The 57671-nt window shown below is 41.6% G+C and carries 52 protein-coding genes and 1 pseudogene; 24 read left to right on the top strand and 29 right to left on the bottom strand.

Features of this window, described 5'->3' with window-relative positions:
• The first annotated feature begins 304 nt into the window (after positions 1-304).
• A complete protein-coding gene (locus EP737_RS13545) occupies positions 305-667 on the top strand; it encodes a YgzB family protein (RefSeq protein WP_129728512.1) in 363 nt (120 codons plus the stop codon).
• A gap of 2 nt (positions 668-669) precedes the next feature.
• Here the strand turns inward: EP737_RS13545 and perR are convergent, their stop codons facing one another.
• The 6 genes from perR to EP737_RS13575 all read right to left on the bottom strand — a co-directional run bounded on the left by perR (position 670) and on the right by EP737_RS13575 (position 5462).
• Positions 670-1107, bottom strand: coding sequence for a peroxide-responsive transcriptional repressor PerR (gene perR, locus EP737_RS13550; protein ID WP_129728513.1), 438 nt, complete (start codon positions 1105-1107; stop codon positions 670-672).
• Positions 1108-1770: 663 nt separating this feature from the next.
• Positions 1771-2232 (bottom strand): thioredoxin-dependent thiol peroxidase, encoded by a 462-nt coding sequence (gene bcp / locus EP737_RS13555; RefSeq protein WP_129728514.1) that lies wholly within the window; start codon positions 2230-2232, stop codon positions 1771-1773.
• 183 nt (positions 2233-2415) lie between these two features.
• Positions 2416-2826 (bottom strand): potassium channel family protein, encoded by a 411-nt coding sequence (locus EP737_RS13560; protein ID WP_129728515.1) that lies wholly within the window; start codon positions 2824-2826, stop codon positions 2416-2418.
• A 45-nt stretch (positions 2827-2871) separates the two neighbouring features.
• Positions 2872-3657, bottom strand: a complete 786-nt coding sequence (locus EP737_RS13565; protein ID WP_129728609.1) for an ABC transporter permease — start codon at positions 3655-3657, stop codon at positions 2872-2874.
• Positions 3658-3661: 4 nt separating this feature from the next.
• Positions 3662-4453: an ABC transporter permease gene (locus EP737_RS13570; protein ID WP_129728516.1), complete on the bottom strand. Its 792-nt coding sequence runs from the start codon at positions 4451-4453 to the stop codon at positions 3662-3664.
• Entirely contained in the window at positions 4446-5462 is a 1017-nt protein-coding gene (locus EP737_RS13575) for an ABC transporter ATP-binding protein (protein WP_129728517.1), read from the bottom strand. The genes EP737_RS13570 and EP737_RS13575 overlap by 8 nt, the downstream gene beginning before the upstream one ends.
• A 183-nt stretch (positions 5463-5645) precedes the next feature.
• Between EP737_RS13575 and EP737_RS13580 the strand changes: the two genes are divergently transcribed.
• From EP737_RS13580 to EP737_RS13605, 6 genes are all read left to right on the top strand, one after another.
• Positions 5646-6953 carry a glutamate-1-semialdehyde 2,1-aminomutase gene (locus EP737_RS13580; RefSeq protein WP_129728518.1) on the top strand — a complete coding sequence of 436 codons (1308 nt, stop codon included), beginning with the start codon at positions 5646-5648 and terminating at the stop codon, positions 6951-6953.
• A gap of 324 nt (positions 6954-7277) precedes the next feature.
• The gene (locus EP737_RS13585) at positions 7278-11738 is read left to right on the top strand and encodes a glutamate synthase-related protein (protein ID WP_425455907.1); all 4461 of its coding nucleotides are present in this window, start codon (positions 7278-7280) and stop codon (positions 11736-11738) included.
• Positions 11739-11960: 222 nt separating this feature from the next.
• A complete protein-coding gene (locus EP737_RS13590; RefSeq protein ID WP_129728520.1) occupies positions 11961-13052 on the top strand; it encodes an aromatic acid exporter family protein in 1092 nt (363 codons plus the stop codon).
• Between the two features lie 301 nt (positions 13053-13353).
• A complete protein-coding gene (locus EP737_RS13595) occupies positions 13354-13914 on the top strand; it encodes an IMEF encapsulin system ferritin-like cargo protein (protein WP_129728521.1) in 561 nt (186 codons plus the stop codon).
• Positions 13915-13942: 28 nt separating this feature from the next.
• Complete coding sequence (locus EP737_RS13600; RefSeq protein ID WP_129728522.1) at positions 13943-14791, top strand: family 1 encapsulin nanocompartment shell protein; 849 nt, start codon at positions 13943-13945, stop codon at positions 14789-14791.
• Positions 14792-14804: 13 nt separating this feature from the next.
• Positions 14805-15176 (top strand): 2Fe-2S iron-sulfur cluster-binding protein, encoded by a 372-nt coding sequence (locus EP737_RS13605; RefSeq protein ID WP_165350792.1) that lies wholly within the window; start codon positions 14805-14807, stop codon positions 15174-15176.
• A gap of 284 nt (positions 15177-15460) precedes the next feature.
• On the opposite strand, the gene EP737_RS13610 is transcribed toward EP737_RS13605, so the two are convergent.
• Both EP737_RS13610 and EP737_RS13615 read right to left on the bottom strand, forming a co-directional pair.
• On the bottom strand, positions 15461-15940 hold the full coding sequence (locus tag EP737_RS13610) for a hypothetical protein (RefSeq protein ID WP_129728524.1): 480 nt from the start codon (positions 15938-15940) through the stop codon (positions 15461-15463).
• Between the two features lie 349 nt (positions 15941-16289).
• Entirely contained in the window at positions 16290-17270 is a 981-nt protein-coding gene (locus EP737_RS13615) for an ABC transporter substrate-binding protein (RefSeq protein WP_246040258.1), read from the bottom strand.
• Between the two features lie 169 nt (positions 17271-17439).
• Here EP737_RS13615 and EP737_RS13620 point away from each other — a divergent pair, with 169 nt between their 5' ends.
• From EP737_RS13620 to EP737_RS13630, 3 genes are read left to right on the top strand one after another with little or no spacing between them, the layout of a single operon-like run.
• Positions 17440-18444: a FecCD family ABC transporter permease gene (locus tag EP737_RS13620; protein ID WP_129728525.1), complete on the top strand. Its 1005-nt coding sequence runs from the start codon at positions 17440-17442 to the stop codon at positions 18442-18444.
• Positions 18441-19496 (top strand): FecCD family ABC transporter permease, encoded by a 1056-nt coding sequence (locus EP737_RS13625; protein WP_129728526.1) that lies wholly within the window; start codon positions 18441-18443, stop codon positions 19494-19496. The genes EP737_RS13620 and EP737_RS13625 overlap by 4 nt, the downstream gene beginning before the upstream one ends.
• An 18-nt stretch (positions 19497-19514) precedes the next feature.
• Entirely contained in the window at positions 19515-20333 is an 819-nt protein-coding gene (locus EP737_RS13630) for an ABC transporter ATP-binding protein (protein WP_129728527.1), read from the top strand.
• Positions 20334-20443: 110 nt separating this feature from the next.
• Here EP737_RS13630 and EP737_RS13635 read toward each other — a convergent pair whose 3' ends face one another.
• From EP737_RS13635 to EP737_RS13650, 4 genes are all read right to left on the bottom strand, one after another.
• Positions 20444-22198, bottom strand: coding sequence for an ABC transporter ATP-binding protein (locus tag EP737_RS13635; RefSeq protein WP_129728528.1), 1755 nt, complete (start codon positions 22196-22198; stop codon positions 20444-20446).
• 331 nt (positions 22199-22529) lie between these two features.
• Positions 22530-23060 (bottom strand): nucleoside tri-diphosphate phosphatase, encoded by a 531-nt coding sequence (ntdP, locus tag EP737_RS13640; RefSeq protein WP_129728529.1) that lies wholly within the window; start codon positions 23058-23060, stop codon positions 22530-22532.
• A gap of 118 nt (positions 23061-23178) precedes the next feature.
• Positions 23179-23430, bottom strand: coding sequence for a YgaB family protein (locus EP737_RS13645; protein WP_129728530.1), 252 nt, complete (start codon positions 23428-23430; stop codon positions 23179-23181).
• 328 nt (positions 23431-23758) lie between these two features.
• The gene (locus tag EP737_RS13650) at positions 23759-23959 is read right to left on the bottom strand and encodes a gamma-type small acid-soluble spore protein (RefSeq protein WP_425455909.1); all 201 of its coding nucleotides are present in this window, start codon (positions 23957-23959) and stop codon (positions 23759-23761) included.
• A 139-nt stretch (positions 23960-24098) separates the two neighbouring features.
• Between EP737_RS13650 and EP737_RS13655 the strand changes: the two genes are divergently transcribed.
• A complete protein-coding gene (locus tag EP737_RS13655) occupies positions 24099-24323 on the top strand; it encodes a hypothetical protein (RefSeq protein WP_129728531.1) in 225 nt (74 codons plus the stop codon).
• Positions 24324-24463: 140 nt separating this feature from the next.
• Here EP737_RS13655 and mutY read toward each other — a convergent pair whose 3' ends face one another.
• Positions 24464-25567 (bottom strand): A/G-specific adenine glycosylase, encoded by a 1104-nt coding sequence (gene mutY, locus EP737_RS13660; RefSeq protein WP_129728532.1) that lies wholly within the window; start codon positions 25565-25567, stop codon positions 24464-24466.
• Positions 25568-26099: 532 nt separating this feature from the next.
• Here mutY and EP737_RS13665 point away from each other — a divergent pair.
• Positions 26100-27083 carry a metal-dependent hydrolase gene (locus EP737_RS13665; protein WP_129728533.1) on the top strand — a complete coding sequence of 328 codons (984 nt, stop codon included), beginning with the start codon at positions 26100-26102 and terminating at the stop codon, positions 27081-27083.
• Between the two features lie 23 nt (positions 27084-27106).
• Here EP737_RS13665 and EP737_RS13670 read toward each other — a convergent pair whose 3' ends face one another.
• The gene (locus EP737_RS13670) at positions 27107-27373 is read right to left on the bottom strand and encodes a YfhJ family protein (RefSeq protein WP_129728534.1); all 267 of its coding nucleotides are present in this window, start codon (positions 27371-27373) and stop codon (positions 27107-27109) included.
• 106 nt (positions 27374-27479) lie between these two features.
• On the opposite strand from EP737_RS13670, the gene sspK reads away from it, so the two are divergent.
• Positions 27480-27635, top strand: coding sequence for a small, acid-soluble spore protein K (gene sspK / locus EP737_RS13675; RefSeq protein ID WP_129728535.1), 156 nt, complete (start codon positions 27480-27482; stop codon positions 27633-27635).
• Between the two features lie 15 nt (positions 27636-27650).
• Entirely contained in the window at positions 27651-27803 is a 153-nt protein-coding gene (locus EP737_RS13680; RefSeq protein ID WP_129728536.1) for a YpzG family protein, read from the top strand.
• A 191-nt stretch (positions 27804-27994) separates the two neighbouring features.
• On the opposite strand, the gene EP737_RS13685 is transcribed toward EP737_RS13680, so the two are convergent.
• Both EP737_RS13685 and recX read right to left on the bottom strand, forming a co-directional pair.
• On the bottom strand, positions 27995-28324 hold the full coding sequence (locus EP737_RS13685; protein ID WP_129728537.1) for a YfhH family protein: 330 nt from the start codon (positions 28322-28324) through the stop codon (positions 27995-27997).
• A gap of 175 nt (positions 28325-28499) precedes the next feature.
• Entirely contained in the window at positions 28500-29318 is an 819-nt protein-coding gene (recX, locus tag EP737_RS13690; RefSeq protein ID WP_129728538.1) for a recombination regulator RecX, read from the bottom strand.
• A 155-nt stretch (positions 29319-29473) separates the two neighbouring features.
• On the opposite strand from recX, the gene EP737_RS13695 reads away from it, so the two are divergent.
• The 4 genes from EP737_RS13695 (at position 29474) to EP737_RS13710 (ending at position 32527) form a co-directional block, all read left to right on the top strand.
• Positions 29474-30373: a TIGR01777 family oxidoreductase gene (locus EP737_RS13695; RefSeq protein WP_129728539.1), complete on the top strand. Its 900-nt coding sequence runs from the start codon at positions 29474-29476 to the stop codon at positions 30371-30373.
• Between the two features lie 10 nt (positions 30374-30383).
• On the top strand, positions 30384-31508 hold the full coding sequence (locus EP737_RS13700; RefSeq protein ID WP_129728540.1) for an amidohydrolase: 1125 nt from the start codon (positions 30384-30386) through the stop codon (positions 31506-31508).
• A gap of 263 nt (positions 31509-31771) precedes the next feature.
• Complete coding sequence (locus EP737_RS13705) at positions 31772-32332, top strand: GNAT family N-acetyltransferase (RefSeq protein ID WP_129728541.1); 561 nt, start codon at positions 31772-31774, stop codon at positions 32330-32332.
• A gap of 66 nt (positions 32333-32398) precedes the next feature.
• The gene (locus EP737_RS13710) at positions 32399-32527 is read left to right on the top strand and encodes a YfhE family protein (protein ID WP_129728542.1); all 129 of its coding nucleotides are present in this window, start codon (positions 32399-32401) and stop codon (positions 32525-32527) included.
• A gap of 485 nt (positions 32528-33012) precedes the next feature.
• Here the strand turns inward: EP737_RS13710 and EP737_RS13715 are convergent, their stop codons facing one another.
• The 5 genes from EP737_RS13715 to EP737_RS13735 form a co-directional block, all read right to left on the bottom strand.
• Positions 33013-34164: a diglucosyl diacylglycerol synthase gene (locus EP737_RS13715; RefSeq protein ID WP_129728543.1), complete on the bottom strand. Its 1152-nt coding sequence runs from the start codon at positions 34162-34164 to the stop codon at positions 33013-33015.
• A gap of 650 nt (positions 34165-34814) precedes the next feature.
• A complete protein-coding gene (pflA, locus tag EP737_RS13720) occupies positions 34815-35543 on the bottom strand; it encodes a pyruvate formate-lyase-activating protein (protein WP_129728544.1) in 729 nt (242 codons plus the stop codon).
• Positions 35544-35617: 74 nt separating this feature from the next.
• The gene (gene pflB, locus EP737_RS13725) at positions 35618-37867 is read right to left on the bottom strand and encodes a formate C-acetyltransferase (RefSeq protein WP_129728545.1); all 2250 of its coding nucleotides are present in this window, start codon (positions 37865-37867) and stop codon (positions 35618-35620) included.
• A gap of 336 nt (positions 37868-38203) precedes the next feature.
• Positions 38204-38407, bottom strand: coding sequence for a hypothetical protein (locus tag EP737_RS13730; protein WP_129728546.1), 204 nt, complete (start codon positions 38405-38407; stop codon positions 38204-38206).
• Between the two features lie 19 nt (positions 38408-38426).
• Positions 38427-38849: a DUF2642 domain-containing protein gene (locus EP737_RS13735; RefSeq protein WP_205650941.1), complete on the bottom strand. Its 423-nt coding sequence runs from the start codon at positions 38847-38849 to the stop codon at positions 38427-38429.
• 478 nt (positions 38850-39327) lie between these two features.
• On the opposite strand from EP737_RS13735, the pseudogene pyk reads away from it, so the two are divergent.
• Positions 39328-40737: pseudogene (pyk, locus tag EP737_RS13740) on the top strand (pyruvate kinase); the annotation flags it as partial.
• A gap of 125 nt (positions 40738-40862) precedes the next feature.
• On the opposite strand, the gene cstA reads toward pyk, so the two are convergent.
• From cstA to EP737_RS13755, 3 genes are all read right to left on the bottom strand, one after another.
• The gene (cstA, locus tag EP737_RS13745) at positions 40863-42665 is read right to left on the bottom strand and encodes a carbon starvation protein CstA (RefSeq protein ID WP_129728549.1); all 1803 of its coding nucleotides are present in this window, start codon (positions 42663-42665) and stop codon (positions 40863-40865) included.
• Positions 42666-42915: 250 nt separating this feature from the next.
• A complete protein-coding gene (locus EP737_RS13750) occupies positions 42916-43668 on the bottom strand; it encodes a LytR/AlgR family response regulator transcription factor (protein WP_129728550.1) in 753 nt (250 codons plus the stop codon).
• Between the two features lie 11 nt (positions 43669-43679).
• Entirely contained in the window at positions 43680-45413 is a 1734-nt protein-coding gene (locus tag EP737_RS13755; protein WP_129728551.1) for a sensor histidine kinase, read from the bottom strand.
• A gap of 290 nt (positions 45414-45703) precedes the next feature.
• Here EP737_RS13755 and EP737_RS13760 point away from each other — a divergent pair, with 290 nt between their 5' ends.
• The 4 genes from EP737_RS13760 (at position 45704) to EP737_RS13775 (ending at position 50616) form a co-directional block, all read left to right on the top strand.
• Positions 45704-46273 (top strand): glycerol-3-phosphate responsive antiterminator, encoded by a 570-nt coding sequence (locus EP737_RS13760; RefSeq protein WP_129728552.1) that lies wholly within the window; start codon positions 45704-45706, stop codon positions 46271-46273.
• Positions 46274-46478: 205 nt separating this feature from the next.
• Positions 46479-47300 carry an MIP/aquaporin family protein gene (locus tag EP737_RS13765; protein WP_129728553.1) on the top strand — a complete coding sequence of 274 codons (822 nt, stop codon included), beginning with the start codon at positions 46479-46481 and terminating at the stop codon, positions 47298-47300.
• Positions 47301-47312: 12 nt separating this feature from the next.
• Complete coding sequence (gene glpK / locus EP737_RS13770) at positions 47313-48803, top strand: glycerol kinase GlpK (RefSeq protein WP_129728554.1); 1491 nt, start codon at positions 47313-47315, stop codon at positions 48801-48803.
• 133 nt (positions 48804-48936) lie between these two features.
• The gene (locus EP737_RS13775) at positions 48937-50616 is read left to right on the top strand and encodes a glycerol-3-phosphate dehydrogenase/oxidase (RefSeq protein WP_129728555.1); all 1680 of its coding nucleotides are present in this window, start codon (positions 48937-48939) and stop codon (positions 50614-50616) included.
• 87 nt (positions 50617-50703) lie between these two features.
• On the opposite strand, the gene EP737_RS13780 is transcribed toward EP737_RS13775, so the two are convergent.
• The 3 genes from EP737_RS13780 to EP737_RS25605 all read right to left on the bottom strand — a co-directional run bounded on the left by EP737_RS13780 (position 50704) and on the right by EP737_RS25605 (position 54614).
• Positions 50704-52590 carry an IucA/IucC family protein gene (locus tag EP737_RS13780; RefSeq protein ID WP_129728556.1) on the bottom strand — a complete coding sequence of 629 codons (1887 nt, stop codon included), beginning with the start codon at positions 52588-52590 and terminating at the stop codon, positions 50704-50706.
• A complete protein-coding gene (locus EP737_RS13785; protein ID WP_129728557.1) occupies positions 52587-54368 on the bottom strand; it encodes an IucA/IucC family protein in 1782 nt (593 codons plus the stop codon). The genes EP737_RS13780 and EP737_RS13785 overlap by 4 nt, the downstream gene beginning before the upstream one ends.
• 87 nt (positions 54369-54455) lie before the next feature.
• Complete coding sequence (locus tag EP737_RS25605) at positions 54456-54614, bottom strand: hypothetical protein (protein WP_165350793.1); 159 nt, start codon at positions 54612-54614, stop codon at positions 54456-54458.
• Positions 54615-54869: 255 nt separating this feature from the next.
• On the opposite strand from EP737_RS25605, the gene EP737_RS13790 reads away from it, so the two are divergent.
• On the top strand, positions 54870-55361 hold the full coding sequence (locus tag EP737_RS13790; protein WP_129728558.1) for a hypothetical protein: 492 nt from the start codon (positions 54870-54872) through the stop codon (positions 55359-55361).
• Between the two features lie 311 nt (positions 55362-55672).
• On the opposite strand, the gene EP737_RS13795 is transcribed toward EP737_RS13790, so the two are convergent.
• Positions 55673-56494, bottom strand: coding sequence for a DUF3974 domain-containing protein (locus tag EP737_RS13795; RefSeq protein ID WP_129728559.1), 822 nt, complete (start codon positions 56492-56494; stop codon positions 55673-55675).
• A gap of 13 nt (positions 56495-56507) precedes the next feature.
• Complete coding sequence (locus EP737_RS13800; protein ID WP_246040261.1) at positions 56508-57560, bottom strand: toxic anion resistance protein; 1053 nt, start codon at positions 57558-57560, stop codon at positions 56508-56510.
• Positions 57561-57671 lie beyond the last annotated feature (111 nt).

Consider the following 57671-nt stretch of genomic DNA (forward strand, 5'->3'; position numbering starts at 1 on the left):
CATTGACGTTTTGTGTTTTGTTCAGTTTTCAAAGAACTATACATCGCTCAAAGCGACTTATTCATACTAACACCTCTTCATCAAGGTGTCAACATTTTTTAATTTATCGCTTTATACTCTTTCGCATCAGCGACGTTTATTAATATAGCACACTGAATTTATAGGGTCAATATCTTTTTTGTAAAAAATCAGTTCTCTATGTTCTCCTCAATTCTCTGCCCACCTCATTCCTCAGATCCATATCATTTTATATGAAAGCCGAAAGATAGTTGTGCTATATTATTTCTTAAGGGGGCATGATGGGATGGGAATCAAGTACTCGAATAAAATTAATAAAATCCGCACGTTTGCTTTAGGTTTAGTATTTGCGGGGTTGTTTATTTCGTATCTGGGTGTATTCTTTAGAGAATCCCCGCTTGTAATGGCTTTGTTTATTCTAATCGGCTTCTTAGCCATCATCCTAAGCACAGTTGTTTACTTCTGGATTGGTATGCTTTCTACTAAAACGGTTCAGGTTGTTTGTCCAACCTGCGGAAAGCCAACAAAAATGCTTGGTCGCGTTGATGCCTGTATGTACTGCAAACAACCGTTAACAATGGATCGCGAACTAGAGGGCAAAGAATTTGATGAGACATATAATCGAAAACAAAAAAGGGCTGACAATTAATGTCAGCCTTCTTTATTGCAATCTGGACAAATACCATAAAGCTCTAAACGGTGATTTTTAATAACAAACCCCGTTTGCTCTGCAGCCTTCCGCTCTACCTCATCCAATCCGGTATAAGGGAAGTCCACGATTTTACTGCAATTTTCACAAATTACATGATAGTGATGATGAGTTACATAATCAAAACGGCTGGAAGCATCTCCGTAGGTGAGTTCTTTTACAAGTCCTACCTCTTTAAACACACGAAGATTATTGTAAACAGTTGCTACACTCATATTTGGAAACTTGCCTTCTAACGCTTTGTATATTTCATCGGCTGTTGGGTGAGCCATCGATTCCACAAGATACTCTAAAACGGCATGACGTTGTGGAGTAATACGCACACCCGTGCCTTTCAACTGCTCTAATGCTTCTTTCAATTCTTCTTTGACCACCGTCATGCACCCCAATTCTATATGAATTATTACTTTATAATATTTATAATCAGTGTACAGCTTTTTTATTCACCCTGTCAATATTTCTCCCATATTCATCTGGCTTTTATCACAAACCAATTTTTGTACAGCACTTTACCTTTAACGAAAACTCGCTGATTGGCGAGCCGTTAGGTGGAGACAGAGGCGTAGGTGCACTTTGTCCCTAAGATTTCCTGCTATGTCGAATTCACTTCTAACTGGAAACTTATGCTTTCCTACAGCCTTAAAGAAAACTCGCCGACTGGCAAGCCCGGCCCTTGGGTGAAGATAGAGGCGTAGGTGCCCTGATACTGTATTCCTAAAAGTTCCGACTACGTCGAATGCCTTTTAGCTAGAAATTTATCCTTTCCTAACAGTGCAAAAAGAAGATTTTCCTTTATTGCTTTTACATTCAGAGAAACAACCGCAAAAAAAATGCGGAAATCGTTTCCGCACTAAAAAGGCTATCATCTGAGGAGGTATGCCCTGCTTTTACAATATGCGCGGCAACAAAAATGGGTATAGACGAATGACCTATATCACCTTAAAAATTTGTGCATTTACTATTACTTTTTACTCAGACTGCCTGCCATTTTCTTTATTAAGGAAAAAACAAACCCACCTCAGCCTGTCAGCCCTCTTTTTGTTCTATATTTCTTTAACAGCTGCAAGTACTTCCTCCATATGTCCCTTGACCTTTACCTTGCGCCATTCCTTAACTACTTCTCCTTCACTATTAACAAGAAATGTGGACCGTTCGATGCCCATGTATTCTTTCCCAAAGTTCTTCTTCAACTTCCATACCCCATACAGCTCCGCAGCTTCATTTTGCTCATCTGCCAACAGCAAAAATGGTAAGCTGTATTTTTCAATAAACTTAAGATGTCTGCTCACTGGATCTGGACTAATTCCAAGAATCATCGTATTTTGCTCATTAAACACTCCGTATGCATCGCGAAAATCACATGCTTCTGTCGTACAACCGGGTGTCATATCCTTCGGGTAGAAATATAACACAACATTTTTACCCCGATAATCCGACAGCTTCACCAGCTCCCCATTGCTTGCCGGGAGAGCAAAATCCGGTGCTGCTTTACCAACTTCTATCATTTCCCACATCTCCTCAATTAAATATTCTTCTCGGTCAATCATCCAGAGAACTCGCTGACTGGCAGGCCCTTCCCTTGGGTGAAGACAGAGGCGTAGCCTTACTTATACTGTATTCCTAAAAGTTCCGACTACGTTGAATTCACTTCTAGCCGGAAATTATCCTTTCTTACAGTGTAACAAAATCTAATCCCGTTTTTCATGCTCCATAAATGTACGTGCTACAAAGGCAGCGGGCATGGTGTAGCCAACAAGAGCTTCTATAATTGCTATCCAGCGGCCGATACCAACCGGTGTAATATCTCCATACCCGACAGATAGCAATGTAATCGCACTAAAATACATACATACCTCCACCATTTGAAACGAATGTACATCTAAAATCTTCCCATCTTCTTCTAAGACAGGAAGTCCCACTTCTTCAAGCACTAAATAACTTATGCCAAACGCAATAAGAACAGTTGTATAGATAAGGGATAATAAAAATAAATTATGGACGGAGAAAAAGTGACGATCTATCCTCATTGCTACCCAAAGCGATCTCATACTGAAAATAATCGCGATCATCGCAACTATTAAAAGCGCAAACCATCCCATGCTCCCACCTCATTTTATTTGTATGAGGCAATGGGACAAATTATATCAATTCCCAGCACCGCGATAACGCTTTACGCCTATGTTCCAAAGCACTAGAGCCATTCCAAAGAACAGCAGCCCCATCACCGGTGTTAAAAAAGCGTAGCTATACCATTCCGTCCGCCTTAAAAAATAGGATGCCGGATATACGCCAACAAAAGCAAAAGGCAGCACCCATGTTAGAATAAAGCGAATCACTTGATTGTAAATATTCACAGGGTAACGTCCATAGTTGCCGATGTTATACATGAGCGGCATAATCGAGCTCCTTGCATCCGACCAAAAACCGATGCTAGCAAGCGAAACGAAAATGCCTCCGTACACAAGAGCTCCCCCTAGTACCATCACAAGAAAAAGGAACAAGTCATACCAATGAAACGATAAGCCTAGTTTTTCTGACGCATATCCCATAATCAGAAGTCCCGTCACACCACCGAGCAACGATTCCAGCTCCATCTTTTCCAGCACTACCTGAAACAAACTGTGAATAGGTCTTGTCAGAATACGATCCATCTCCCCTTTTACAATATACCGATCATTAAAATCCCAAATATTAAAAAATGATGAGAATATTGCAAAAGGAACAAGAAAAAAGCCGTAAATAAAAATAATTTCCTCACGCGTCCATCCCTGCAGCACCTGTGTATGCCCAAACACCACTAGAATAAAAACAAGATTAACCGCTTGAAGAAGCATATCGGATAACAGCCCTACAACAAGATCTCCGCGGTACTGCAGCTTTGTTTTCATATACTGCGCCGCATATTGCAAAAAGAGACGAATATACATGATCATTTCACCCTCCTTGCACTACAAGCCGTTTTTTAGCCATGTTCCACATAATCAAAATCGGGATAAAGAGAACAACTGACCAAACAGCCTGAAATAAAATTGCATTCCAAATTGCTCTCCCCTGCATACCTTCTGTAAAAATCATGCTTGGAATATAGCTGATTGCTTGGAATGGAAAAAACGCCATAATGTGCTGTGCCCAAACTGGATAAAAACTAACTGGCAGCAGTAAGCCGGAGAATAAATCAATAGTCACTCGCTTTGCGTACATGATCCCATCGTTATTAAATAAGAAGAATGTGATCATACCAGTCATTAAATTGATTTGCGTATTAATAATAAAACTGAACAAAAGGGAGATAAAGAAATACAATAGTGTATAAGGATTCAGCTTAATACTAAGAGAAAATAACAGTACCACTAATATCATGCCTGGGATTGAAAAGAAGAACAAACGAAAAATCCCTTCCCCTAATCCTTGCATTACCTTCATTCCTAAATAACTATAAGGACGAATGAGCTCGACGGCTACACGTCCCTCTTTAATCTCCGCTGCAATTTCCCGATCAATGTTATTAAAGTAAAATGCACGCGCCATCCAAGCTACTGCTACATATGTGGTCATCTGGGCTACAGATAGCCCTTGAATACTCTCTTTCCCACCATAAATTGCCGTCCACAAAAAATAATACGCCGCAATGTTAATCGTATAAATAATGATCCCACTATAATAATTAGAACGATAGGCAAGCATCATTAAAAACCGAATCCGAATCATTTCGATATATTTATCCATGCACAACGCCCTCTTCATAGATGTTCCGGATAATTTCCTCTGTTGATACCTCATTTACCTTCATATCTTGAATACGGAATGTCTGCGCAACTTTTGCGATAAGCATGGATAACACAATTTCCTCATTTGGAATACGTGCCACCCAAACATTAGGACCATTTCCTTGTGTCCAGCTTACATCACTATCAGGCATAAGCACCGCAAGCTGCTGATAGGAAATAGGAGAAGAAAACTGGAATTGTATTTCTTTCTCATCCCCCCATTGAGCACGGAGCTTTTCAAGGGAACCATCATAGATAATTTTCCCTTCATCTAGCATTACAACACGTTCGCACAATGCCTCGATATCTGAAATATCATGTGTTGTAAGTAAAATTGTCGTGTTATACTTTGCGTTAATTTCCTTTAAAAAGTCGCGAATTTTTAGCTTCACAAGTACATCAAGACCGATTGTCGGTTCATCCAAAAATAAAAGAGGTGGGTTATGAAGCAATGCAGCTGCTAATTCACAGCGCATTCGTTGTCCAAGAGAAAGCTTACGAACAGGTTTATCAAGAAGGGCGCTAATATCAAGTGTTTCAATAATATGTCCCATATGTGCTTCATACTGTTCATCAGACACTCCATACACCTTTTTTAACAGGCGGAATGATTCTTGAACAGCAATATCCCACCAAAGCTGCGAGCGTTGTCCAAACACAACACCGATAGACCGAACAAACTTTTCTCTTTCCTTATGCGGATTCATTCCATTCACGGTAATCCGCCCGCTCGTCGGCGTTAAGATTCCCGTTAGCATTTTAATCGTCGTTGATTTACCGGCCCCGTTTTCTCCTATATATCCGATCATCTCTCCTTGCTTGACAGTAAAGGAGATATCGTTTACTGCGCGAACAACTTTATAGTTACGATTAAACAAATCCCTAAAAGCGCCCTTTAGCCCAGAGCGGCTTGAATAGGCAACAAATTCTTTTCGTAAGTCTTTTACTTCAATTGCGTTGCTGCTCATGCTGTTCCCCCTTTTTATGCTACCTATAGGCAGACTGGAATACTCACAACGAATAGTTTACCCAAGCTCACCATGCAGCACAAACATTATGCCTTCCTTGCCATAAACCAGAAAAAACATGTTACAATAAGGCTTGCATCATACTCCATATAGAGTAGATCACTTGAAGGGAGAGCAAAAGAAGTGAACTTCACTCAATCAGAACAACTTCATACAGAAGCATTGCAGCATATCGTCGGAGGTGTAAACAGCCCATCCCGTTCCTATAAGGCGGTCGGCGGTGGTGCGCCTGTTGTGATGAAACGTGCTAAAGGAGCATATTTTTGGGATGTGGATAACAACAAATACATTGATTATTTAGCAGCATATGGCCCTATTATTACAGGCCATGCGCATCCTCATATTACAAAAGCGATTCAAGCTGCGGCGGAGAACGGTGTACTATACGGAACGCCGACGGTGCTTGAAATACAATTCGCAAAAATGCTCAAAGAAGCAATTCCTTCTATGGATAAGGTTCGCTTCGTAAACTCTGGAACAGAAGCAGTTATGACAACAATTCGTGTCGCGCGCGCTTATACGGGTCGTACAAAGATTATTAAATTTGCGGGCTGTTATCACGGGCATTCTGATCTTGTTCTCGTTGCAGCAGGCTCTGGTCCATCTACGCTCGGAACCCCTGACTCTGCTGGTGTTCCAACAAGCATTGCCCAGGAGGTTATTACCGTTCCATTTAATGATGTGGAAACCTTTGCGGCTGCTCTAGAGAAATGGGGCCATGAAGTGGCGGCTGTTCTTGTCGAGCCGATTGTAGGAAATTTTGGAATTGTGTCGCCTAAAGAAGGATTTTTGGAGGCTGTTAATGAATTAACTCATAAAGCTGGGGCTCTTGTCATTTATGATGAGGTCATTACAGCGTTTCGCTTTATGTATGGTGGAGCGCAAAATTTACTTGGCGTCACTCCCGATTTAACCGCCCTTGGAAAAATTATTGGCGGTGGTCTTCCTATTGGCGCCTATGGCGGCAAAAAAGAGATTATGGAGCAAGTTGCACCGCTTGGACCTGCATATCAAGCAGGAACAATGGCAGGCAATCCTGCGTCTATGTCTGCTGGAATCGCCTGCTTGGAAGTCCTAAAGCAAGATGGGGTATATGAAAGACTCGACGAACTCGGTGCTCAGCTGGAAAAAGGGATTGCAGAACAAGCAAAGGTACATAACATCCCTATCACCATCAATCGTTTAAAAGGTGCTCTAACAGTGTTTTTCACAACAAAACGAATTGAAAACTATGAGGACGCCCAAAACACTGACAGCGAAATGTTCGGAAGGTTCTTCAAGCTTATGCTGCAGCAAGGAATCAATCTTGCTCCTTCCAAATATGAAGCATGGTTCCTTACAACAGAGCATTCCAAAGAGGATATTGAACATACAGTTGAAGCCGTAGGAAATGCCTTTGAGCAGCTTTCTAAAGAATTTGTGAACACTTAATATTAAAAAGAAAAAACAGGATGAATGTCCCTGTTTTTTCTCTCCTCCTAGTTTAACAAACAAACAATCAGTAGTATAATTATTCCTAGTCACTTCATAAAGAAAACTCGCCGATTGGCGAGCCCGCCCTTGGGCGAAGACAGAGACGCAGCCCTACTTATACTGTATTCCCAGAATTTTCCACTACATCGAATTGGCTTCTAGCTAGAAATTTATACTTTCTTACAGTGTAAAGGGTACCTCATTCTTCTTTGGTGTATATTTGGGCATTATTCGCCTTGAATATTCTAATAATTTAGAAAAGTCTTATTTTCAAAAAAATGTATGGAGGTGAATGGCCTTCCAGTCAAGGCCCTCGCGATGACAAACAAATGGACTCCTGCGCTTTTTCAAGACTTTCACAACTCAGAACATGACGCATGCGGAATTGTTTCCGTTATGGAAAAAAAACGCATCCCCACAAAAGCAAATATTGACTTATGTATACAATCTCTTGTCAAAATGAATCATCGCGCCGGTTTTATTAACGGAGAAGGCGATGGTATCGGGATTCATATCGATCTCCCAAAAGAATTATGGAAAGAAAAATTGCGGACAAATGGGCAAGACCCACAAATTGCAGATCGCTCCGATTTTGTTGTCGGTCACTTTTTTCTTGACCGCAAAGCAGATGTACTCCCGCTGCAAGCTGAAATGAGAAATACTTTTACAAATAATGGTCTGCACATTGTGTTTGAAAGCGAAAAGGTGACACATAAAGAAGCCCTCGGACCGCTTGGCCAAAAAGAAGAGCCTGTCTTTTGGCAAATTGCCCTGCTGCCGCAGCAAGGTATACAGCACGTGGAACGCACGTTATTTGAACTTACCATTTTACTTGAGAAGAATGATAAGGTTCATGTTGCTTCCCTAAGCCCTCATCATGTTGTATACAAAGTAATGGGGGCAGGAGATACACTCATCAACTACTACACTGATTTAACAAACCCGCTTATCGCATCAACGATGACTCTTGGTCATAATCGATACTCTACAAATACTTTATCAAACTTCTTCCGTGTACAGCCGTTCAGTGTGCTTGGACATAACGGTGAAATTAATACGATTGCAAAGCTGCGTGATCAGGCAGAAATGCTGAACGTACCATTAACAAATGGCGGAAGCGACTCACAAGATTTAAACCGCACAATTGACACACTCATTTCCCGTTACGATTACAGCTTGTTCGAAGCAGTTGACCTTTTGTTTCCGCCAATTATAAATGAGATCAAACTCTATCAAGAAAAGCTGCAAGATTTATATACGTATATGCGCGAAGGATGGGGGCATTTTGCTCAAGGACCTGCTGGAATTATTTCCCGTTATAAGGACGAAGCAGTCTTCAGTGTTGATTCCCTAGGATTGCGCCCTTTGTGGAAGGTAGAGACAGAAACAGCTTACATTTTCTCCTCGGAGCCTGGTGTCGTGCCGCCAAACGAATATACAGCTGAGCCAAAGGCACTTGCACCAGGGGAAAAAATTGGTCTCAAGTGGGATGAAGCAGGAGAAATGGTTGTATACGAATATGAACAATTTCAAAAGGAAATATATAAGCGCTTTAGCCAACGTGTGAATTTGACAGACTACCGGGGCCACCTTGAATGTCCAACACCGCAAAAGGCGGAAAAAGTTGCTCCTGACCTAAAAGTAGAGGATCGCCAGTATGCAGCTTTCGGATGGGACCGGGAGAACATTCAATTGCTTGAGCAAATGGCGGAAAAAGGCGCCGAGCCAATTCGTTCTCTCGGACATGATGCACCGCTTGCTGCGCTAGATTCCGGCCGGCGCAATATCGCAGACTTTATAAAAGAAAGTGTTGCCGTTGTAACCAATCCAGCGATTGACCGCGACCGCGAAATTGAACATTTTTCGACGCGTACAGTTATAGGAAAACGACCTTCGCTATTTGAAAAAACAGGGCAAACAACAATTTTAGAGCTTCCTTCCCCTGTATTACTAGAAGGAGAAATCGGACAGCAGGCCGCAGAGCAAGCGGGACAGCTTTCTTATGAACAGCTTGCAGGACTTTTTGCAGCAAAGGATTCTCTTTACAAGCTATCTGCAACCTATAAGGGTTCTGAAACATTAGCAGCCGCATTAGAACGCTTGGCAGAGGAGGCCATTGCCGCTGTAAAAAATGGTGCTTCATTGCTTGTATTAGATGATGGCAACGCTCATCAAAACGGAAACCTCTGGATTGATCCGCACCTCATTACAGCAAAGATGCAGCAAATACTTGTTAAGGCTGGGTTACGCCGTGACTGTTCCATTTTACTCCGCTCTGGTGCGATCCGCTCCTTGCATGATCTTGTGACCGCATACGGATTAGGCGCAGATGTGATTAACCCATATCTTATGTTAGCGACGGTAAGCGACGGAACAGAAAAGCCTTGTCTCAACCTTTATAATGCTTTGAATAAAGGATTAGAAAAGGTTATCTCGACAATCGGTATTCACGAATTGCGTGGATACGGACGCCTCTTCTCCTCAATCGGATTACATGAGGAAGTTGCAAAGGTGTTAAATATCGTCAACTTCTTAGGAGCTGATACTCTTGCATTCAATTTTGAAAGCATGAAGGAGGACGCCGTCCAGCGTGCGGAGGACTATAGCAAAGAAACCGTGAAAATGCGCAAAACATTCCATATCTTCCCTCGTGTATGGAAAGCAATTGGCGATGTAGCAAAAGGAAATGCATATGATGATTACCGTGAAAAGTTGACGGACATTGAAACAAAAACGCCAATTTCCATCCGTCACTTGGCTGATTTTAAAGAATCTGAGACTCCTGTCCCAACAGAAAAGGTAAGTATCAAGGCTGGAGAGCATCATTTACCGTTTATTATCAGCTCCATGTCCTTTGGTTCACAAAACGAAATTGCATTCCGGGCATATGCGGAGGCGGCAGAGCGGTTGAACATGATCAGCTTAAACGGTGAAGGCGGAGAAATTAAGGATATGATCGGCAAATATCCGAAAACGCGTGGACAACAGGTTGCGTCCGGACGCTTCGGAGTCAATGCAGATTTACTGAACTCCTCCAACTTAATCGAAATTAAAATCGGGCAAGGAGCAAAGCCTGGTGAAGGTGGGCATTTGCCTGGCTCAAAGGTAACAGCGAAAATTGCTGAAGCGCGCAATGCCACAATCGGTTCAGATTTAATCTCACCCTCTAATAACCACGACATCTACTCGATTGAGGATTTAGCGCAAATTATCGCTGAAATCAAAACAGGCAATAATAAAGCAAAAGTAGCTGTTAAGGTGCCAGTCGTTCCGAACATTGGAACCATCGCAGTTGGAATTGCCAAGGCAGGTGCTAATTTTATAAATATCAGTGGATTTGATGGTGGTACAGGTGCAGCGAGAATTCATGCACTACAGCACGTTGGATTGCCAGTGGAAATTGGTGTCAAAGCAGCTCATAACGCCCTTATTGAAGCGGGCATGCGCGACAGTGTCGAAATTTGGGCAGATGGTGGTCTGCGCAGTGTAGCTGATGCATTGAAGGTGATGCTACTTGGCGCAAACCGCGTTGGGTTTGGAACACTCTCTATGATTGCAATTGGCTGTACAACTTGCCGCGGCTGTCATCTCGATACATGTCATGTGGGGATTGCAACGCAAATTGAATCCGAAGCACAAGCGAAGGAGCATGGATTACGCCGCTTCGTTCCTCGTGAATTTGACGGTGCCGTGCAAGGACTTATGAACTTATTTACAACATTTGGATTAGAGCTAAAACGCCTTGTCGGTCTGCTAGGTTTTAATAGCCTGCAGGAAGTTGTGGGTCGCTCCGATTTACTTGAACAGACCCGTGGCTTACAGCTTATGGATTTATCCCGCCTCCTTCGCGTCTTGGAGGCAAAACCATTCTTAACAGTTACATTGACAACAGCAGAACAAGAAACTGCCTCTGAATTCTCGGCAGACTCAAAAGAATTGGTTGCTGTCGGCGTTGAACAACGCGCCATGGGGGCGTTAGAGTCTTGTTATCGTACCCGAAGCAAGCTTGCAGGCGAATCGCTCCACCCTATTACGCTTCAATATGCAAATGCAATTCCAGGAAACGGTCTTGGTGCCTTTAATAGCAAGGATATTTTCATCCATGTCAGCGGCGGTGCACAAGACGGTATCGGGAAAACATCATTTGGCGGCGGCATTTATGTAATGAAGGCAAAGGGAAAAGACGGCAGCTACTATAATGGCTCCGCTGGTAAAGGCTTCGGCTACGGTGCACAAAAGGGCTCCTTGTATGTACAAGGAAATGCTGATGCACGTGCTGGTATCCGCCTCTCTGGTGCTGATATGATTATCGGGGGCCGCATTACCAAAGCAATTCCTGCTCAGGAGCACGGAAATATTGGCGTACACTCCAATATTAAAGGTTTTGCCTTTGAGTATATGACAAACGGACGCGGTCTCGTTTTAGGAGATCCAGGTCCATGGATTTGCGCAGGTATGACGGGCGGAGTCGTATACTTACGTCACCAGCCAGAAATGGGATTAACAGAAGCTGCGATCCGCCGCCGTATCGCCAAGGGGGCAAGTGTAACAGTGCAGGCACTCAGCTCAAAAGGTGTAGCGGATGTAACAGAAATGTTGACAGATTATATCCGTATCCTTAACGCACATGAGCAATATGAAGAAGCAACTATCATTTCTTCCTTACTTGACGATATCAAAAATAGCTTCTTCGAAGTGATTCCAACAAAAGAGCAGGCAGATCCGTCTGTATCAACAGAATGAAATTTTCTTACCCAATTGAAGCTGGTCGATGCAGCTAGACACTCTTTCTATATATGGGGAGACAAAAGCACCTGTCACGAGTCAGGTGCTTTTGTCATACATTTTTTCCTTTCCCACACGACTCTCACTTTCTTTTTCAAAATACCTCTTGCGAACCACTTATAATGCCTGTATAGTAACGTAATGTGAATTCGTGAATACAGAAAGGAATCTTAGAAAATCATGAAATTGGGTGCTAGGATTTTAAAAACAGGGATTGCGATTACGTTAGCGCTGTATGCAGCCATACTGCTTGAAATACCCTCTCCTGGGCTTGCAGGAATTTCAGCTGTATTTGCTATCCAGCCATCTGTTTATCGTTCTTACTTAACGGCTTTAGAACAATTACAGGCAAATGTAATTGGAGCTCTCTTCGCAATTGCATTTGCATTAGCTTTTGGCAATAACCCCTTTATTATCGGATTAACATCTGTGATTATCATTGCATTGGCGCTTAAGCTGCGATTGGAAAATACAATCCCCATTGCTCTCGTAACCGTTATTGCGATTATGGAATATGAGGGCGCCGATTTCCTTGACTTCGCGTTACTGCGCTTTGTTACCATTATGTTTGGAATTCTCGCAGCTTCTGTTGTAAATCTAGTCTTTATGCCCCCAAAGTATGAGACAAAGCTTTATCATAGAATGGCAGCAAATACGGAGGAAATTCTAAAATGGATTCGCTTAAATAGTAGAAAAGCATCTGATTTTGCTAGTTTAAAAGCAGACTTAGATAAGATGAAAGAAAAAATGATTAAGCTGAATCATCTGTATTTGCTATATCAGGAAGAAAGAAGCTATACGAAAAAAACCCGTTACGCAAAATCAAGAAAGCTCGTTTTATTCCGCCAAATGCTGGCGACTACAAGCCGCGCCCTCGAGACGCTGAAATTGCTGCATCGTCTTGAAAATGAGCTGCACCGTATGCCATCCGCTTTTCAGGATCATATTCAAAATGAGCTCAATTCTCTTGTAAATTATCATGAGCAGATGCTGCTGAAATTTATCGGTAAGGTGAAGACTCAGCATTCTTCGTATATACTCAATGAAGTATCCATATGCAGGCAGCAGCTCATTCAAACATTTATGTCCTATCAAACTAACGAGGATAGCGAACAATATAAAACGTGGCTTCACCTCTTCCCGCTTGTATCTTCTATTATAGATTACAGTGAGAAGGTAGAGCATCTTGACTTGTTAATTAGCAGCTTCTACACATATCACAACAATCCGGAAGATGAATTACACATTCAAGAAAAACGAGAGGATGAATAAGAAAAGCAGACAAGGCCCGCCTTTTATGGCAGCGTAGGGGGGGCCGGAGTAAAAGGCGCTTTCTGACTTTTGCGGAGATTCAGCCTGGAGTCTGCCATTTTGGGCCTTGGGAGCTAGACATCCCCCCGAAAAGTTATACTTTCTTATCTTGTAAAGGAAACTCGCCAATTGGCGAGTTTTCTTTATTACAAGGAGGTACGAGATCTCCTACGATTCTTTTCAAGGAAAAAATAATAATTATGTACTAAATCTTATGATTACTGGAAATAATGCAAATTAGTTAAAGAAGGAGGTGTGATGATTGAAAGACGAACTACATGCTTTCTATCAAATCTTCACTACTACTAAAGATGCCATTGAAAAATTTATGAATATACTAGAACCCGTGATTCAAAATGCAAAAGATGATCATGAACGCCTTTATTATCATCATATTTACGAAGAGGAAGAACAACGGCTATCGCGTCTGGCTGAACTTATCCCCCTTATTAGTAAATTTGAAAAAGAAAAGGAAGAGAACAGTTTTTCACCCACCAATAATGAATTTAATCGTCTTTTACAAGAATTAAACCTTGAAAAATTCGGATTACATAATTTTGTAGAACACCTAGATTTAGCACTCTTTCAATTTACAGATGAGGAACGCAGCACTCAATTAAATCAAATGAGAAATGTTTCTTACCAAGATTATCAACAAGTAAAAAACATGTTAAATGAAATTAACGCGAAATTTGACCATAACTATGTCGATCCGCATGCACATCATGATGAGCACCACGACCATTTAGCTCCGCCAGGTTCTTCATCGATTGCCAAATCATCTCAAAAGAAAAAAGGGTTTACGGTCGGAAGTTTAATATAAGTAAAGATGCAGGAAGAAGGTAAAAAGTATGAGTAAATCACAACTATTTCCAGACTCACCATTAACAGATCAAGACTTCTTACAATTAGATCAGACCGTTATTGAGGCTGCACGAAAACAACTGATTGGACGTCGTTTCATTGAGCTGTACGGCCCACTTGGCAGAGGAGTGCAAAGTATCTCCAATGATATTTTTATGGAAAATCACGAAGCAAAGATGGCTTTCCAAGGGTCATTTGATACAGATATCGAGGATAGCAAACGAGTAAATTATACTATTCCGTTACTTTACAAAGATTTTGTTTTATATTGGCGTGACCTGGAACAAACAAAGGTATTAGATATTCCTATCGATTTTTCTGTAGCTGCAAATGCTGCTCGTGATGTGGCCATATTAGAGGATCAAATGATTTTCCATGGTTCAAAGGAATTTGATATCCCTGGATTAATGAATGTAAAAGGCCGATTAACACACTTAATTGGAAATTGGTATGAGTCAGGAAGCGCTTTTCAAGATGTAGTTGAAGCTAGAAACAAGCTGCTTGAAATGAAGCATAATGGCCCCTTTGCTCTAGTCTTATCTCCAGAGCTATACTCACTATTGCATCGTGTACATAAAGACACCAATGTTCTAGAAATTGAACATGTTCGTGAGCTTGTTACGGACGGGGTGTTTCAATCACCAGTTTTAAAAGGAAAAACAGGTGTTTTAGTCAATACAGGACGGAATAATTTAGACTTGGCTGTTTCCGAAGACTTTGAAACAGCATATTTAGGGGAAGAAGGTATGAATCACCCGTTCCGTGTGTATGAAATGATTGTTTTGCGGATTAAACGGCCTTCCGCGATTTGTACATTAGAAGATCCTAAGAGCTGAGGAATCGATGCCCATGAATAAAAGAATGTTAACAGTGGGATCTCTTATTCCAAAACACATGCTATTGACTAACCACTTGGTAATTCATCCAATTGTAAAAGCCAGCCCGTCTGCTACAGAGCATCGTCATCCTAACAGCATTAACCTGCTGCAAAATCAAATACAATTTGAGGTTCGACCTGCAAAAGGGAATTTATTAGATGTCGCTTTGGAGCAAGGCCAAGCTTTGCAGTATAAATGCCGAAAGGGAACCTGCGGAGTATGCACTGTTCAAGTTGTAAAAGGGGCATCCTGCTTATCCTCTCCAAATGAAAAGGAGCAGAAAAAACTCAAAAAAGGCATAAACGACGGTTATCGCTTAGCTTGTCAGGCAAATATCACTTAAAGAAAACTCGCCGATTGGCGAGCCCTGCCCTTGGGCGAAGACAGAGGCGTAGTTGCCCTTATACTTTGTTCCTAAAATTTCTAACTACGTCGAACTGTCTTCCTGCTAGAAATTTATACTTTCTTAAAGTGTAAATGAAACAAAAGATGATACTGCCCTTCTTGAGACCAAATACAAAATGGATCATCGAGAAAACCCAGCTATATTCAGGGTTTATAGGATGATCCATTTTGTATTTTTTTATTTTTCTAATGAGAAGACTTTCGAATCAATCACTTTCAAGATTATGCAAATAGCCGTTCCTTTAAATGAACAAGATTATCTTCAATTTGAAATGGAAGCGAAATATCATGCTTTTTGAATTCATTTACACTTATGTCTCGAATAAGCTTTAATGCTTCCTTCTTGAAGGTATGTGTTACAAATCCATCATTAATTTCACACAGCTTTTGTAAGTATTGTAGAGTATCGCCTAATAACATTTGTTTTACATGATTGTTGTTTAACTGGCAAATCAACTTATGCTGTAACTCTTTTATCATAGCAATTTGATCAACATGTACCATAATGTTCGTGCCATTTTCATCTATAAAGCATAGGGAAACATACTGACCTTTTGAGACGTCAATATTCGTAAATACTGGGTTATGATATATCTCTCCAGACGATAAACAAATAACGCTTGCTTCTGCCGCCCCGCCTATTTTACGGTAATTTGAAATTACAGTATGAATATCTTTTAACCCATGCAACATGTTAAACATACGATTTCTCCCCTAGTCAATATAAAAGTATTTTCAATAATATTTTAAGGAAAATGATAATCATTGTCAATTGGTTTTGTTTTCCTAATATTGGGCTTTAATATAATCGAGACAAAGGCTGTACAGAGGCGGAGTTGCTCTTATACCTTATTTCTAAAATTTCTCGCCACGTCCAATTGCCTTCCGGCTCGAAATTTATATTTTCTTAAGGTATAAAAAATGAACCACCGCAGAAACTTAGTGAATACACGAGTTTCTAGGATGATCCATCTTTTTACTTTATCATTTGGGGACTCTTTCCCCACGCTAGGAAATCAGCAATTACAAAGCTGCTTCCAATTCTGATTTCTTATTTACCAAGCACCATTTTCTCAATTTCATCTAGCACTTGTTCAGCTGCAAGTACACCGCCAGCAGTATTCCAAATGGCATCATCTACCTGATGGGCATTTCCACTCTTAACAGCATTTAAATTTTTCCAAAGCGGATCGTTCGTCCAGTCTTTTTCAGTATCTAAAGCTGCTTGGTCACCTGCCGGAGCATAAGTGAAGTAAAAGAGCAGATCTCCATCCATTTGTGGAATAGCTTCTTTACCAACCTCAATAGCAAGGCTGCCAAGCTTATTGTCAGGAGTAAATAGCGCTTCTTGCTGCTTAGAACGTTTAAATCCTAATTCGTTCAAAATAACTCCAGAGAAGGAATCTGTGTAGTAAATACGAGTTTTTCCGGCCATGAAACGAACAACAGAAACTTCTTGATTTACTTTATCACCTAATTTTTTCTTTAGCGCTGCTACATGATCATCATATTTCTTTAATACTTCGTTGCCTTTTTCTTCTTGATTTACAGCTTTTGCATATAGCTTAAAGTTTTCCTTCCAGTCTCCTCTTAGTGTTTCTGCAAAGACTGTTGGGGCAATGGCATTCAACTGGTCATAAATTTTCTCTTGGCGGATCTTGTTACCAATAATAAGATCTGGCTTTAATGCCGCAATTGCTTCAACATTTACTTCACTTTCCGTTCCGACAACCTGTACATCCTTCATTTTATCTTTAATATGGTCATACCATGGATCTCCCAACCACGATTGTACGGCTCCTACTGGTTTTATTCCCATAGCAAGGAGAGCTTCTGTTCCTTCATTTGTTAAGATTACAATACGCTTTGGTGTACCTTTTATTTCTGTTGTACCCATCGCATGCTCTACCGTATACGTTTCGGTTGTTTTTGTTGCTTCTTCTTTTGGCTGTTCCTCTTGTTTCCCGCATGCGCCTAGCAATAAGGAAACAGATAAAACAAGCATAAGCAAACCCCAAGAAAACTTTTTCACTTATGTAACCCCCATTTTATTGATAATGATTTTCATTTACAAAATGAATGATACAATATGGTAGAAAGTTCTGTCAACGGTTAATTGAAAAAAGTTATCATTCTCATTGACGGGATATCTGAACTTCGCTAGACTGAAGCTAACGAGCAAAAGAGAGGATATACAGATAATGATTTGTAAAACCATACAAACAAAAGCACTTGGACTATTACTATTTACCTTGTTACTTCTTTATGGTATGTGGGCAAGTATTATTTATGGCTATGTAGATACAGATATCAAAACTGCAGTAAATGCATTTACAAATTATAACGGTTCAAATGAGCATATTATCATCAAAACGGTACGGCTACCGCGCTCTCTCATTGCAGCAGCTGTCGGAGCAAGCTTGGCAGTAGCCGGCGCTATTTTGCAAGTATTAACAAAAAACCCCCTTGCTTCCCCAAGCCTGCTGGGAATTAACGCTGGAGCTTCCTTCTTTATTGTATGTTCTGTTTCCGTTTTTTCAATTCAATCGCTTCAAGCCTTTACTTGGATTGCTTTTCTTGGTGCAGCTGTTACAGCTTGTCTTGTGTTTATCATCGCTTCAATTGGCCGAGAAGGGCTCACTCCTATTAAACTTACACTTGCTGGAGTAGCAATCGGGGCTGTATTCTCATCATTTACTCAAGGCTTACTTGTACTAAATGAGGCACTACTTGATGAAGTATTGTTTTGGTTATCCGGTTCCGTGCAAGGACGCAAGCTGGAAATGCTGACAAGTGTTCTTCCTTATCTAATCATTGCTTGGCTTGGTGCAGCAATAATGGCTGGAAAGCTAAACATTTTATTATTGGGTGATGATGTGTCACGTGGACTAGGTCAGCGCACACAGCTTGTAAAAGGCATCCTCGTACTCATTGTTATACTGTTAGCCGGAAGTTCAGTCGCGGTGGCAGGACCTATTGGATTTGTAGGAATTATCGTTCCGCACGTGGCTCGTGCATTTGTTGGGCTTGATTATAGATGGGTTCTTCCTTACAGCGCAGTGCTCGGCGGGATTTTATTGCTTGCTGCTGATATTGGAGCACGATACATTTTAATGCCGCAAGAGGTGCCGGTTGGAGTCATGACTGCGGTGATTGGTACACCGTTCTTTATTTATATTGCTAGAAAAGGAGGCATCGCAAAATGAAAAAGCACATTCCCCTTAGAATCGGTCATAACATTTCATTTTTGCTGCAGCAAAAAGCGCTCCTTACAATAGGATGCTTGCTAGGGGCTGTAATATGCCTTTTCTTTGTAAGCGCAGGAATAGGCGAGATGCAAATCTCACCTGTTCACGTCTTTCAGGCATTGATTGGTGAAGGAAATGAGATGGACAGACTTGTTGTTACGACATTTCGCCTGCCTCGTATTCTAATAGCACTGTTAGTGGGTATCGGTCTCGCGATAGCCGGCAGTATCCTGCAGGGTCTTGTACGGAATCCGCTTGCTTCTCCAGAAATTATCGGGGTGACAGACGGTGCCGGTGCTGCTGTTGTTTTATGTTTAGCGCTGTTTAGCGACACTAATGGCTCCTTAACAATCAGTATTCAGTGGCTGCCGCTCGCCGCGTTCCTTGGAGCGAGCTTAACTGCGTTTCTTATATATGTACTATCCTGGAAACATGGTGAAATCACGCCGCTGCGCATGGTACTTATCGGAATCGGTATTGCTGCACTGTTGAAGGCTGTTACTACTTTACTTATGGTACTCGGTCCCATTCACAATGCCAGCCAAGCTAACATCTGGTTAACCGGAACAGTACATGGATCGAATTGGAAAAATGTTGCTGTTTTAGCTCCTTGGATTACGGTCCTTAGTCTAATTGCCTGGCTGATGGCGCGTAAGCTAAACGTCCAGGAATTAGGAGATGCTCTGGCAACGGGGCTTGGCAATAGAGTCGGACGCCAACGATTCTATTTACTGCTGCTTTGTACAGCATTGGTCGGAGGATCAGTTGCATTTGCAGGCGGTATCATTTTTGTCGGGTTAATCGCACCCCATATTGCCCGAAAGCTGGTCGGTTCCTCTTACGGAGCACTTATTCCAACAGCGGCATTAATTGGAGCCCTACTCATGATGGGGGCAGATTTAATCGGTCGAATAATATTATCTCCACTGGAAGTGCCAGCTGGTGTATTCACAGCAGCTATCGGAGCACCCTATTTTATTTACTTATTATATAGAAGCAGAAACTCATAAGAAAGGTACGGTGTATATATGGATGCATTACAAACGAAGAAACTAACATTATCGTACAGCAATTCTATCATTATAGATGAGTTGGACTTAGTCATTCCACAAGGGAAAATCACCGTCTTTATTGGGGCAAATGGGTGTGGAAAATCAACGCTGCTCCGTTCGCTGGCCCGCCTATTAAAACCTGCTTCCGGCACTGTTCTGCTCGAAAGAGAGGAAATCGGAAAACTTTCCACAAAGGAAGTAGCAAAACAACTCGCCATTTTGCCGCAGGGACCACAGGCACCAGAAGGATTGACCGTTCTTCAGCTCGTCAAACAAGGGCGTTATCCGTATCAAACGTGGTTAAAGCAATGGTCGGAGCAGGATGAAGAAAGCGTTCAGAAGGCGTTGCGAGCAACGGGAATGGCTGATTTAGCCGAGCGGCAGGTAGATTCTCTATCAGGCGGACAGCGGCAGCGTGCTTGGATCGCGATGACATTGGCACAAGAAACGGACATTATCCTGCTAGATGAACCGACTACCTATTTAGATATGACGCATCAAATCGAAATATTGGACCTACTGTTTGATTTAAACGAAAAAGAAAATCGTACAATTGTTATGGTGCTTCATGATTTAAACTTAGCTTGCCGCTATGCACATCATATTGTGGCCATTCGGAATAAAACGGTATATGCACAAGGGCAGCCGGAAGCTATCATTACGCAAAATCTAGTGCAGGATGTATTTCGGATGAGTTGTGAGGTAACGACTGATCCAATCTTCGGTACGCCTCTTTGCATTCCGTATGGAAAAGGACGATGCCTGCTTCCACAAAAAGCAATGGCAATAGAATAGGCTACTTTCACAAGTAGAGAGTTCAAACCTTACTCATTTATAATCAAGAAAGATAGAAAGATACAAACAACAGACAGTGTAAAAAACCTCCGCACTATTTTGCGGAGGTTTTACTGCTCTATATATTCTACCTTCTGAATGTGGTATAGATTATAATAAAAGCTATGCCGTTCCATGAGTTCTTCATGTGTACCAACTTCCTTAATTTCTCCATCCTGCAAATATACAATTTTATCTACATGTGTGATAGTAGACAGACGGTGTGCAATGATCAGTGTAGTTCGATCCTTTGCCAAAATATCTAACGCCTCTTGTATGTATTTCTCATTTTCCAAATCAAGTGCAGACGTTGCTTCATCCAAAATCAGCAAGGATGGATTTTTCAAAAACACCCGAGCAATCGCAACACGCTGCCGCTGTCCTCCCGACAGCTTCACTCCTCTTTCGCCGACAATCGTGTTATAGCCGTCTGGCAGTTCAGTAATAAACTCATGCGCATGAGCTGCCTTTGCTGCTTCAATTATTTCTTTCTCAGTTGCCTCTGGTCTTCCGTATAAAATATTAGAACGAATCGTATCACTAAATAAAATATTATCTTGCATCACAATCCCAATATGACTCCGCAGATTTTTTAAATCATAGTCACGAACATCGATGCCATCAATCGTAATCTTCCCCTCTGTGACATCATAAAAACGCGGGAGGAGACCAACAAGCGAAGATTTCCCACCGCCGCTCAACCCAACAAGCGCTACTTTTTCACCTGGCTCAATAAGTAAAGAAATATTCCTTAATACATCTGGGTCTTTTGGATTATAGCGAAAGGATACATCCCGAAAGGATATAGCTCCATGCATCTGTTCCTTTTCCACACAAACAGGACGATTTACAATTTCATATGGTTCATCAAGTAATTCAAACACCCGATCCATCGATGCAAATGACTGCGTTAACGTTGTAGAGGAATTGACAAGCCGGCGCAGCGGATTGTACAAGCTATCCATATATCCGACAAAGGCAACCATCGTTCCTAATGTAAGATGCCCATGAAGCACTTGGTACGCTGCAAAACCGATCACGATAAGAGGTCCTAAATCTGTTAGAGTATTCACAGAAGCAAAGGTTCTAGCCGTCCAGCTCGTATGAGATAGTGCTTTTGTTAAAAACTCTCCATTCTTCCCTTTAAACTGCTCCTTCTCATACTCTTCTAACGCAAAACTCCGTGTAACGGAAATACCTTGGATGCGCTCATGCAAATAAGCCTGCATCGAGGCTAGCGCTTGAGAGCGTGCTTTCGTCAACTGACGCAGACGACCAAAGAAATATTTTACTGCCACAGCATAAACAGGCAACACAAGCAGTGCAATACATGTTAGTTTTCCGCTCATAGAAAACATAACTGCAATCGCAATAAAGACCGTTGCCGTATCAAGCCAAACATTCATCAAACCTGTAACTACAAAATCCTTTGTTTGCTCTACATCATTAATAGTACGTGAAATAACTTCTCCTGTCCTCGTATTAGAATAATAGCGAAGACTTAGCCTTTGCAAATGGTCAAAAATCGCTTTACGCAAATCATAGAGCACCCTATTGCTGATGCTTTGCGCAAAATATTGGCGATAATATTCAATTGGTGGACGAAGCACAGCAAAAATAAAAATTGCCCCCACCATAATCGTAACGAGCTCTGTCGTTTTATCGTCCAACGAGCCGGATCCTTGAATAATATCATCAATAATGTGCTTCAACAAAAGCGGTAAAATAAGAGGAATTCCAAATTTAATTAAGCCAATAATAATAGTCGCCCCAATTTGCCACTTGTACGGCCTTACAAATCGGAGGTACCGCTTGATACCATCCATTTTACTCACCACCCATTTCTCTTCATACATATAGCACAAGCATCCTGCTGAAAACTCGCCGATTGGCAGGCCCCCGCCCTTGGGCGAAGACAGAGGCGTAGCTGCACTTATACTTTATTCCTAAATTTCCCCATTATGCCGAATTCATTTTTAGTCAGAAATTCCTATTTTATTACAGTGTAAAGAAAACTCGCCGATTGGCGAGAATAGAAACTTGCACTGACACTTTGTTCCTCAAAATTTCCGACTATGTCGAATTCACTTTTTGCGAAACTTTAGCCTTTCCTAAAGTGTGAAGAAAGCCTGCCGAATATGCATCTAGCAGACTACTCTACCCTCTGTATGTCAAATACCGTTCGTACCATATATCAATGAAATCCGGAGCAAAAGGTCCCTTTCGCTGATGAATCCACTGCGTTAATTGCTCTACATTGCGCCTTAGAATCTTATCAATTACATCTGGATAGCTCATCATTCTCCGGTGCTTCTCGTACTCATCTTCATCTAACAGTGTATATGTCATATCAGGATACACCTTAATGTCTAAATCATAATCAATATATTTCAGGGCCTCCTCGTCGTAAGCAAACGGAGAGCTAAGGTTACAATAATAATATACGCCATCCTGTCTTAGCATCCCGATAATGTTAAACCACTGACTGCCATGAAAATAGCAAATGGCTGGCTCTCTCGTTATCCAGGTTCTTCCATCGGACTCCGTCACAAGTGTGCGATCATTAGCTCCGATCACAAGACTTGACGTCCCTTTTAGAACTGTCGTCTCTTCCCAAATTCGATGAATAAAGCCATTATGCTTATAGCTATGTATTTGTATTTTTTCTCCTTCATTCGGAAACCCCATGTTTTCTCCCTTCTTTCATTTCGGAAGCTGCCTCTGTAATGATCTTTTCTTTCTATTATAACGGTTATCCTCCTATTTTAAAACAGTAGCGCCGCTCGGATAGCAGGCGGCTCCTAAATTATGTATAACTTTTCTCTTGCTGAAAGGATTCAATAACCTGCCTTGTTTGCTGCTCAAAGGTTTGATGAAGCAGATGAAGTTCCTGTTGCCTCTTCCGAATTTCTACACGCAGCTCCCGCAGGCTTTCCTCATCCCGTTCCCGCTCCCGTAAGTATTCCAAGCTCTTATACCGCTCTAATTCCGTTTGCAAGTCCAAAAGCTGGTCCATCGTTTTTAACTGTTCACTTACAAGAAGGTCGAACTGCTTCACACTCTTCTCTCCTCTGCAGTAAAGTATTTAATAAGAAGAATTCGCTTTTCATGCAGTTTTTCCTTTGGCTACATTTGTTGAGCAATAAGAAGTTATGTCGTTTACTCAAAAAAGCGGGTACGATTTATTTTACTTGTGAAGGCTCAGGGATTTCTTCATAAAAAACCTTCTGATTGGTGAGCTGTTAAGCAAAGAAAGAAACGTAATTGCATTTATATCTTGTTCCTAAAATTTCCGGCTATGTCAAATGCGCTTCTAGCTGAAATTTACACCCTCCTACAAATGGAACTAAAAAGGCACTCTCTGAAAAAAGAGAGTGCCTTTACCATTACTGTTGAGATTGAGACTGGGAACCGAAGTTGCTAGAAGCTTGCGATTTGCGCGCTTCAGCTTGTGCATTTTGTTTTCTTACTTGTTGAACGTCTGTTGACTCAGTAGAAAATTCAGCACCATAACCAGCGCTTGCTTGCTTCGCTTTTTGAATGCTAGCTCCAGAAGTTGTTTTGCCATAACCTTGTTGTTTAGTCATTGTTATCACCTCCACAAAAGATAATATAACCATTGTGTTCTTTTCATATCCTGAGAAAATTTTTCCGAAGCTATATTTTTTGAGCATATGATATCCTCTCATTATTCAAACTAAAACAAACGAGATAAGGGGGGATTTCATGTATATCGGGCGAGATATGACCGAGTTATCCATGACTCCAAAAAATGAGTGGAACAAAGAAGAGCTTGCGTACTTTCATCATTCCTTGCAGCAAATGCTGCCATATTTGAATGTGGAAGGCCAAACAATGTATAAAGAAATTATCATGGAAATCGAAGGTCGCGGTGGTTTTCAGCGGCATGAAGCAGACTGGACACACGGAACAAAGATTACGTACGACTAAGAAAATTGTCGATGGGCGAGTTGTTAAACGAGGACAGAGACATAACTGCCCTCGCACTTTATTCCTAAAATTTCTCGCTACGTCGAATGATCTTTCAGCTAGGAAGTTATACTTTCTTAGAGTGCAAACAGAGCCAGTCCTTATAAAAGGCTGGCTCTCTCAATACAGTCCTCAAAAATTGTTTTGTGTGAACGGGAGAATGTGTATTGCTCAAACTGTTCTGGCGTTAGAATCTTCAACGTATCCGACTCCTGTATAGTTCCTTCTGCTGCACCAAAAAAGACAAAAATCTCCCAAGTACGGTGTGTAAAGGAATGCTGAATAGTTGCTGCATACTCGTCTACACTTACCTCAAGTCCAAATGCCTCTCGCATGTAATATGCGAGCTGCTGCTTATGGTTGCTTATCCCTTCCTGCACCTCTACATTTGGAAATTCCCACATATTTGCTAGAAGTCCTGTCTTAGGACGCTTATTGACAATATAACCGCCGCTTTTTGTACGAAATACACCAGCAACAATAGGAACAACCTTCGGCTCCTTCGCTTTGCTTTTTACAGGAAGCTCCTTTTGCACTCCTTCATGGAAGGCGCGGCAATGACTGCGTACTGGACAAAGGAGACAGGCTGGATTTTTCGGGATACAAATTAGGGCGCCAAGTTCCATGAGACCTTGATTAAAGTAGGATGGATTGTCTTTAGAAATCACTTCGCGGATAATATTCTCAAACAATTGTCTTGTTTTTGGCTTTGCAATGTCGTCCCAAATAGATAAAATCCGTGACATTACACGCATAACATTTCCATCTACAGCTGGCTCCGGTATACCATAGGCAATGCTTAAAATTGCCCCCTGCGTATAAGGACCAACTCCTTTGAGTTTTCCAATTTCCTTCGGTGTATCCGGTACCCTGCCTCCATACCGCTCTTTTACCTCCTTTACTGCCGAATGGAGATTGCGTGCACGGGAATAATAGCCGAGACCTTCCCAAGCCTTTAATACCTCATCCTCATGGGCCTCAGCCAACGCTTCTAGCGTTGGAAATTTTCCCATAAAGTTTTTATAAAACGGCTTTACTGCCTCTACCCTCGTTTGCTGAAGCATAATTTCTGAGACCCATACACGATAAGGATCCTTATTTATGCGCCAAGGCAGGTCACGCTGCTCTGCCTCAAACCAGCTAATTAAATCATGCTGAAACCCATTTATATCAAATGTGTCTAAAACATTTACATCTTGTTTCAAATTAATCCTCCTCTAAATCGGCTTAAGCAGAAACGCAAAATAACTGCCCCTACAAAAACCTGTAAGTGCATGATTTTGCCTGTTCTATTTTATCTAAAATAAAATTAACTGTCTGTATCTTCTATGAGAACCTTCTTTTTAGCATATAAATAACATTATAAAGAATTCCATTAAAATTCCTAAGTGTTTTGCAAATGGAAACTGAAGGAAAGGGGCTTGTTTAGCAGAAAACAAAAGAGTACAGTAAAGAAAACTTGCCAATTGGCGAGCCTTGCCCTTGGGCGAAGACAGAGGCGTAGTTGCACTTACACTGTATTCCTAAAATTTCTCGCTACGTCGAATGATCTTCCAGCTAGAAAGTTATACTTTCTTAAAGTGTAAAGAAAACTCGCCAATTGGCGAAAACAGGGGCGCAGTTACACTTACACTGTATTCCCAACATTTCCGACTACGTCGAACTGGCTTCTAGATAAGAAGTTATAATTTCTTACAGTGTAAAGAAAAAGCGTATGAAAATGGAGGTCGTCTCACTATGGACACAGCCACACATTTAGTGATGGGCATTACGCTCGGAGGACTTGCTACACTTGATCCTGCTATCGCGCAAAGCGACTTGGGACCGCAAGCTGTCATGTTCGCTACAATTGTCGGCTCTAATATTCCGGATATTGATACAGTTTTAAAGCTGCGAAATAATGCGAAGTACATCCGTAATCATCGCGGCATCACACATTCTATTCCCGCTGTTCTTCTTTGGTCATTTACTGTAAGTGGAGCAGCATTTGCATTATTCTCAAACGTTCCATATCTTCATCTTCTTCTCTGGTCCTTTGTCGCTGTATTTCTTCATGTATTTGTGGATATTTTTAATGCCTATGGAACTCAAGCACTTCGGCCTTTTACAAGAAAATGGGTTGCACTTGGCGTTATTAATACGTTCGATGTCGTTATTTTTCTAATCCATGCACTTGGAGCGATACTGATTATTACAGCTGACGGAAGCAAAGGACTTACGGGAATTGCTGCTTACGCACTAACACTTATATATTACATCGGACGTTTTGCGATGAAAATAAATATTGAAAGCACCGTTCGAAAACAATTTAAAAATGTTGAGCAAGTTCTAATTTCGCCGACATATCGCTTTTATCACTATCATCTTGCCATTGTAACGGATGAGTATTATTATGTCGCCCGCTTTCACCGTGGAAGCATTATGGTACATGATAAATTTGAACGCGTCCCTTTGCCGGATAATGAGATCATTCAAGCAGCACAACAGGACGTAAACATTTCAGCATTCCTGTCATTCTCACCCGTGTATCGCTGGGATATATTTGACTACATGGACCATTATGAGGTACGTTTTATTGATTTGCGCTATCGAAGCAAGGGCTATTATCCATTTGTAGCAATTGTTCAACTAAATAAAGATCTACAAATCGTTAGCTCCTATACAGGATGGATTTTCAGCGAAGAAAAGCTGCGCAAAAAATTAGAGCTGATTCCAAATTAAAGAGCGGCCTCTTAGACCGCTCTTTAATGCGTTAAATAATCGTTTCGATTCAGCAAATGCTTATACTTTGGATTGTTCGTCTGGATTTCGTGCAGCCTTCCCCCATGGTTTTCAATCCATGTCTTTACAACAAGCTCTGTTCGATCGCTTCCATTATATTGTCCTGCCTTGGCATAGGTTGCTTCAAAATCCTCCCATAGCAGCTCTACCCAAGCGCGTGCTTGTGCATAGGATAGCATCTCATTTTTCTCCAAAAGCATGTTAATTAAACGATCTATAGCTTCCTTCATTAATTTCACTCCTTTGGCATCTTTCATCTAACATATTCTATTCCATCTTAACACATTCTATAAAGGATACTTCGGTATCACAATTCCACATAAGGGGGTCTTCTCCTTGGGTACACATATATCAACGTCTTCTGAACGCCATAGTAGGGGTCAATCAGATGAAACGACAAGAGCAAAGGCACGCTTTGCTTCAAAGCGTCCTGATGGTACGATTAATACGCATCCGCAAGAGCGTATGCGAGCTTCTAACCACCAATCCTAACTATGAGGTGACAGAATGAGCTATCGTGGGCGAGTAGACCAACGTTCTGAATTGTTTATGAGTACATGGACACGTCCAAAACGCCAAAAGTCGCAAATTAACGGACAAACAGAGCCTTCTCAAACAAATATTATTCTGCGAAGCAACGCAAAAGCACACCGCTGGTAATTTAGAAAAGCGGAACTGGTCAATTTTGCTATATGAATTGACCAAGGAAACTAAATGGAGAGCTGCTGGAGGCGAAAACAGAGGCGTAGCTGCACTTACACTGTATTCCTAAAATTTCCAACTACGTCAAATTCGCTTCCAGCTGGAAACTTATATTTTTCTTACAGTGTAAACATTAGAAACGAGAGAGCTTACCGCTTCTCTCGTTTCTTTAATAAAGAAATAGGAATGCCTGCCTCTTCCTCCTGTTTTCCCTCTCGATAGCCCCAAGCAAACACGCCATTGAAATATGTAATGGTAAAATAAACATTTGGCTCCTCCAGAAGCTCATATGTTTCACCCACCTGAAAATCATTTATATCAGCCATGTATGCTTTAGCCATGGCCATTTTCCTAGTGAGCACCTCATATTCATTTATCATGCCCATTTGCTCAGCCTTCGTTGCTTTTTCCTTAAGCTCTCGTATTTCCTTATGCAGCTCGTACTCTGACATTTCGCTGTATCGCTTTGGAATATCCACTATTCTTTCCTCTCTTTCGTTATTGCCTTAAAGAAAACTCGCCGATTGACGAGCCTGCCCTTGGGCGAAGACAGAGGCGTAGTTGCCCTTATACTTTGTTCCTAAAATTTCTCACTACGTCGAATTGTCTTATAGCTAGAAATTTATACTTTCTTAAAGTGCAAAAAGAAAGGATCTATTCAAAATCCAGTTCTTCTCTCTCGCTTAAAAAGCGTTCAATTAGCTCTAGCGAAAATCCTTTTCGGTATAAGGCGCCTTTTATCTTCGTCTGATACTCCCAACCACTGTACTTCTTATATTTTTGATGATATTTCTGCCCTTGATATAGCACAGCCTCCCACTCAGCATCAGCTTCTGGTTCCTCCTCCAGCTCTTCTAGACAGATACTGACTACATCCCTTGTATATCCTTTACGGAGGAGCATTTCCTCTAGTTTTTGTCTCATTTGCAAGGCTGAAACATTCCGATATGTTTTTTTCTTTTTATCACAGAGCGTAATAGCATTAGTTATTTGCTTATCCTTCGTATATTCATGTAAACTATTGATAATGATAGAAGAGCTAATTCCTTTTTCTTGTAACTCGCGTGTAATACGCTGCGGGCCCTTTAAACTAACGTTGCTTTGTGTACGTACGTAAGCAAGCGCATATTCATTATCATTGATGTATGCTTCTTCTGTTAGTTTCGCAATCACTTCATTGATAATAGCTTGTCCGATTTCTTTTTTGCGCAGCTGCTCTTCCACCTCGTTTTTCGTACGCATTTGATAGGATAAATATGAAATAGCTTGCAAATATGCCTTCCGCACCTCTTCATCAAACAAAATAGTGGAAAGCTCAAATGTATCTACTTCCATTCCTTTTCTTAGGTTATATTTCACGAGCGTATAGCCATCTACGCTAAAGCCGTACTCTTCGCCTGATCCTTTATCTATGTAAATATTGTAGCGCTCTTTATTGTTTTTTTGCACCTGAATCTTCGTAATGACAGCCATTATTTTCACCTCATATTTACATTATAGCATGACTTATCCCAATCAGGTTTACACTGGCGCCTAGCCTAATTTACCATGTACTAGCACAATTTTATTTTATCATAGGCGAGTCAAATTCTATTTCTTTTCATATATATAAGTTAGGAGGAATTTTCTTGGAGATCGCCATCTCAGGAGGAACAGGTTTCATCGGCAGCGTCTTAGCAGCTCACCTCGCCGATAAAGGACATACTATATATATTTTAACACGAAGTGCAAAGCTTACATCTACAAGAGCAAACATACGCTTTGTTCAATGGAACGCAGAAAATGAGACGTTTCCTCTCTCTAGGATTGATGCATTTATTAATCTTGCAGGAGAACCAATTAATAGCGGCCGCTGGACACAACAGAGGAAAGCACGCATTCTGACAAGTAGAGTCCAGACAACACAAGGGATTGTTCGTCAGCTCGCAAAACTCTCACGCCGTCCACGCATATTTGTGAATGCGAGTGCCATCGGCTACTACGGTACCTCTCTTGACAAAACTTTTACAGAGGCATCGACAACGCATGGTACAGATTTTCTAGCGACAACAGTGATTCAATGGGAAAAAGAAGCCTCTCATGCGCAACTTCTAGGAATGAGAACCATCTATGCACGCTTTGGTGTAGTACTCGGTCGAAAAGGGGGAGCCCTTCCAAGAATGATTCTGCCCTACAAACTATTTAGCGGTGGAACGATTGGATCGGGAAAACAGTGGCTTTCTTGGATTCACATTGACGATGTAGTAAACATGATCTCCTTTGCACTTGAAAATGAAGCGATTCAAGGCGCTCTTAATCTTACAGCACCGAGGCCTGTTACAATGCAGGATTTTGGAAAGACAATCGCGAAAGTATTACGAAAGCCTCATTATTTTCCAATTCCTTCCTTACCCCTACGAATTCTGCTCGGTGAAATGAGTACACTTGTGTTAGATGGCCAAAGAGTTCTTCCTGAAACATCAGTGCAGCATGGATATATACACTCATACTCTAATCTTGAAGATGCTCTGACAGACCTATTGAAGTAAGGAGTTTGAAATGAAGATTGTATTTAAGCAAGCAACCATTTATCCTATTACATCCGCAAAGCTACAAGGTGACGTATTAATAGAAAATAACAAAATTAAAGCAGTCGCACCATTCATTGAACAAACTGGGGATATGGAAGTAATTGATGCACGCGGTCTTCATCTTTTACCTGGCTTTATTGATGTACACACACATCTGGGGCTATATGATGAAGGAACTGGTTGGGCTGGAAATGATGCTAATGAAACTGTTGAAGCCTTGACTCCGCATATCCGCTCTATGGATGGCATTTATCCCCTGGATATCGCTTTTCAAGATGCAGTTCAAAGCGGCGTCACGACGGTTCACGTTCTGCCTGGCAGTCAAAATATTATCGGAGGAACAACGTGTGTTATTAAAACAACAGGCATCAGTATCGATAAGATGCTTTTGCAGGAGCCAGCAGGACTTAAAATGGCACTTGGTGAGAATCCAAAACGTGTGCATAGCCATGGCAACAAAGAATCCATCACACGAATGGGAATTATGGGGATGCTTCGCGAAGCATTCTATGAAGCAAAAAACTACGGAAATGAAGCCGATTTCGGTATGCTTTCTCTTATTAAAGCATTAAACAGAGAAATTCCCGTCCGTATTCATGCACATCGCGCTGACGACATTCTCTCTGCCATCCGTCTTGCGGATGAGTTTGGCCTTGATTTGCGCATTGAGCACTGTACAGAAGGGCATTTTGTTGCAACAGAGTTAGCAAACCGGAATTTAAAGGTATGTGTTGGTCCTACGTTGACGCGGAAGTCAAAAATCGAATTGAAAAATAAGTCATGGAAAACATATCAGATATTAGCAGAGCATGGCGTTGAAATTTCGATTACAACCGATCATCCATACACACCAATACAGTACTTAAACCTATGCGCCGCTCTTGCTGTTCGAGAAGGTTTAGAGGAGCAAACCGCTCTTGAGGGCATTACAATTAATGCTGCTAGAAACCTAAGACTCGATCATCGCATCGGCAGCCTTGAGGCAGGAAAAGATGCGGATATCGTGCTTTGGTCACATCACCCATTTCATTATCTAGCAAAGCCCTTTCTTACAATGATTGATGGGAAAATTATTTACAAAAAAAACACATAAAGTATGTTTCTGTTCCTTAACAAGATAAAGTATCATACCTTTGTATAAACCTCATATAACCATAGTCAATTTGTCACATTTCGTTTTTTCAAATTGATGAATGGGGAAGGCAAATGGTGCGCCACCAGCATTCAGGTCTGGTTCTAGTGGGTTCGATTCCCACCCCGAAATTTTTTAAAATGCTTGATACAAAAAATTTCGAGGGTGGGTTGTAGTCCGTCAAACTACACGAACGTTCTGCCCTCGCTTAAGGAGGATGCAAAATGTTAAAAAAACGCGACCTACAAGAATGTCACGCTTTATATGACCTGCTGGTGCACCCTGAAGTCTTCCCTTTTGTGCGTCAAAAAGCATATTGTTATGATGAATTTCTCTTTTTGACAAAACAGACAATAGAGGCAGAAGAACGAGGAGAAACTATCTCTCGTACGATTCTAGATGAATGGGGAAATCCAATCGGTACTATTTCCCTGTTTGATATTCAGGACAATGCCGGCTTTCTAGGAACATGGCTTGGTAAGCCATATCATGGTCAAGGATACAATGAACCAGCGAAGGCTGCCTTTTTTCATGAAGTCTTTTTCGAGCTGAACATTAAAACGATTTTCATGAAAATCCGAAAGCTCAATATCCGCTCTATGAAAGCTGCAGAGAAGCTCCCGTACGTCACACTAGCCAATGAATCGAGAAAAGCACTCTATGAAGAAATTAATGTAACTGGCGATCTTTACAATTTATATGAGATTGCAAAAGATCAGTATACGTTGCATACGATGCGTGAAGGAAATACAGTTCACGAAGCACAGCATTTGAAAGAGGCTTAATTCTAGTATACGCTCCGGCAACATTGGAAAACATAGGTAATGAATATGTTGCCGGAGGTGATAAGTATGGATAGCGCAAAAAAGAAACGCGAAAAATCACGAAATAAGCTTTCATCTACACAAGAGGTCTTATATCAAAGAGAATTTAGAAATGCTGACCGTGCGGCAGGTTATAAAACAAAGGGAATTTTTTAAAGAGCGATTCTTCGCTCTTTTTTCTTTTGTGCATAAGTTTTTCCACAAAATTTCCATAGTTGTGAATAAACTGTTAATTCTCTACTCTTATATGCGATGGAATTAGGAGTATTTGTTCCTAACTTTGTGGATAAAAATAATCACAATTGTGGATAATGTGGATTATCCTGTTAATATTTTCATAATACTGGCTTTTTCGACTTCTTTCTTTGTGGATAAGTAATCTTTTCCTCTTTTTATTGTCCCCACAGGGATATGCAGCAAAAGCATCCTGTTTTGCCTTTGAAGCAACAAACTATATAATCAGCTTCCTTATCTTACTAAGAAAAGCGAACACAGTTTGGGCGAAGACAGAGGCGGAGCCCTACTTATACTGTATTCCTAAAATTTCCGACTACGTCGAATTTGCTTCTAGCTAGAAAGTTATTCTTTCTTACAGTGTGAAAAAGCCTTGCTGCGTATATATACGGAAGCAAGGCTTAGCATTAATGAACAGGCTGCATAAGAACACGTGGCCGTTCTTGTACTACATTTTCTGTTAAAACAGCATCTACAATTCGAAACGCAGAATATGGACGATAGATGTGCCGCAACGCGTCTTTCATGTGCCGCAGCTTGCCCTCATTTTGCAGCAGCTCCTTCGTTTTTAAGAATATATCCTCTTCTTCTCGAACGACAACAGCTGCTCCGTTTCTTTCAAAATAAAGCGCATTTTCACGTTCCTGTCCAGGAACTGGCTTATATAGCACAACAGGAACTTGCAGGGCTGCTACCTCACTTAACGTAATACCGCCTGGTTTGGTAATGAGACATGAAGCAATACGAAATAATTCGTCCAACTTTTCGACATAACCAAACACCTTGATTATATCTGGCTTCTTCCTGCTTAGCTCTTGCAGCTCCTCCTGAAGCAGCTTGTTTCTTCCGCATACAACGGCTACCTGAAGCTGAGGTACGGTTGAAAATAACTCGCACAGTTCCTTTACATTGTCCAACACACCATGTGCTCCGGCTACGATCAGCAATGTTTTCTTATCAGGAGACAATCCATATTTTGCATACAAGGCATCAGAAATCATGGAAACCTCAAAGCTCGGGCGAATGGGAATACCGGTAACTGCGATTCTTCCTGAAGGAACACCTATTTCTGCCATAACCTGCTTCACAGCATCCGTTGCCACAAAATAACGATCTACATGATGATGAATCCAAATTTTATGAAGACAAAAATCAGTGAGCACATTATACACAGGAATAACCATCCCTGTTTGTTTTTTTAGTTCAGGGACTGCAATAATAGGAAATGTATTAATCACAACATCAGGCTTTTCAAGCTTTAAAATAGCCTTTAAACGCCTTCTTCCAAAATTGGCATACCATGTTGCAATTTTTTTATCATAAATTTTTTCTACGCCATAGTAAAACAAACGATAAAGTTCTTTTCCGATTGTATAGCTTTTTAAATATAAATACCTTGTAATATCTGTAATAACAGGATGTGATTCAGCAAACAGGTCGCACACTATAACATTTTGTATCCCTCTTTGTCGAAACGTTTCCTCTAATGTTTTTGCTACTTGCACATGACCGTTACCGTAATGTGCCGTTAAAATTAATACCTTGGGGTTGTTAATCAAAACAAATCCACTCCTAGCTTACGGTTCTTAATAGCGCCGCTCCAACGGTATTAAAACGAATTTCCTACATCTTCATACGTCCCGAATCTTCCTCGAGCCGGCTGTATACCTTTCGTGGATATGCAACACATTATATAGGACCCCTGCATCCTACTATACTATTTCATCATTATACTTATCTACAAATGCTTTCGCAACTTGCTGTTTATATAAAGCATACTGCTTATCTTACTTCTTAATTCTTAATTCTTGTCATAATTCAAAATTCCCTTTTCATTTCTATATTTTACCATATATTTCCTTTTATGTTTCTAATGCCTAAAACGACGATACATCTAAGTATACTCCTTTCTTCTCATTTGCTCTACCTTTTACTGAATATTGCAAGTTTTATTCATCTTACCATCAAGCAATCGCGGGACCCTTGGCTCGCTGAAGCTGCACATGTTCCGCAGCCACGCCGATTGGCGAGCCCTGCCCTTGGGCGAAGACAGAAGCGTAGTTGCCCTTATACTGTATGCCTAAAATTTCCTCATACGTCAAATTCATTTCTAGCTGGCGATTGGTCCTTTCCCGAAGTGTGAAAAAGGGTGCTTCCAAAGGCGACGCACTACACATCGACTTTAGGAGCACCCTTTCTTTTTTATTCCTTAGCTTCGCATCAGAATTTCCTTTGCATGTTCCACATTTTCTTCCGTAGGCGGTTCTACCCCAGCTAATGGATACTTTAATCCAAGTGCCTCCCACTTATAAACGCCCAGCTGATGATAAGGTAAAATTTCTATCTTTTCCACATTCTCAAGCGTGTTAATAAAAGCTGATAAACGTACCAAATCCTCTTCATAATCTGTTACACCAGGAACAAGTACATGACGAATCCATACAGGCTTATAAATATCGGACAAATAGCGGGCAAATGTTAAAATATGTTCATTCGGCTTTCCTGTTAGTTTACGATGCTTTTTAGAATCAATATGCTTCAGGTCAAGCAAAACTAAATCGGTATACAGCATTAATTCTATGAGCTTCTGCTGAAACTCCTTATCCTGGGAATAACAGCCTCCTGAAGAATCAATGGTTGTATGGATACCTAGCTGTTTGCACCCCTTAAACAATTCAATCAAGAAGTCAATCTGCAAAAGCGGTTCTCCCCCGCTAACAGTAATTCCGCCTCCTGACGCCTCCATAAACGGGAGATAGCTTTTTACATCCTCAATAATCTCTTCTACAGTAACCTCCTTTCCTTTCCCAATTTCCCATGTGTCTGGATTATGACAATATTGACAGCGCAATAAACATCCTTGCATAAATACAATATAACGAATTCCAGGACCATCTACCGTTCCGTATGACTCTATTGAATGAATGTAACCTTTCATCTCGGCTCCTCCCTCAGAAATAGCCTCCCTGCCCTGCGCAGGGAGGCTGTAACATACAATCCAGTCTTTCCTTGTTACATGTTTCCGTGCATTGTACGATTAATTACATCTATTTGCTGTTCACGAGTGAGCTTAATGAAGTTTACTGCATAGCCGGATACACGAATCGTAAGCTGCGGATATTTCTCTGGATGCTCCATTGCATCGAGCAATGTATCACGGTTAAATACATTAATGTTTAAGTGATGACCTTCCTTCACTGAGTAGCCGTCCAGCATAGATACAAGATTGCGCACCTGCGTTTCTATTTCCTTGCCTAACGCCTTCGGGATGATAGAAAACGTATTGGAAATACCATCTAATGCATGCTCATACGGCAGCTTTGCAACGGATAACAATGATGCAAGCGCTCCCCTTGTATCACGGCCATGCATCGGATTCGCACCCGGAGCGAACGGTTCACCTGCTCTTCGACCATCTGGCGTGTTTCCCGTCTTCTTACCGTATACAACGTTAGAGGTAATCGTCAAGATAGACATAGTATGCAATGAATTACGATAAGTACTATGCTTACGCAGCTTGGTCATAAAGCGTTTTACTAAATCTACAGCAATTAAATCTACACGATCGTCATTATTGCCATATTTCGGGAAGTCTCCCTCAACTTCAAAATCAACAGCAATACCATTCTCGTCACGGACCGGCGTTACTTTTGCGTATTTAATTGCGCTTAAGGAATCAGCTACAACAGATAGCCCCGCAATGCCCGTTGCCATTGTACGGAGGATTTTTGTATCATGAAGCGCCATTTCAATACGCTCGTAGCTATATTTGTCATGCATATAATGGATCACGTTCAATGTATTAATATACAACTCCGCAAGCCACTCCATCATGTTGTCAAACTTATGCATAACCTCATCAAAGTTTAGTACCTCTGATGTAATTGGAGTAAGCTCCGGTGCAATTTGTACCTTCAGCTTTTCATCCTTCCCCCCATTAATCGCATATAGCAAAGTCTTTGCAAGGTTCGCACGCGCTCCGAAAAATTGCATTTGCTTACCGATTCTCATTGCTGATACACAGCATGCGATCCCGTAATCATCGCCGTACTCTGGACGCATGATATCGTCGTTTTCATATTGAATAGCTGATGTTTTGATAGACATCTTCGCACAGTAGTTTTTGAAGCCCTCTGGCAATTGCTTAGACCAAAGTACTGTTAAGTTTGGCTCTGGTGCTGGACCTAGATTATCTAGCGTATGCAGAAAACGGAATGAGTTTTTTGTTACAAGCGGGCGGCCGTCAAGTGCAATACCGCCAATGGATTCTGTAACCCAAGTCGGGTCACCTGAGAACAATTCATTATAGTCTGGCGTTCTTGCAAATTTTACAAGGCGAAGCTTCATAACAAAGTGATCGACAAGCTCCTGTGCTTGTTCTTCTGTTAAAGTACCATTTTGCAGATCGCGTTCAATATAGATATCTAAAAATGTGGACGTACGTCCTAAGCTCATCGCAGCACCATTTTGCTCCTTAATCGCCGCTAAGTAAGCAAAGTATAACCATTGAATAGCCTCTTGCGCGTTTATTGCCGGCTTAGAAATATCACATCCATAGGAAGCCGCCAGCTGCTTCAACTCCGCTAAGGATCGAATTTGTTCAGATAATTCTTCACGAAGACGTATCGTTTCTTCATTCATCGCTTTTCCTGTTGTTTGCAGGTCCTCCTTCTTCTCCTCTATGAGACGATCTACTCCATATAACGCCACACGACGATAATCACCGATAATTCGGCCTCGACCATATGCATCTGGAAGACCCGTAATAATTCCTGATTTACGTGCCGCCTTTATTTCATCTGTATATGCATCAAATACACCCTGATTGTGCGTTTTACGGAATTCACTAAAAATACGACTAACTTCCGCATCGACCTTAAAACCGTAGGACTCACACGACTGCTCCGCCATGCGAATACCGCCAAACGGCTGAAGAGAGCGCTTAAACGGTTTGTCTGTTTGGACACCGACTACCGTTTCCAAATCTTTATTTAAATAGCCAGGACCATGAGACGTAATGGTAGATATGATGCTTGTGTCCATATCCAACACGCCACCGTTCTCGCGCTCCTGCTTCGTGAGCTCCATGACCTGCTCCCAAAGCTTTTCTGTCGCCGCTGTTGCCGCTGCTAAAAAGCTGTCATTCCCTTTATAAACGGTTACATTATCTAAAATAAAACTGCGAACATCAATTTCATTTTTCCATTTTTCACCCTTAAACGCTTGCCATGCATTTACTGCTTTTTCAATTGTCTGTGTCATCCAAATTTCCTCCATTCCTAAATTAATACAGAGATTTTTTTTGGTTATAACAGTTCTTACACATATCATACTATGCTTCTAACTGTTCGAAAGAAGGAGATGTGACACAATTGTGAAAGAATGAGCAAATAAGTGTGAACATAGAAAACTGCAAGCAATTTTATTTAAGTCCCTCTTTTTCTCTGGCACTTCTCTTAAGACTAAGTCCGGCATGATCATCATAAAAGCTGTAACAGTCAATCTCCATCAACTGTTAAAGCTCCATCTCGGAAAATCTCGTAATTGCTTATGTAGGACAAGCACGGACCTTGTACGAACAGCTCGTCCATTTGTTTTTTACCTTTGATCCAAGAACCTAACGTAAGAAATAGCGGATATACGAACAACAACCTCCTCTTGCAGCCCCTCTGAAGCTTGATTCCCTGTGCTAAGAATCATCCCGTCATCTATCACAGAAAGAACTGTGCCTTCTACTGCTTCCGTTGCTGTTATAACTTGTACTACTTCTCCCGCACAAATACGCAATATATCATAAAACATGCTTTCCCTCCTTTTTCCTTCAAGACTCACGGATGGACGAAATGCTCGCAAATGGCAAAACGACACTAACAGTGGGTGTTTCTTGCAATCGCATATAATCCTCCTTCACCTCGATAACGACCCCCTTTAGAACACCAGAATTCGTTACAACCTCAGCTTCTTGGTACAAAAACTCCTCGGCAATCATTCGAAAAGATATACCTGTGCATTCCTTTGGAAAACTGCAGGAAGAAGCCATTGGCTTGTCCGATGCATCCATCTCTTGAATGGCTTGCTTCGTTTGCTGCTGAATATACCGTGCAAACTTTTGGGAGAATAATATATCTTCAATTTTAGGGAGGAGGTGTTTGTCCAAAATAAGCTTGATTTGCTTTTCTAAAAATTGCGCAATCATGCTTGAAAACTTATTGACCATACTTAAATATCCCTTCTTCACAATCATACAGCGCTAGATAAAGAAAACTCGCCGATTGGCGAGCCCTGCTCTTGGGCGAAGACAGAGGCGTAGCCCTACTTATACTTTATTCCTAAAATTTCTCACTACGTCGAATTGTCTTCCTGCTAGAAATTTATACTTTCTTAAAGTGTAAAGAAAACTCGCCGATTGGCGAGCCCTGCCCTTGGGCGAAGACAGAGGCGTAGCCCTACTTATACTTTATTTCTAAAACTTCTCACTACGTCGAATTGTCTTCCTGCTAGAAATTTATACTTTCTTAAAGTGCAGGCAAACCGCTTTTCCTTTATCAATGTATACAACCATGAACTTCTTTGTGAAAGGACAGGCGCACATTATTTCAGAAAATGTTGTGCACTTCGATGAATGAGGAAGTGAAACAAATCCTAATCTAAGGTTGTATGGAAACTACCCGTCACCTATCACATTTTATTTATGATTTAAAATAAAAAAGGAGTATCTATATATGCGCAAAACAAAAATCGTTTGTACAATTGGTCCTGCAAGTGACAGCGTTGAAATGCTTACACGCCTACTGAAGGCTGGGATGAATGTCGCCCGGCTCAACTTCTCACACGGCACCCATGAGGAGCACCAAGCCCGCATTCAATCGATTCGGGAAGCTGCCAAGCAAACAGGAAGTACAATTGCTATTTTACTGGATATTAAAGGACCAAAAATCCGTACCCATAATTTCGAAAACGGACAGGCTGAATTAGAGGATGGATCGGTAGTAACAATCTCCATGCAGGAGGTATTAGGAACCGCAAGCAAATTCTCCGTTACATACGAGGGTTTGTATGATGATGTAGAGGTTGGTTCACATTTACTGATTGATGACGGCCTACTGGAGCTTGAGGTTGTTGAAAAGACAAATGGTGAATTACAGGCAAAGGTCCTCCATGGAGGACTGATAAAAGATCATAAAGGTGTAAACGTTCCAAATGTCAAAATCCGGCTTCCAGGTGTGACGGAAAAGGATGTACAAGACATTATTTTTGGAGTCGGACAAGATGTTGATTATATCGCAGCCTCCTTTGTACGAAAAGCAGAAGATATTCTGGAGGTAAAGCATATCCTCTCCATGCATCATGCTCTGCACATTGGGGTCATTGCAAAAATCGAGAATCAGGAAGGAATTGCTAATATTGATTCTATCCTAGAAGCAGCTGATGGTTTAATGGTTGCACGCGGTGATATGGGAATTGAGATAGCCGCAGAAGAAGTGCCAATCATTCAGAAAGCACTGATTAAAAAGTGCAACCTAGCAGGAAAGCCTGTTATTACCGCAACCCAAATGCTTGACTCGATGCAGCGCAACCCGCGTCCAACGCGCGCAGAAGCATCCGATGTTGCCAATGCCGTATTTGATGGAACAGATGCCATTATGCTTTCTGGAGAAACTGCAGCTGGTCAATATCCTCTTCAGTCTGTACAGATGATGAATCGTATTGCCGCTCGTGTTGAGCAATCATTGCACTCTTCGAACTTACAGCACGATCATATGGATCAGCAAGCAAAAACTCCTGAAATCATCGGACAAGCCGCTGCCCATGCTGCTCTCTCTTTGCGGGCAAAAGCGATTCTTGCATCGACTATGAGCGGCTATACAGCAAAAATGATTTCAAAATACAGACCACAGGCGCCCATTCTCGCAGTTACATGTGATCAAGCAGTACAGCGGCAGCTCTCACTTATTTGGGGCGTACATGCATTATGGTCCGACAGCATCCACACAACTGATGAAATGATTCAAAACTCAGTTATAGCAGCGAAAAACGCAAATCTGATTGCAAAGCAGGATGTTGTCATTATTACAGCAGGTGTGCCTGTCGGAGAGGTCGGAACAACAAATTTGCTGAAGGTCCACATAGTGGAATAGGAACCTTCTTATTAATTATGTAAGAAAACGGATGAGAAGCAAATGCGCTTGACGCATCTCTTCCTTTTCTCTACACAAATGAAAGAGATGAATATCGCTCATCTCTTTCATTACATATATTATACAATTCTTGTTTTTCCTCTATCTACATTATAATGCGGTCCATTCCAAAGCTGGATCCATTTTCGAATAGCCGTTACCATAATGATAACGCCGAGGATGAGCATAATAATAGATAATATGCCATTTAGAACGTTATAGCCTTTAGACGCCGCATTTAAATATACATTTGTAACCATCCAATATCCTGCATAATTGACTGTTACATATAAGTATGCCAACGGAATGAGGCAAGTCAACACATATACTCTTTTATCAGCTATTTTCAAAATAACCGTTGCCCCTATAATTAATCCGATAGATGCCATCAACTGGTTTGACACTCCGAATAATGCCCACACGGAACCAATATCACCAGAGTACAACAAATACCCCCACATAAAGCATGCTAACGCACTTGCAAAAATAGAACCTGGCAGCCAATCGACCTTTTTCAATGGCTTATAGACCTCTCCGAAGAAGTCCTGGATGAGGTAACGTGCTACACGTGTGCCCGCATCAATTGCAGTCAGAATAAACACAGCTTCAAACATAATAACAAATTGGAAGAAATAAGATGCCAAATTTTCAAACCACGGGATAGCAGTGAAAATATATGTCATCCCTACTGCAAGTGTTACCGCACCGCCTGTTCTCCCTTCAAGATTCAGACCGATTTCCCTGCTGAGCTGTGGTAGGTGTTCTACCTGCATACCTAATGTTTTAAATACCTCCGGCGTAGAGTTAATGGCAAAATAATCCGCCGGCTGTAAGGCTACTGCTGCGATTAAAGCCATTACCCCTACTAGCGATTCCACTAACATTGCGCCAAAGCCTACTACTTTAATATCGCTCCAACGATTCAGCATTTTTGGCGTTGTACCTGAGCCTACAAATGCATGGAAGCCGGAAATCGCGCCGCAAGCAATAGTAATAGAAATAAACGGCCAAACTGGACCAGCTAAAATAGGTCCTCCACCATTTACAAACTCTGTTACAGCAGGAAATGGAATGGATGGATTTACTACAAATACTCCAATGATCAGTGCAATAAATACGCCAATTTTCATGAAGCTGCTCAAATAATCACGAGGTGCCAATAAGAACCACACTGGCAGTGCAGCCGCAAAGAATGCGTAAATTGGCAGGATCAGTGACAGTGCTTGCTTGTTAATTGTTAAAAACTCACCTAATGCTGTATGTTGAACGGACGGACCCGCAAATACTGCTGCCATTACAAGAATAAATCCAACTACAGAAGCTCCTTTTAGGTTTCCTGTTTTCTTATAGTACAAACCAACACCCATTGCAATTGGAATTGTACTTCCCACTGCGAATGTGCCCCAAGGATTGTTTTCTAAGGCATGTAGTACGACCATAGACAGCCCAGCCATTGTAATTGTAATGATGAATAGCATTGCCAGGCCTGTACAAAATCCCGCAACAGGACCGAGCTCCTCTTTTGCTACTTCAGATAATGATTTTCCTTCTTTACGCATAGAAGCAAACAATACAACCGCATCATGAACGGCTCCACCGATTACCGCACCAATTAAAAGCCATAGTAAACCCGGAAGATAGCCAAATTGTGCTGCCAAAATCGGACCGACGAGAGGACCAGCAGCTGCAATCGCTGCAAAATGATGACCAAATGCAACCCATTTATTTGTCGGAACATAATCCTTTCCGTCTTGTAAATCATGAGCTGGAGTCGGCTTTGAGTCATCAAGCTTTAAAACCTTTACAGCCATGAACGTACCGTATAAGCGATAAGCAATCATAAGTACACACATTGAACCAATAACAAATGTAACCGCATTCATTCTACTTCATCCTTTCCTATATTCTCCTCTTCTGTTCCCTATCGTACACTATGAAAATATTTTCTTTTTATTTTCATGATAAAAAGCAGCTTTCAGAAAACGAAATGCAGCAGAAAAGAACTAAAATGCAGCTATAAAGAAAACTCGACGATTGGCGAGCCCTGCTCTTGGGCGAAGACAGAGGCGTAGTTGCACTTATACTGTATTCCTAAAATTTCTCGCTACATCGAATGATCTTCCAGCTAGAGATTTATAATTTCTTACAGTGTAAACCGAGCACCTCCTTTAACTCTTTCATATATGTCCGGCTGACCGGTACCTTTGACCCATCCTTCATGGTTAAATTATAAGTGGAGTGAAACCAAGGCTCCATTTCCACAATGTGCTTTAGGTTAATGATAAATGCCCGATGAACACGCATAAATGTATCATGCGGCAGCTTTTTTTCAATTGTGATAAGCGCATCATTTACCGCATATTGTTGCTCTAATGTTTTGATAACGGTTTTGCCATCTACAAGACCTATAAACACAATATACTCCATATCTGCTAATACAATCCGTTCATCAGCCTCAATAGCTAGCTTTCCTGTTCGAGCGCCTCTTATAGGGTTCTGTACAATAAATTCTGTTCTGGTCGGCTGTTTTATCCTTTTAATCTTCTCAAGTGCTTGTTCAATACGACTCTCATCAAATGGCTTTAATATATAATCTAAAGCATTGAGTTCAAATGCCTGCAGTGCATGTTCGTCATATGCTGTAACAAACACAACGATGCTCGGCTGCTGCAGCTCCTTCAGCCGTTTCGCTACATCCAAGCCGCTCTCGTCAGAAAGCTGGATATCCAAAAACACAAGATCAGGCTGCAAGGATACAACCTGTTCAAGCGCCTCTTCGGCAGTTTCTGCCTCCCCCACAATCTCTACCTGCTTTCCGCGGCGAAGCACATACTTCAGCTCCTCACGCGCCAATAGCTCATCATCTACGATAAATGCTTTAAACATACAAATCCCCTTTACTTCAGAATTCGGAAGGCTACTTCTGTTCCAATACCCTGCTCACTCTTAATATAAAAATTCCCTTCCTCTCCATATATCCCCTTCAATCGCGCATGGATATTATGCAGCGCGGTTCCCGTTCCTTGTTCGGAAAAAACAGCTTTTACTCCCAGCTTTGGCAGACGCTCTGCGGGGATCCCCTCTCCATTATCTGCTACAGATACGTATATGTATCGTTCATCTGAAAAAATATGAATATTTACTTCCCTTTTCTCTTGTACTTTACGAAATGCATGGCGAATTGAGTTTTCCACAAGAGGCTGCAGTGTAAAAGGAGGTATTGGTACCTGCTCTAATCCTGGCTCAATTTGAAACAAAACCGTATACTTATTCGGAAAACGCGCCTGCTCAAGCGAAAGATATGCTCCAACATGCTCTAGCTCCTTTTCAAGCGGAATAAGCATATGACGTGCCCCCTGCAGGTTGCTTCGAAAATAAACACTAAGCTTTAACAGCAATTTTCGTGCCTTTTCCGGGTCTATCCGGCAGAGAACAGAAATCGTATTAATCGCATTAAACAAAAAGTGAGGATTTATCTGTGCCTGCAATGCTTTAATTTCAGCATCCTGCAGCAGCTTTGTTTGCTGCTCCGCTTCTGCCAGTTCAAGCTGTGTCGAGAATAATCTAGCTAGTCCTTCTGCAAGTTCCTGCTCCACCTGATCCAGACGACTTGGGTGCTCAAAATATAGCTTTAGCGTGCCGACTATTGTATCATGTACACGCAATGGAAGAATAACAGCTGCCTGAAGCGGACAATCACTCCGAAAACAATTGATTTCGCCCTTTTTCCTTGCTGTAATAATAATTCCCTTTTCTAATACAGCGCGCGTCAGCTTCGTAGCCGGGCTATGCAGCGGAGTATGATGGTCTGAAGCAGCTCCGACATGCGCAAGCACTTGCTGACTATCTGTAATTGCAACCGCATCAGCCCCTGTTAGACGGTGGATAATCAACGCCGCATCCTTACAGGACTGTAAATTCAGTCCTTGACGGAAGTGCGGGAGCGTTTGGTCGGCAATTTGCAGCGCCTTATACGTCTGCAGTGCCTTTGTACGTTCCTCCTCTCTTAAAATCGCCTGAATGATAAACATAAATAAAAGATTGCCCAAGCCATTAATAAAAATCATTGGTACAGCAATGGTACTTACCAGCTCCCATGCCAAATCATACGGCTCGGAAATTAATAAAATAACCCCCATCTGAAACGCTTCAAGAAACATACCAACAAGCACAGCCAGCCACGGAGAGACGATTCCATTCCTGCTATATCGTTTTCCGACCCAACCAGCAGCCAATCCTGCCAATATCGAAGACACCGCACATGCAAAGGCAGTAAATCCGCCTAAAAAATAACGATGCCCCCCCGCAACAAGCCCTGCCCCTAATCCAACAAGCGGACCCCCGAGCAAGCCGCCGATACCGACTCCCATAACACGCGTATTCGCAATAGCATTTGCTGGCTCTACTCCCATCAGCCAGCTCTCATGTACAATTTGAGCACCGTGGATCTCTATACCTGTATAGTTACTAATAACTCCAAACAGGCCAAAAATGACAATAAGAATCCCTTTTTCCTTAAGTCCATTCTCATTTCGCACAATGCGGCGAAATGCCTTCAATCGAGACAATAAAAACGCGACAATAATTAAAACACCAACACGTTCAATCATAAACGGCAATAAACTAAACATCCATGTCACCCTTTTATTTCCATACATCTTTTTCTCTATCATACTACATTGCTATGAAAAAATGGCAATCAATAACATATCAGCATTTCTTCCGCGCACTGCTGTATATTGTACGCATCAGCACTTATATTCTATGAAGGAAAAATTCCTTTTTGTACAGCCTTTATTGTTTTTCTGATTTAATCATGAAGCTGACAGTATATAATATGACAGAGGTTATACGTTTCCTTTATAGCAAAGAATAATAGAAGCAATTACGTATGACATGCATATCTAGAAAGGAGATTAAAATGGGATTCCACGATCAAAAAATTTTACCCGCTGTACGTCATATCAAGGATCTAGAAAAATTATTACATAGTACATACGAGTATCTTGTCATTTTAGATATACATATAGCACAGCTAAACAGCATTATGTCGCTAACAAGAAAGCATAAGAAAAAGGTATTTTTACATATCGACTTAATTCACGGGCTGCAAAACGACGCATACGCCACAGAATATGTTTGTCAGGAGTTTGAACCGTACGGGATCTTATCAACAAAAACAAATGTGATTTTAAAAGCAAAGCAAAAAGGAGTTGTTACAATCCAACGCATTTTTCTGATCGATTCCTCCTCCCTTGCAAAAAGCTATGTGCTATTACAGAAAACAACACCGGATTATATAGAAGTTTTGCCAGGGGCTCTTACACAAGTCATTACTGAAATACATGAACAAACAGGAATCCCTATTATCGCGGGAGGATTTATTCGTACAGTAACTGACATTGAACAGGCTTTGCAAGCGGGTGCAGCTGCGATTACTACCTCCAACACAGAACTATGGAAAAAGTACGGGGAATTTACGAAAAAATAGTTAAAGTACGATTGACATCGCTTACATCATTGCGTTATATTAAAAATAAGTTAATATAAGTGACGGAGAAATAGAGATCCACACCTGTACAGTTCTGCCTTAGGCAGACTTATGTAGGTGTGGATTTTCTTATTTTTAAAGAATGGCCATTCGTAGACCGTACCTCTATATGAGACTTAAAATACTATATTAATAGGGGGCTGCTATGTCTTCATTCTGGGGCGAGCTAATTGGTACAATGGTACTCATTACATTTGGTGCCGGTGTCTGTGCTGCTGTGACGTTAAAAAAGTCATTTGCACAAAATGCCGACTGGATGGTTGTTACAATGGGTTGGGGATTGGCTGTCGCAATTGCTGTCTATGTTTCTGGACCAATCAGCGGTGCACATCTAAACCCGGCATTAACAATGGCTTTAGCATTTAACGGGAGCTTCCCTTGGGAGCAAGTTCCTTCTTACATTGCAGCACAGCTGATTGGTGCATTTCTCGGTGCAGGCCTTGTAGTACTGCATTATTTACCTCATTGGAAAGAAACTGAAGATGCTGGCGCAAAGCTAGGTGTTTTTGCCACTGAACCAGCCATTCATCATACGTTTGCCAACTTGCTTAGCGAAATTATTGGTACATTTATACTTGTATTTGGTATTTTAGCAATTGGTGCAAACAAGTTTACAGATGGTTTAAATCCGTTTATTGTCGGCTTCTTTATCGTAGCAATCGGCCTATCCTTAGGAGCAACAACAGGGTATGCAATTAACCCTGCTCGTGACTTAGGACCCCGCCTGGCACATTTCTTCCTTCCAATACCAGGCAAAGGGAAATCTAACTGGAAATATGCGTGGATTCCGGTCGTTGGTCCTTTACTAGGAGGCTCTCTAGGTGGAATATTTTATCACTCTGCATTTGAAGGAAAAGAGTCTCCTGCATTTGTTTATGTGGGAATTGTAACTGTTCTTATTCTATTATTATCATATACGCTAGGTACTAAACCAGATTATAAAAATGCGAAAAAAACAGCTGCTTAAGGAGGACGTATTATGGAAAAGTATATTCTATCATTAGATCAGGGTACTACAAGCTCTCGTGCAATTTTATTCAATAAAAATGGTGAGATTGTACATTCAGCGCAAAAGGAATTTACACAATACTTCCCGAATCCAGGCTGGGTAGAGCATAATGCAAATGAGATTTGGGGATCCATTTTAGCAGTTGTTGCTTCTTGTTTAAGCGAAGCGAATGTTAAAGCAGAGCAAATCGCCGGCATTGGGATTACAAACCAACGTGAAACAGCTGTTGTGTGGGAAAAAGAAACAGGAAATCCTATTTATAACGCTATTGTTTGGCAATCCCGCCAAACATCCGATATTTGTGAAGAGTTAAAAGCAAAAGGCCATGAACAAACAGTACGAGCTAAAACAGGATTATTAATTGATGCGTACTTTTCAGGTACAAAAGTGAAATGGATTCTTGATCATGTAGAAGGTGCACGCGAAAAAGCAGACCGCGGCGAGTTATTATTCGGCACAATCGATACATGGCTGACATGGAAGCTGTCCGGAGGTAAAGCACATGTGACCGACTATTCCAATGCATCCCGTACACTTATGTACAACATTCACGAATTGAAATGGGATGATGAGCTATTACAAATGTTAACCATTCCAAAAAGCATGCTTCCAGAAGTTCGTCAGTCCTCTGAAGTGTATGCCCATACAGTGGATTACCACTTCTTCGGTCAAAACGTTCCCATTTCCGGTATTGCAGGTGATCAACACGCTGCAATGTTTGGGCAAGCGTGCTTTAGTGAAGGCATGGTAAAAAACACGTACGGTACAGGGTGCTTTATGCTCATGAATACCGGCGAAAAAGCAGTAGCTTCAGAGCATGGACTATTAACAACAATTGCATGGGGCTTAAACGGAAAAGTTCACTATGCATTAGAAGGAAGTATTTTTGTGGCAGGCTCCGCCATTCAGTGGCTGCGGGATGGACTGCGTATGTTTGCAGATGCAAAGGAAAGCGAAGTCTACGCGTCGCGTGTAGATTCAACAGAAGGTGTGTATGTCGTTCCAGCATTTGTTGGGCTTGGAACACCATATTGGGATAGTGACGTACGCGGCGCTGTGTTTGGTATGACTCGCGGTACAACGAAAGAGCATTTTATCCGTGCAACTCTGGAGTCACTCGCATATCAAACAAAAGATGTGCTGGATGCGATGGAAGCAGATTCCAGTATTAAGTTAAAGACATTACGTGTGGATGGGGGAGCCGTAAAGAATAATTTCTTAATGCAATTCCAAAGCGATATATTAGGAGTGTCTGTGGAGCGCCCAGTTGTCAATGAAACGACAGCACTTGGCGCAGCATATTTAGCTGGTCTGGCAGTAGGCTATTGGAACAGCCAAGAGGAACTGACAGCACAATGGAACCGAGAGCATTGTTTTGAGCCTCACATGGAAAAAGAGCAAAGTGAACAATTGTATGCAGGCTGGAAGAAAGCAATTTTCGCAACAAAGGCTTTCAAATAAATGTAAATTGTAGTATGATGTAAACAAGTTAATAATTTGGCAGGAGATTTGGAGAGACCACAACTCGTTATGATATATTTTCATAGCGTTGTTTGTGGTCTCTCTTTTTTTATCAAAAAAAGGGGGTATACACATGTTTTCAAGTAAACAAAGAAAAGACGTATTAGCACAGGTTCACAAACAAAACGTAGACGTGATTATTATAGGCGGAGGAATTACAGGCTGCGGCATCGCGCTCGATGCAGTAACACGCGGATTATCAACGGTAGTATTTGAAATGCAGGATTTTGCGGCAGGCACATCAAGCCGCTCTACAAAGCTGGTACATGGGGGGCTTCGCTACTTAAAACAATTTGAAGTCAAAATGGTGGCAGAGGTTGGAAAAGAGCGGGCTATTGTATATGAGAACGGTCCGCATGTGACAAAGCCTGAGTGGATGCTTCTTCCTCTTCACGAGGGAGGCACATTCGGTAAATTTTCCACGTCAATTGGCTTAAGAGTATACGACTTTTTAGCAGGTGTAAAACGCAGTGAACGCCGCTCTATGCTAACAAGGGAGAAAACGATCCAAAAAGAGCCTTTGTTAAAGCAAGACGGTCTAAAAGGTGGAGGCTACTATGTAGAGTACCGAACAGATGATGCCCGATTAACAATTGAAGTATTAAAAGAAGCGGTTACGCGTGGTGCGAAAGCCGTAAATTATGCCAAGGTACAAGGCTTTTTATATAACGATGGGAAAGTCTGCGGTGTACGAGTAACAGATGTTATCGAGGGCAAGGTTTACGAGGTGTATGCGAAAAAGATTGTAAATGCGGCAGGCCCATGGGTAGATCAATTGCGGGAAAAGGATAACTCAAAAAAGGGAAAACAGCTCCAATTATCAAAAGGTGTACACCTTGTTATTGATCAAAGCCGCTTCCCGCTCAAGCAAGCTGTTTATTTCGATACACCGGACGGACGTATGGTATTTGCGATTCCGCGAGATGGAAAAACATATATTGGCACAACGGATACCTTCTATAAAGATGACGCAGCAACACCAAAAATGACAGCAGCAGACCGAAAATACATTCTTGATGCCATTCATTATATGTTCCCAGGAGTTCACATTTCTGAAAAGGACATTGAATCAAGCTGGTCTGGTGTACGTCCGCTCATTTACGAAGAAGGAAAAAATGCATCGGAAATTTCTCGTAAGGATGAAATTTGGCAGTCTGATAGCGGCTTAATTACAATTGCGGGAGGCAAGCTGACAGGATACCGAAAAATGGCGGAAATGGTAGTCGATCGTATTGCTGAGCTATTAAAGCAGGAAGGACACCCTCCTATCCCTGCCTCTCAGACAAAGAATATGCCAATCTCAGGAGGACACGTAGGAGGCTCCAGCCGTCTCTCTTCCTTTATTGAGAAAAAAGTGCAAGAGGGGAAACATTATGGACTAACCGAGCAAGAAGCGCGGAAATTTGCTGCATCTTATGGTTCAAATATCGATATTCTATTCTCTCTTGCACAGCAGCATAAAGAGGAATCGATTCGCTTAAATATGCCGGTGACAGTACTTTTGCCGCTTATTTATGCAATGGAATATGAAATGGCGGCCACACCTGTAGACTTCTTCATCCGTCGCACGGGAGCGTTATTTTTCCGAATCGATTGGGTCCGCACATGGAAGGAGCCTGTTATAGACTATATGGCACAACATTTAAACTGGAGTACACAGGAGAAGCTGCGCTTTGTACAGCAGCTGGAAAAAGAAATCCATGACGCAGTGGTCCCAATTGATGAAACAAATAAAGATTCACTTGGAGCATAAAAGCCGAAGGGGACTCCCCTCGGCTTTTTTACACTTTAAGACAGTATACATTTCCGGCCAGGAGCATCGTATGCTAGAATCTGCTTTTTAAATATCACCTTTATATAAAGGATTATCCACCTTTACATAGCTATATGATTTCTCTCCTTCTTTCAGCCTCATCGTAAGCAATGCTTTATAATCAACTGTCTGGGCGAAAAAGGCGTCGCGATCCTGCCGAGCGGCTGCACTGTATTCCCCCGCTAGACCTTGGAACAGATATTCACAAATTCGTCTTACCTCTGCCCAGCACACCTCCTCTAAAAGATTCATATGTTTGGAGAGCAGATAGACAATTTCCCCTAAATGATTTTGTATAACTGTATAAAAAACTTTATTTTGCATCTCAATCAATGAGGATGTGAGAATGGCTGAATCCTGGTAAAAGTCTACAGATAAGGCAGCTTGCTCTAAGCGCGGCTTGTATATTCTTGCTCCTCCCCAATCCCGGAATAGCATGCGGACGATACAACCATCACGAAAAACAGGAATGCTATTCTGCAAGTGTCCCTCAAGACCAATTCCGTATTTCACCATCAGCGTTACAAATCCTTCTAAAGCCAGTGACGCATACTCTGAAAACCATTGAAATGCAGCTTGCTCAAGCGATTTGCTCCCAAGCTTCTGTTTGTACTGATAAATGAGTTCAAGTAAAATCGGCTGATCGCTTACGAGCGATTCACTGTAAAGCGCTGTACCCGTAATGGCCAACTCTTGTTCCTCCACTGTAACCTGCTCCCGCAAAACAAATGAAAGATTGCGCTTCTTTTGCTCATCCTGGGACCGAAAGCTGCCTCCTCCCCATTCATATACAGGAACGAAGTGCTGGCTTAGCTGCTGCTCCCTCCCCATCACAGCTTGCAGCAGTTCTGTAAATACAGCAGCATTATTTGCAGTTTGCGGAGAAATCGAGCGAATTGTGGATGTCATTTGGGCACGTAGAGCTGCTTTCACAACCAAGCTTTCCGCTTGTACTGTCCGAAATGATGACAGTGCAAAGCTATTCACTTCATAGTCTTTTAGAATGACAATTACCCCATTCTCCAGCTCATCCTGATACACTACAGGAATAACATGCTGCAATTGCCATGGATGAACCGGAACCGGTACATAATCGCTCAGGGACAGATTTCGATAACCGAGTTCCTTCTCCATTGCTCGCTCCAGCCCCAGAAATACTGTAAACAGCTCCCTTCCCTTGACAATTCGTTGCTCTATCCACTCCCGATGTATAGCAAGAAAACGAAGCGGTATACTATTTTCAAATTCCGGAGCGTACCGCATGACCTCACAAGCGTCCATTCCCATTCTTGTTTTTGCACACGGATGAAGATTATGACCAAGTACAGAGAATTGTTCAAACAATAATTCCGCATGAAACGAACGGCTTTGCTGTTTTTGGTAAAGCGCATACTGAATTGTAGTTTCATCTTCGATTTCTGACACGTATTTTCGATACTTCCAATAAGCCAACGATAGGGCTAGATTGGCACTGCTGTCTTCCAATTCAAGAAGCAATGCTCCCCAGCTAGAATTAGCTTGAAAAAGATGGATCAACTCCGAAACAGATGTGTATGTATACAGCTCCTCTGCTTTAAGATGAAAAACTGCTTCTCCGCCCTCCATTCTCTGAAACGCGTACATCTGCCGAATTGGAATAAAAAGCAGCTCGCCACTCTCCAATGTATACACCTTATACGAACCATCTTCCAGCAGAGGAACAGGCTTTTGCGGGGAAACATTATGTAAATCGTACGATGTTGAATAGATTCCATCTATATCCTCTCTCATGAGCGACATGACAAAGCGCTGCAATGTAGCGGTTCTCGCTTCTGGTACACTATTCGCATAGTATGGAAGTAAATACGGTGCTTGCTCCTCCAGCATAGAAACAACATCTTGTTCTTCCCGCGTAAGCGTAAGCTCCTGAATCATAACTCTGCCTCCGCCAATGGATTTCGTACCTTCGCAAATGTATAGTCCGTCACATCTCCCTTAAGACGCATGCTCGTCATCGCCTTTAAATCCATATAAGGAGCAAACAATGCGGTCTCATCCTCCTTGGCATATGCCTGAATCACTTCATCCTTCTTCAAAAGAGAGAATACCCTCCGGCAAACAGCTGCAACCTGTCTCCAAAGCTGATCCTCTGATACATCGAAATACCGAACGAGACATGCAATCAACTCGCCAAAATGATTTTGAAAAACAGGATAAAATGTTTTGTTCCACAAATCCTCGCCGTTTTTCGCCCGAATTGCAGATCCTTCGTAAAGAGATATGTTCATTCCTTGCTTCTTTAAGCGCTCCTCTAATATACGAACACCACCGAAGTCACGGATAAATAGACGAGAAGGCTCTCCTTTATCCAGCACAATGATACTATTTTGCAGATGTCCCTCCATGCTAATCCCATACTTGCTCATTAGCGTTAACATAGGAGGAATACATATTTCCGCATATGCAGCTAGAAAAGCTATAACGTTCTCCTTAATCTGCCCTTTGCTTGCAAAGCGCTCAATCACCTCCGCAACAATCGGTTTGTTTTGGAACGGTGATTGTGCGATTAAGGCTGCACATGGCATCATCACTTCTCCTGACTCAATAAATTGCTCTGGATTTTCGCGCAAAATCGCTGCTGCATTTTTGCGAAGAAGTACCTGTTGGTCTTGTGATAACCCCTTATCACTCGGATTATAGTAAATTCCTGCCTGTTCTTCTAAAATACGAAACTGATTTTGAAAGTATTGTTCCTTCTGCTGAATGCTGCGCAGCAAACGAGATAGCATAGGACCATTTTCAACTGAATTAGGGGAAACTGTCCGTATCGCACCCGTTGTTTGTACATTTACAGCTGTTTTAATATGGTGCTTATTATCAGTACGCCTTCCAAGCGGGGCTAATGAACGAAATGACATAAGAGCTGCAGTAGGTATCGCACTATCCCGCAGCAAAATTAAGTCTTTTCTCCCTAAAGCGCTCTTATGCAGCACAGGAATCGTATGCTCCCATTGCCATGGATGAAGCGGAATGATTTCATATGCTCCTGCCTCTTCCCCAACTTCATTTCGCACACGTTCTGCTAGACCCTCGTATTCATCGTATAAAAAATCGGTAACGCTTTTCTCATCCGTACATACGGAAACCGCGCACTCCTTTCGCACCGCAGCTAATTTAACAGCAGGCTGTGCTGCAAACTCGGGAGAATAGCGAATAACATCATCCTTGCTCATACCCATCTTTATTTTTGCTCCAGGATGAAGCGGATGACCTTCAATTACACATTGCTCATAAAAAATAAGCGAGCTGAAACTGTCCTCTCTTTCTAGCCTATCCTCCACCCATTGAATAGATGCTTGCTCAAGGGATTGGCGCCGGTCTCCAGCGGCAGCAAGAGCGAGTATATGGTTTTCCTCGCTGTTTCTCAGCTCATCTCGAAACCGCTCGTATTGCTTTGTATGCTGGATCCAGCCTTCCTCTCTTACCAAATCAAGCAATTCCTCAGAACTCTTGATAACTCTCCTATCTCCACTGTCTATCATATGTATATCATCCATATCAAATCTTCCAAACGAAAGAATTCTCTGAACGCTTGCCTGCAAGGATCGGTTTCCTGAAAGCTGTATGTATAACAAAGGCGGCCTTAGTTTAACATGCTGTGGTGGAATAAGCTGTTCGCGCACAAGTGCCTGCAGCAATCTGTGCAATATCATAATCTCACTCTCCCTTTTTCTCTAAGCATATCACATGCCTACACGGAAAGAAATTGAACCTCCTGCCCATGCAAGAGGTTCTTTTCTTTAGCCTTTTCTTAAGCTATTTTTATAAGCTTCCTTCACAACCGGAAGCTCTTCTTCCTCTACCGTATGCTCATTAATATCCTTATGGATAATCGCATTATCTGGCAGTGTCGGCTCGTGTCCTTTTTTCTTATGGTTAAATGCTTTGCCTCTTCCCATCTTCTTCCCTCCTTTGTCGATTTTAGTATGGGAAAAAATGATGAGAACTATAACACGAGAGAAATTTGTTATATTTCCACGGAAATAGTTTTTTGTTTCGACATGGTTATACATAAAAAGCATAAGTGCCCCTTTAGTTAAAAATATGGTCTTTATCATTCCTCTTTCCAAGTTATAAAAACTTATTTCCATAAAAGTAAATGATATAATTGATTCTATACATATCAATTTGAAATTAATTAAGGAGAGGTGACTTTGAAAAACTTATCTCTGACTCAGAAAAAATGGTGGTTATCGGCTCATATATTATTTTCTGCAATCTGGTTAGGAGTTACTGTTACCTTTTTAATCCTGTGCATTAGCGTCTTAAATACTAATGATGGTCAAGTAATAAAAGCCTACTATACGAGTATGCTCCGGCTGGAACAAACTGCGGGTAGAGCCTCACTTATTGGAACAGTTATTACTGGGCTTTTACTTTCTATCTTAACAAAGTGGGGGCTATTTAGATTCTACTGGATTATTACAAAAGAAATTATAACCTTGATTTGTTTGGCTTTAGGATTTATCTTCATTTATTATTGGACTTTAAATGGTATTCATCTCTCAGCAGATTCTATAAATGAGGATTTTATTACAAATCATTATCAACTTATGATTTGGATTATAATACAAGTCAGTCTTTTAGCAATATTATTTATTATATCTGTATTCAAACCTTGGGGCCAACGAATCCAGAGAAGATAAGAAAAGCGGCCAAGGCCCGCCTTTTATGGCAGCGTAGGGGTGGGCCGGAATAAAAGGCGCTTTTTGCCTTTTGCAGGGGTTCAGCCTGAAGTCTGCCATTTTGGGACTTGGGAGCTAGACATCGCCCCGAAAAGTTATACTTTCTTAAAGTGTAAATAAGCAGAAAGTATCCATACACTTTAGATTCGTTGCTTTCATTATCACTTAACAGAGTTTTCCTTTAAACGAAAAACAGTAATGTCACGGTATACCCAAGGCTAAATAAAACACAAAAGGAAGACCCGCATTGGATCTCCCTGTATAAAAACTATCTAGTTCGCATGAAACTTTTCCTTCGCCGCACGCATTTTCACTTTCAGCTCCTGCTCAAGCGCCGCATGTGAACTATTAATTTCTTCTTGGAACTCTTGCAAATATACGGTAAGCTCCTGTTCCTTTTCCTTACGCTGCGCTGGAGGAAGATTAGAAATCAGTGTTAGCATATCTGGTAAATCCTTTGTCAAAAACACCTCAAATTTATGCTGTTGCTCATACATTCGACGTTCCTTATAATATGGAATACTGCTTAGGACAGATGCAGCAATATCTGTGATAGCTTCCTGCATAACAGGATTTACCGCCTTTTTATAATGCTCAATATGCTGCAACGCCTGTCCATACTCCTCGTAAAAATACAGCTTATAAAAGGAAAGGCTGGATTTTCTTAATGGATTTTGATATTCCTTTTCCATGTATCGTCTTACCGTATATTTTGCATCATCAAGCTCTTGCTGCGAAAATTTCTTTTTTCTCTTCAACGCTGTGCGCAGCCTTTTTTGTTCCGGCTTAGTCAGCGAAGCAAAAATCCGATCCTTTGCACTATCATCAGCCGCACAAAACAAAGCATACAAAGCGGCTGGCTCACGGTTCGCTTCATTACGAACCCATTGATATAAGGATGGTTGCTGCGAAAATTCTTGCAGAAAAGAAAGAGATGGACCTGAAAGGCGCATTAACGATTCTGTTGCTCGTTTATACGGTTCTTTCCATGATAGAAACATTCTTCTCCCGATAAAAACCAAGAATGTCGCAGTACCTAAGCCAAGCAGCAGCAATCCTCCCAATACAAGCAAAATAAAAGTCAAAATGCTCATTACAGTCCCCTCTCTATTTCGTTGTATGATGAATTAGCTTTTTCTTCATCTCATCGTTAAAGGAATCCAACTCTCTTACAAAATTGCGGCTTGACTGAATAATACGCTCTGTCGACTCCTCAGACGCCTGAATCGCAGCAAATACATTTTGGAACGACTCGCGAAGCTTATCCATTCCGATGGCCGGATTTTCAAGCAGACGGGTTGTCTCCTCAGTATTTTGTTTTAGTGCACGGGAGTTACTAAGAATCATCGTTTCAATTGCTTCATTTGTCGCGTTCACCGCATCGATTGTTTTGCGCTGATTGTTCAGCGCCAGCTGAATAGAAGCAGAAACAGTTACCACATTTTGTGTCATTGTAATCGCATTGCGAATCGCCTCTAGCAGCTTTTCATTATTTTTCTTAATAATATCAATCGAAGCAATCGACTGCAGCAAAATGCTCTTCGCCTGCTGCATATTGCGAGTGCGAACGAGGATCTTCTCAAGAGCATCGTTAATAAGCGGCTTATCCCGCTGCCGCTCCGGCTTTTGTCGTTCATTCTCAAGCATATCAGATAATCTTCCCCCAAGATACACTTGCCGATCAAGCGCTTGAATTTTCTGCAGCGACTGCTCCTTCAGCATTCCAAGATTAACACTATCCTCCTGCAAATTATCGCGCCCAACAAGCAATGCCTTAATAATTTCCTCAATTTGCTTATCAATAGTTTGATATTTATACACATACGTTTCTAGTGGATTTTTACGAAGCATTTTATATACCATGCGCTTCACTCCAGACGCTTCCAAGGCGTTCGGGTTTAGCTCTGAAACAGCCTTACGGAGGGAGAGCAGTGTTTTTGGAATTTCATCGTGCTTGCCGCTCATCATTGCGGCAACTGGGCGCTTTAAAGCCGAGAGTGTTTCCCCTGCCTCGCGCTGCTCCTTATCTCCGAGAGCAGAAAGCTGAGCCAACACATGCGAAAGATCCCCATGATTCTCACCGCTTAGCTTCTGCACATACATATCCGCTTCCTTATTTAATTCAACAAGCTCGTCCTCACGAATAATAACATCTGCCATTGCCTCCAATTCGCCCTCTGTTGATGAGGATAGGAGTTCTGTTCTTTGTGAATTGTCCAATATAAATCCCTCCCTCATTAGTTCTTGCAGAAAAAACTCACCTACCACCAT

Source organism: Ectobacillus funiculus (genome assembly GCF_004138295.1).
Classification (GTDB): domain Bacteria; phylum Bacillota; class Bacilli; order Bacillales; family Bacillaceae_G; genus Ectobacillus; species Ectobacillus funiculus.

Coding starts and splice junctions, on each gene's coding strand:
- EP737_RS13545 (WP_129728512.1), top strand. CDS start 305: ATGGGAATCAAGTACTCGAATAAAATTAATAAAATCCGCACGTTTGCT.
- perR (WP_129728513.1), bottom strand. CDS start 1,107: ATGACGGTGGTCAAAGAAGAATTGAAAGAAGCATTAGAGCAGTTGAAA.
- bcp (WP_129728514.1), bottom strand. CDS start 2,232: ATGATAGAAGTTGGTAAAGCAGCACCGGATTTTGCTCTCCCGGCAAGC.
- EP737_RS13560 (WP_129728515.1), bottom strand. CDS start 2,826: ATGGGATGGTTTGCGCTTTTAATAGTTGCGATGATCGCGATTATTTTC.
- EP737_RS13570 (WP_129728516.1), bottom strand. CDS start 4,453: ATGGATAAATATATCGAAATGATTCGGATTCGGTTTTTAATGATGCTT.
- EP737_RS13575 (WP_129728517.1), bottom strand. CDS start 5,462: ATGAGCAGCAACGCAATTGAAGTAAAAGACTTACGAAAAGAATTTGTT.
- EP737_RS13585 (WP_425455907.1), top strand. CDS start 7,278: ATGGAGGTGAATGGCCTTCCAGTCAAGGCCCTCGCGATGACAAACAAA.
- EP737_RS13590 (WP_129728520.1), top strand. CDS start 11,961: ATGAAATTGGGTGCTAGGATTTTAAAAACAGGGATTGCGATTACGTTA.
- EP737_RS13600 (WP_129728522.1), top strand. CDS start 13,943: ATGAGTAAATCACAACTATTTCCAGACTCACCATTAACAGATCAAGAC.
- EP737_RS13605 (WP_165350792.1), top strand. CDS start 14,805: ATGAATAAAAGAATGTTAACAGTGGGATCTCTTATTCCAAAACACATG.
- EP737_RS13610 (WP_129728524.1), bottom strand. CDS start 15,940: ATGTTTAACATGTTGCATGGGTTAAAAGATATTCATACTGTAATTTCA.
- EP737_RS13620 (WP_129728525.1), top strand. CDS start 17,440: ATGATTTGTAAAACCATACAAACAAAAGCACTTGGACTATTACTATTT.
- EP737_RS13625 (WP_129728526.1), top strand. CDS start 18,441: ATGAAAAAGCACATTCCCCTTAGAATCGGTCATAACATTTCATTTTTG.
- EP737_RS13630 (WP_129728527.1), top strand. CDS start 19,515: ATGGATGCATTACAAACGAAGAAACTAACATTATCGTACAGCAATTCT.
- EP737_RS13635 (WP_129728528.1), bottom strand. CDS start 22,198: ATGGATGGTATCAAGCGGTACCTCCGATTTGTAAGGCCGTACAAGTGG.
- ntdP (WP_129728529.1), bottom strand. CDS start 23,060: ATGGGGTTTCCGAATGAAGGAGAAAAAATACAAATACATAGCTATAAG.
- EP737_RS13650 (WP_425455909.1), bottom strand. CDS start 23,959: ATGACTAAACAACAAGGTTATGGCAAAACAACTTCTGGAGCTAGCATT.
- EP737_RS13655 (WP_129728531.1), top strand. CDS start 24,099: ATGTATATCGGGCGAGATATGACCGAGTTATCCATGACTCCAAAAAAT.
- EP737_RS13665 (WP_129728533.1), top strand. CDS start 26,100: ATGGACACAGCCACACATTTAGTGATGGGCATTACGCTCGGAGGACTT.
- EP737_RS13670 (WP_129728534.1), bottom strand. CDS start 27,373: ATGAAGGAAGCTATAGATCGTTTAATTAACATGCTTTTGGAGAAAAAT.
- EP737_RS13680 (WP_129728536.1), top strand. CDS start 27,651: ATGAGCTATCGTGGGCGAGTAGACCAACGTTCTGAATTGTTTATGAGT.
- recX (WP_129728538.1), bottom strand. CDS start 29,318: ATGGCTGTCATTACGAAGATTCAGGTGCAAAAAAACAATAAAGAGCGC.
- EP737_RS13700 (WP_129728540.1), top strand. CDS start 30,384: ATGAAGATTGTATTTAAGCAAGCAACCATTTATCCTATTACATCCGCA.
- EP737_RS13705 (WP_129728541.1), top strand. CDS start 31,772: ATGTTAAAAAAACGCGACCTACAAGAATGTCACGCTTTATATGACCTG.
- EP737_RS13710 (WP_129728542.1), top strand. CDS start 32,399: ATGGATAGCGCAAAAAAGAAACGCGAAAAATCACGAAATAAGCTTTCA.
- pflA (WP_129728544.1), bottom strand. CDS start 35,543: ATGAAAGGTTACATTCATTCAATAGAGTCATACGGAACGGTAGATGGT.
- pflB (WP_129728545.1), bottom strand. CDS start 37,867: ATGACACAGACAATTGAAAAAGCAGTAAATGCATGGCAAGCGTTTAAG.
- EP737_RS13730 (WP_129728546.1), bottom strand. CDS start 38,407: ATGTTTTATGATATATTGCGTATTTGTGCGGGAGAAGTAGTACAAGTT.
- EP737_RS13735 (WP_205650941.1), bottom strand. CDS start 38,849: ATGATTGTGAAGAAGGGATATTTAAGTATGGTCAATAAGTTTTCAAGC.
- cstA (WP_129728549.1), bottom strand. CDS start 42,665: ATGAATGCGGTTACATTTGTTATTGGTTCAATGTGTGTACTTATGATT.
- EP737_RS13750 (WP_129728550.1), bottom strand. CDS start 43,668: ATGTTTAAAGCATTTATCGTAGATGATGAGCTATTGGCGCGTGAGGAG.
- EP737_RS13755 (WP_129728551.1), bottom strand. CDS start 45,413: ATGTTTAGTTTATTGCCGTTTATGATTGAACGTGTTGGTGTTTTAATT.
- EP737_RS13760 (WP_129728552.1), top strand. CDS start 45,704: ATGGGATTCCACGATCAAAAAATTTTACCCGCTGTACGTCATATCAAG.
- EP737_RS13765 (WP_129728553.1), top strand. CDS start 46,479: ATGTCTTCATTCTGGGGCGAGCTAATTGGTACAATGGTACTCATTACA.
- glpK (WP_129728554.1), top strand. CDS start 47,313: ATGGAAAAGTATATTCTATCATTAGATCAGGGTACTACAAGCTCTCGT.
- EP737_RS13775 (WP_129728555.1), top strand. CDS start 48,937: ATGTTTTCAAGTAAACAAAGAAAAGACGTATTAGCACAGGTTCACAAA.
- EP737_RS13780 (WP_129728556.1), bottom strand. CDS start 52,590: ATGATTCAGGAGCTTACGCTTACGCGGGAAGAACAAGATGTTGTTTCT.
- EP737_RS13785 (WP_129728557.1), bottom strand. CDS start 54,368: ATGATATTGCACAGATTGCTGCAGGCACTTGTGCGCGAACAGCTTATT.
- EP737_RS25605 (WP_165350793.1), bottom strand. CDS start 54,614: ATGGGAAGAGGCAAAGCATTTAACCATAAGAAAAAAGGACACGAGCCG.
- EP737_RS13795 (WP_129728559.1), bottom strand. CDS start 56,494: ATGAGCATTTTGACTTTTATTTTGCTTGTATTGGGAGGATTGCTGCTG.
- EP737_RS13800 (WP_246040261.1), bottom strand. CDS start 57,560: ATGGCAGATGTTATTATTCGTGAGGACGAGCTTGTTGAATTAAATAAG.